At 67.0% G+C, this 56,108-nt stretch carries 55 protein-coding genes and 7 pseudogenes; 34 read left to right on the top strand and 28 right to left on the bottom strand.

Going from position 1 to position 56,108, the window contains the following annotated elements:
- Positions 1-132: 132 nt before the first annotated feature.
- A complete protein-coding gene (locus OG709_RS00310) occupies positions 133-1,251 on the bottom strand; it encodes an FAD-dependent oxidoreductase (RefSeq protein WP_329164207.1) in 1,119 nt (372 codons plus the stop codon).
- A 53-nt stretch (positions 1,252-1,304) separates the two neighbouring features.
- On the opposite strand from OG709_RS00310, the gene OG709_RS00305 reads away from it, so the two are divergent.
- Positions 1,305-1,997: a TetR/AcrR family transcriptional regulator gene (locus tag OG709_RS00305; protein WP_329164206.1), complete on the top strand. Its 693-nt coding sequence runs from the start codon at positions 1,305-1,307 to the stop codon at positions 1,995-1,997.
- 82 nt (positions 1,998-2,079) lie between these two features.
- Here the strand turns inward: OG709_RS00305 and OG709_RS00300 are convergent, their stop codons facing one another.
- Positions 2,080-2,328, bottom strand: a complete 249-nt coding sequence (locus OG709_RS00300) for a Tn3 family transposase (protein WP_329164205.1) — start codon at positions 2,326-2,328, stop codon at positions 2,080-2,082.
- A gap of 74 nt (positions 2,329-2,402) precedes the next feature.
- Here OG709_RS00300 and OG709_RS00295 point away from each other — a divergent pair.
- The 4 genes and pseudogenes from OG709_RS00295 to OG709_RS00280 all read left to right on the top strand — a co-directional run bounded on the left by OG709_RS00295 (position 2,403) and on the right by OG709_RS00280 (position 6,714).
- Positions 2,403-3,699 (top strand): annotated as a pseudogene (locus OG709_RS00295) (IS256 family transposase).
- 315 nt (positions 3,700-4,014) lie between these two features.
- Complete coding sequence (locus OG709_RS00290; protein WP_329164203.1) at positions 4,015-4,308, top strand: hypothetical protein; 294 nt, start codon at positions 4,015-4,017, stop codon at positions 4,306-4,308.
- 239 nt (positions 4,309-4,547) lie between these two features.
- Positions 4,548-5,555, top strand: a complete 1,008-nt coding sequence (locus tag OG709_RS00285) for a hypothetical protein (protein ID WP_329164202.1) — start codon at positions 4,548-4,550, stop codon at positions 5,553-5,555.
- 157 nt (positions 5,556-5,712) lie between these two features.
- Positions 5,713-6,714 carry a hypothetical protein gene (locus OG709_RS00280; RefSeq protein ID WP_329164200.1) on the top strand — a complete coding sequence of 334 codons (1,002 nt, stop codon included), beginning with the start codon at positions 5,713-5,715 and terminating at the stop codon, positions 6,712-6,714.
- 31 nt (positions 6,715-6,745) lie between these two features.
- On the opposite strand, the gene OG709_RS00275 is transcribed toward OG709_RS00280, so the two are convergent.
- The 3 genes from OG709_RS00275 to OG709_RS00265 all read right to left on the bottom strand — a co-directional run bounded on the left by OG709_RS00275 (position 6,746) and on the right by OG709_RS00265 (position 9,401).
- Entirely contained in the window at positions 6,746-6,973 is a 228-nt protein-coding gene (locus tag OG709_RS00275) for a hypothetical protein (protein ID WP_329164198.1), read from the bottom strand.
- Positions 6,974-7,399: 426 nt separating this feature from the next.
- Positions 7,400-8,092, bottom strand: a complete 693-nt coding sequence (locus OG709_RS00270) for a helix-turn-helix domain-containing protein (RefSeq protein ID WP_329164196.1) — start codon at positions 8,090-8,092, stop codon at positions 7,400-7,402.
- 124 nt (positions 8,093-8,216) lie between these two features.
- Positions 8,217-9,401 carry a hypothetical protein gene (locus tag OG709_RS00265; protein WP_329164194.1) on the bottom strand — a complete coding sequence of 395 codons (1,185 nt, stop codon included), beginning with the start codon at positions 9,399-9,401 and terminating at the stop codon, positions 8,217-8,219.
- Positions 9,402-9,670: 269 nt separating this feature from the next.
- Between OG709_RS00265 and OG709_RS00260 the strand changes: the two genes are divergently transcribed.
- The gene (locus OG709_RS00260) at positions 9,671-9,970 is read left to right on the top strand and encodes a hypothetical protein (protein WP_329164192.1); all 300 of its coding nucleotides are present in this window, start codon (positions 9,671-9,673) and stop codon (positions 9,968-9,970) included.
- Positions 9,971-10,230: 260 nt separating this feature from the next.
- Here the strand turns inward: OG709_RS00260 and OG709_RS00255 are convergent, their stop codons facing one another.
- The 3 genes from OG709_RS00255 to OG709_RS00245 form a co-directional block, all read right to left on the bottom strand.
- A complete protein-coding gene (locus tag OG709_RS00255; protein WP_329164190.1) occupies positions 10,231-10,407 on the bottom strand; it encodes a hypothetical protein in 177 nt (58 codons plus the stop codon).
- A gap of 330 nt (positions 10,408-10,737) precedes the next feature.
- Positions 10,738-11,103, bottom strand: a complete 366-nt coding sequence (locus tag OG709_RS00250) for a hypothetical protein (protein WP_329164188.1) — start codon at positions 11,101-11,103, stop codon at positions 10,738-10,740.
- Positions 11,104-12,033: 930 nt separating this feature from the next.
- Positions 12,034-12,735 carry a pentapeptide repeat-containing protein gene (locus OG709_RS00245; RefSeq protein WP_329164186.1) on the bottom strand — a complete coding sequence of 234 codons (702 nt, stop codon included), beginning with the start codon at positions 12,733-12,735 and terminating at the stop codon, positions 12,034-12,036.
- A gap of 148 nt (positions 12,736-12,883) precedes the next feature.
- Here OG709_RS00245 and OG709_RS00240 point away from each other — a divergent pair, with 148 nt between their 5' ends.
- Positions 12,884-14,260, top strand: a complete 1,377-nt coding sequence (locus OG709_RS00240; RefSeq protein WP_329164185.1) for an IS1380 family transposase — start codon at positions 12,884-12,886, stop codon at positions 14,258-14,260.
- Positions 14,261-14,359: 99 nt separating this feature from the next.
- On the opposite strand, the gene OG709_RS00235 is transcribed toward OG709_RS00240, so the two are convergent.
- Positions 14,360-14,542, bottom strand: a complete 183-nt coding sequence (locus OG709_RS00235; protein WP_329164184.1) for a helix-turn-helix domain-containing protein — start codon at positions 14,540-14,542, stop codon at positions 14,360-14,362.
- Positions 14,543-15,655: 1,113 nt separating this feature from the next.
- Between OG709_RS00235 and OG709_RS00230 the strand changes: the two genes are divergently transcribed.
- Entirely contained in the window at positions 15,656-16,132 is a 477-nt protein-coding gene (locus OG709_RS00230) for a hypothetical protein (protein WP_266644833.1), read from the top strand.
- A gap of 459 nt (positions 16,133-16,591) precedes the next feature.
- On the opposite strand, the gene OG709_RS00225 is transcribed toward OG709_RS00230, so the two are convergent.
- The 5 genes from OG709_RS00225 to OG709_RS00205 form a co-directional block, all read right to left on the bottom strand.
- A protein-coding gene (locus OG709_RS00225; protein ID WP_326695751.1) for an IS3 family transposase occupies positions 16,592-17,832 on the bottom strand; the annotation gives its coding sequence in 2 pieces (ribosomal slippage) (positions 16,592-17,559 and positions 17,559-17,832; 1,242 coding nt in all).
- Positions 17,833-18,801: 969 nt separating this feature from the next.
- Positions 18,802-19,074 carry a hypothetical protein gene (locus OG709_RS00220; RefSeq protein ID WP_329164178.1) on the bottom strand — a complete coding sequence of 91 codons (273 nt, stop codon included), beginning with the start codon at positions 19,072-19,074 and terminating at the stop codon, positions 18,802-18,804.
- A 380-nt stretch (positions 19,075-19,454) separates the two neighbouring features.
- A complete protein-coding gene (locus OG709_RS00215) occupies positions 19,455-19,700 on the bottom strand; it encodes a hypothetical protein (RefSeq protein ID WP_326695753.1) in 246 nt (81 codons plus the stop codon).
- Positions 19,697-19,840, bottom strand: coding sequence for a hypothetical protein (locus tag OG709_RS00210; RefSeq protein WP_326695806.1), 144 nt, complete (start codon positions 19,838-19,840; stop codon positions 19,697-19,699). The genes OG709_RS00215 and OG709_RS00210 overlap by 4 nt, the downstream gene beginning before the upstream one ends.
- Positions 19,837-20,040 carry a hypothetical protein gene (locus OG709_RS00205; RefSeq protein ID WP_326695754.1) on the bottom strand — a complete coding sequence of 68 codons (204 nt, stop codon included), beginning with the start codon at positions 20,038-20,040 and terminating at the stop codon, positions 19,837-19,839. The genes OG709_RS00210 and OG709_RS00205 overlap by 4 nt, the downstream gene beginning before the upstream one ends.
- A gap of 172 nt (positions 20,041-20,212) precedes the next feature.
- On the opposite strand from OG709_RS00205, the gene OG709_RS00200 reads away from it, so the two are divergent.
- The 5 genes and pseudogenes from OG709_RS00200 (at position 20,213) to OG709_RS00180 (ending at position 23,498) form a co-directional block, all read left to right on the top strand.
- The gene (locus tag OG709_RS00200; RefSeq protein ID WP_326695755.1) at positions 20,213-20,965 is read left to right on the top strand and encodes a DUF6879 family protein; all 753 of its coding nucleotides are present in this window, start codon (positions 20,213-20,215) and stop codon (positions 20,963-20,965) included.
- A 15-nt stretch (positions 20,966-20,980) separates the two neighbouring features.
- Positions 20,981-21,838 carry a helix-turn-helix domain-containing protein gene (locus OG709_RS00195; protein WP_326695756.1) on the top strand — a complete coding sequence of 286 codons (858 nt, stop codon included), beginning with the start codon at positions 20,981-20,983 and terminating at the stop codon, positions 21,836-21,838.
- Between the two features lie 94 nt (positions 21,839-21,932).
- Positions 21,933-22,745 (top strand): DUF6042 family protein, encoded by an 813-nt coding sequence (locus OG709_RS00190; RefSeq protein WP_326695757.1) that lies wholly within the window; start codon positions 21,933-21,935, stop codon positions 22,743-22,745.
- Between the two features lie 8 nt (positions 22,746-22,753).
- A pseudogene (locus tag OG709_RS00185) lies at positions 22,754-22,852 on the top strand (kinase); the annotation flags it as partial.
- A 463-nt stretch (positions 22,853-23,315) separates the two neighbouring features.
- Positions 23,316-23,498: a DUF6233 domain-containing protein gene (locus tag OG709_RS00180; protein ID WP_326695761.1), complete on the top strand. Its 183-nt coding sequence runs from the start codon at positions 23,316-23,318 to the stop codon at positions 23,496-23,498.
- A gap of 18 nt (positions 23,499-23,516) precedes the next feature.
- Here OG709_RS00180 and OG709_RS00175 read toward each other — a convergent pair whose 3' ends face one another.
- Positions 23,517-23,747, bottom strand: coding sequence for a DUF6207 family protein (locus OG709_RS00175; RefSeq protein WP_326695762.1), 231 nt, complete (start codon positions 23,745-23,747; stop codon positions 23,517-23,519).
- Between the two features lie 875 nt (positions 23,748-24,622).
- Here OG709_RS00175 and OG709_RS00170 point away from each other — a divergent pair.
- The 6 genes and pseudogenes from OG709_RS00170 to OG709_RS00145 all read left to right on the top strand — a co-directional run bounded on the left by OG709_RS00170 (position 24,623) and on the right by OG709_RS00145 (position 28,794).
- A complete protein-coding gene (locus OG709_RS00170; RefSeq protein ID WP_329164174.1) occupies positions 24,623-25,600 on the top strand; it encodes a helix-turn-helix domain-containing protein in 978 nt (325 codons plus the stop codon).
- 23 nt (positions 25,601-25,623) lie between these two features.
- Positions 25,624-26,058 carry a hypothetical protein gene (locus OG709_RS00165; RefSeq protein ID WP_326695764.1) on the top strand — a complete coding sequence of 145 codons (435 nt, stop codon included), beginning with the start codon at positions 25,624-25,626 and terminating at the stop codon, positions 26,056-26,058.
- Positions 26,059-26,767: 709 nt separating this feature from the next.
- Positions 26,768-27,247: a hypothetical protein gene (locus OG709_RS00160; RefSeq protein ID WP_326695765.1), complete on the top strand. Its 480-nt coding sequence runs from the start codon at positions 26,768-26,770 to the stop codon at positions 27,245-27,247.
- A gap of 267 nt (positions 27,248-27,514) precedes the next feature.
- Positions 27,515-27,808: pseudogene (locus OG709_RS00155) on the top strand (ATP-binding protein); the annotation flags it as partial.
- Between the two features lie 143 nt (positions 27,809-27,951).
- The gene (locus OG709_RS00150) at positions 27,952-28,488 is read left to right on the top strand and encodes a hypothetical protein (RefSeq protein WP_329164171.1); all 537 of its coding nucleotides are present in this window, start codon (positions 27,952-27,954) and stop codon (positions 28,486-28,488) included.
- A 3-nt stretch (positions 28,489-28,491) separates the two neighbouring features.
- Entirely contained in the window at positions 28,492-28,794 is a 303-nt protein-coding gene (locus OG709_RS00145) for a hypothetical protein (protein WP_326695767.1), read from the top strand.
- A 35-nt stretch (positions 28,795-28,829) separates the two neighbouring features.
- Here OG709_RS00145 and OG709_RS00140 read toward each other — a convergent pair whose 3' ends face one another.
- Positions 28,830-29,270: a hypothetical protein gene (locus tag OG709_RS00140; protein WP_329164169.1), complete on the bottom strand. Its 441-nt coding sequence runs from the start codon at positions 29,268-29,270 to the stop codon at positions 28,830-28,832.
- Between the two features lie 88 nt (positions 29,271-29,358).
- Here OG709_RS00140 and OG709_RS35965 point away from each other — a divergent pair.
- A protein-coding gene (locus tag OG709_RS35965; protein ID WP_442815352.1) for an IS630 family transposase occupies positions 29,359-30,431 on the top strand; the annotation gives its coding sequence in 2 pieces (ribosomal slippage) (positions 29,359-29,869 and positions 29,869-30,431; 1,074 coding nt in all).
- A 39-nt stretch (positions 30,432-30,470) separates the two neighbouring features.
- Here the strand turns inward: OG709_RS35965 and OG709_RS00125 are convergent.
- Positions 30,471-31,352, bottom strand: coding sequence for a barstar family protein (locus tag OG709_RS00125; RefSeq protein ID WP_326695769.1), 882 nt, complete (start codon positions 31,350-31,352; stop codon positions 30,471-30,473).
- A gap of 279 nt (positions 31,353-31,631) precedes the next feature.
- On the opposite strand from OG709_RS00125, the gene OG709_RS00120 reads away from it, so the two are divergent.
- Together OG709_RS00120 and OG709_RS00115 are read left to right on the top strand one after the other, a co-directional pair.
- On the top strand, positions 31,632-32,651 hold the full coding sequence (locus OG709_RS00120; protein ID WP_326695770.1) for a NucA/NucB deoxyribonuclease domain-containing protein: 1,020 nt from the start codon (positions 31,632-31,634) through the stop codon (positions 32,649-32,651).
- 83 nt (positions 32,652-32,734) lie between these two features.
- On the top strand, positions 32,735-33,604 hold the full coding sequence (locus OG709_RS00115; RefSeq protein WP_329164166.1) for a DUF6924 domain-containing protein: 870 nt from the start codon (positions 32,735-32,737) through the stop codon (positions 33,602-33,604).
- Between the two features lie 82 nt (positions 33,605-33,686).
- Here the strand turns inward: OG709_RS00115 and OG709_RS00110 are convergent, their stop codons facing one another.
- Positions 33,687-33,863 carry a LuxR C-terminal-related transcriptional regulator gene (locus OG709_RS00110; RefSeq protein ID WP_329169016.1) on the bottom strand — a complete coding sequence of 59 codons (177 nt, stop codon included), beginning with the start codon at positions 33,861-33,863 and terminating at the stop codon, positions 33,687-33,689.
- A gap of 191 nt (positions 33,864-34,054) precedes the next feature.
- Here OG709_RS00110 and OG709_RS00105 point away from each other — a divergent pair, with 191 nt between their 5' ends.
- Complete coding sequence (locus OG709_RS00105; RefSeq protein ID WP_326695772.1) at positions 34,055-34,738, top strand: alpha/beta fold hydrolase; 684 nt, start codon at positions 34,055-34,057, stop codon at positions 34,736-34,738.
- Between the two features lie 18 nt (positions 34,739-34,756).
- On the opposite strand, the pseudogene OG709_RS00100 reads toward OG709_RS00105, so the two are convergent.
- Positions 34,757-35,299 (bottom strand): annotated as a pseudogene (locus OG709_RS00100) (transposase); the annotation flags it as partial.
- Here OG709_RS00100 and OG709_RS35960 point away from each other — a divergent pair.
- The 4 genes from OG709_RS35960 to OG709_RS00085 all read left to right on the top strand — a co-directional run bounded on the left by OG709_RS35960 (position 35,249) and on the right by OG709_RS00085 (position 37,772).
- Complete coding sequence (locus tag OG709_RS35960) at positions 35,249-35,548, top strand: hypothetical protein (protein WP_443068592.1); 300 nt, start codon at positions 35,249-35,251, stop codon at positions 35,546-35,548. The pseudogene OG709_RS00100 and the gene OG709_RS35960 overlap by 51 nt on opposite strands.
- On the top strand, positions 35,548-35,796 hold the full coding sequence (locus OG709_RS00095) for a helix-turn-helix domain-containing protein (RefSeq protein WP_329164165.1): 249 nt from the start codon (positions 35,548-35,550) through the stop codon (positions 35,794-35,796). Before OG709_RS35960 ends, OG709_RS00095 begins: the two co-directional genes overlap by 1 nt.
- A 595-nt stretch (positions 35,797-36,391) precedes the next feature.
- Entirely contained in the window at positions 36,392-36,754 is a 363-nt protein-coding gene (locus OG709_RS00090) for a hypothetical protein (RefSeq protein WP_326695773.1), read from the top strand.
- 667 nt (positions 36,755-37,421) lie between these two features.
- Positions 37,422-37,772 (top strand): hypothetical protein, encoded by a 351-nt coding sequence (locus OG709_RS00085; RefSeq protein ID WP_326695774.1) that lies wholly within the window; start codon positions 37,422-37,424, stop codon positions 37,770-37,772.
- A gap of 66 nt (positions 37,773-37,838) precedes the next feature.
- Here OG709_RS00085 and OG709_RS00080 read toward each other — a convergent pair whose 3' ends face one another.
- The 3 genes and pseudogenes from OG709_RS00080 to OG709_RS00070 all read right to left on the bottom strand — a co-directional run bounded on the left by OG709_RS00080 (position 37,839) and on the right by OG709_RS00070 (position 41,924).
- Positions 37,839-38,291, bottom strand: coding sequence for a hypothetical protein (locus tag OG709_RS00080; protein ID WP_329164162.1), 453 nt, complete (start codon positions 38,289-38,291; stop codon positions 37,839-37,841).
- Between the two features lie 1,266 nt (positions 38,292-39,557).
- A complete protein-coding gene (locus OG709_RS00075) occupies positions 39,558-40,337 on the bottom strand; it encodes a hypothetical protein (protein WP_329164160.1) in 780 nt (259 codons plus the stop codon).
- Between the two features lie 377 nt (positions 40,338-40,714).
- Positions 40,715-41,924, bottom strand: a pseudogene (locus OG709_RS00070) (IS3 family transposase).
- A 339-nt stretch (positions 41,925-42,263) separates the two neighbouring features.
- Between OG709_RS00070 and OG709_RS00065 the strand changes: the two are divergent.
- The 5 genes from OG709_RS00065 to OG709_RS00045 all read left to right on the top strand — a co-directional run bounded on the left by OG709_RS00065 (position 42,264) and on the right by OG709_RS00045 (position 47,090).
- On the top strand, positions 42,264-42,911 hold the full coding sequence (locus OG709_RS00065; RefSeq protein WP_326695529.1) for a DedA family protein: 648 nt from the start codon (positions 42,264-42,266) through the stop codon (positions 42,909-42,911).
- Between the two features lie 757 nt (positions 42,912-43,668).
- Positions 43,669-44,334, top strand: a complete 666-nt coding sequence (locus tag OG709_RS00060; protein ID WP_326695530.1) for a DedA family protein — start codon at positions 43,669-43,671, stop codon at positions 44,332-44,334.
- A gap of 74 nt (positions 44,335-44,408) precedes the next feature.
- Positions 44,409-45,626, top strand: a complete 1,218-nt coding sequence (locus tag OG709_RS00055) for a sensor histidine kinase (RefSeq protein WP_443068523.1) — start codon at positions 44,409-44,411, stop codon at positions 45,624-45,626.
- The gene (locus OG709_RS00050) at positions 45,626-46,261 is read left to right on the top strand and encodes a response regulator (protein WP_266861320.1); all 636 of its coding nucleotides are present in this window, start codon (positions 45,626-45,628) and stop codon (positions 46,259-46,261) included. The genes OG709_RS00055 and OG709_RS00050 overlap by 1 nt, the downstream gene beginning before the upstream one ends.
- A gap of 118 nt (positions 46,262-46,379) precedes the next feature.
- Positions 46,380-47,090, top strand: coding sequence for an IS6 family transposase (locus OG709_RS00045; protein ID WP_326695669.1), 711 nt, complete (start codon positions 46,380-46,382; stop codon positions 47,088-47,090).
- Positions 47,091-47,419: 329 nt separating this feature from the next.
- Here OG709_RS00045 and OG709_RS00040 read toward each other — a convergent pair.
- Together OG709_RS00040 and OG709_RS00035 are read right to left on the bottom strand one after the other, a co-directional pair.
- Positions 47,420-47,530: pseudogene (locus OG709_RS00040) on the bottom strand (IS5/IS1182 family transposase); the annotation flags it as partial.
- Between the two features lie 578 nt (positions 47,531-48,108).
- Positions 48,109-48,417 (bottom strand): annotated as a pseudogene (locus OG709_RS00035) (transposase); the annotation flags it as partial.
- Positions 48,418-48,488: 71 nt separating this feature from the next.
- Here OG709_RS00035 and OG709_RS00030 point away from each other — a divergent pair.
- Positions 48,489-51,308, top strand: a complete 2,820-nt coding sequence (locus tag OG709_RS00030; RefSeq protein WP_442815354.1) for a SpoIIE family protein phosphatase — start codon at positions 48,489-48,491, stop codon at positions 51,306-51,308.
- 529 nt (positions 51,309-51,837) lie between these two features.
- Here the strand turns inward: OG709_RS00030 and OG709_RS00025 are convergent.
- On the bottom strand, positions 51,838-52,422 hold the full coding sequence (locus tag OG709_RS00025) for a short chain dehydrogenase (protein WP_326695670.1): 585 nt from the start codon (positions 52,420-52,422) through the stop codon (positions 51,838-51,840).
- A gap of 84 nt (positions 52,423-52,506) precedes the next feature.
- Positions 52,507-52,956: a transposase gene (locus OG709_RS00020; protein ID WP_442815355.1), complete on the bottom strand. Its 450-nt coding sequence runs from the start codon at positions 52,954-52,956 to the stop codon at positions 52,507-52,509.
- Positions 52,957-53,082: 126 nt separating this feature from the next.
- Between OG709_RS00020 and OG709_RS00015 the strand changes: the two genes are divergently transcribed.
- On the top strand, positions 53,083-53,265 hold the full coding sequence (locus tag OG709_RS00015) for a hypothetical protein (protein WP_326695533.1): 183 nt from the start codon (positions 53,083-53,085) through the stop codon (positions 53,263-53,265).
- A 40-nt stretch (positions 53,266-53,305) separates the two neighbouring features.
- On the opposite strand, the gene OG709_RS00010 is transcribed toward OG709_RS00015, so the two are convergent.
- Entirely contained in the window at positions 53,306-53,608 is a 303-nt protein-coding gene (locus OG709_RS00010) for a hypothetical protein (RefSeq protein ID WP_326695534.1), read from the bottom strand.
- 1,372 nt (positions 53,609-54,980) lie between these two features.
- Complete coding sequence (locus OG709_RS00005; protein ID WP_329164156.1) at positions 54,981-55,475, bottom strand: DUF3732 domain-containing protein; 495 nt, start codon at positions 55,473-55,475, stop codon at positions 54,981-54,983.
- Positions 55,476-56,108 lie beyond the last annotated feature (633 nt).

Here is a 56,108-nt window from a genome sequence, read left to right as displayed (position 1 = left end):
TGAGGGCTGCGTTCGGTACAGGCGTCCGTGCGTTCGTCTAACGGTGGTTTTGCCGGAAGGGACCGCGACGGTGCCGTACCTTCCCGTGAAGCCGTGGCGAGCTATTGATACTGGTGCTCTCGCGCTTGGCAGTCAGGATGGCTGGACTCGGTCGAAGACGGCGAGGGCTTCGGCGGGGTCCGGGCTCACGAGGCGTTCGAGACCGGCCGTCGTGATCCTCGCCCACCTGCCGGCCCGCGCCCACATCTGTTCCTCGAAGGCGCGGACGGTCTCGTCCAGATCTTCAGGGCCGGCGGCGATGGACTCGGCGAGTTCGGCGCCTTCCAGCATCGCGAGGTTCGCGCCCGCCCCCAACGGGGGCATCAGATGGGCGGCGTCGCCCAGCAGCGTCACCCCGGGGACGTGGGTCCAGGTGTGGGACACGGGCAGTACGTAGAGCGGGCGGTGGACGAAAGCGGTGCCGCGGCGGAGGAGGTCGAGGACGGGAGCGGCCCAGCCGTCGAACAGGGCCAGCAGGCTCGATCGCACGGCCTCGACGTCGGACAGGTCCAGGTTCGTGTGCCAGTCCAGCGGCGCGCGGAACTGGGCGTACACCTTGACGTGGCCGCCGCTGTTGCGCTGGGCGACGAGCGCGCGGTTCACGCCGTACACAGCCACGGAACCGTCGCCGATCAGCCGGGCGAGGTCAGGATGACGGGTGTCGACGTCGTCGAGGGAGGTCTCGACATAGGTGACGCCGGTGTAGCGCGGTGTCGCCGACGAGACCGCCGGGCGGACCCGGGACCGGGCACCGTCCGCGCCGACCACGAGGTCGAACGTCTCCTGCCGCCCGTCCGCGAAGTGGACCAGCACGCCGTCCCGGGCCCCCGGCACCACCTGCGTCACGCCCCGGCCCCACTGGACGTCCAGAGTGCCGAGCAGCAGGTCACGGAGTTGCCCGCGGTCGATCTCGGGATTGGCCCGGTCGTCCGGACGGGGCTGCCAGTCGCGCAGGACGGTCCCGTCCGTGTCCAGGATGCGCATGGCCTGTCCCTCGGGACGGGACAGCGCCTGGAACTCCGCCAGCAGCCCCGCCTTGTCCAGCGCGAGCTGGCCCAGCCCTTCGTGCAGGTCCAGGATGCCGCCCGGGGGGCGGGCGTCCCGGGCGGGATCGCGTTCGAGGACGGCGACCGGGTGACCATGACGGTGCAGGACGCGGGCGAAGGTGAGGCCGGCGGGACCGCTCCCGACCACTGCGATGCGGTGTCTCATACCGATACACTGTATTGCTCGGATACGGTGCAGCGCAACGGTACGGTGGGAGCATGACTGTCTGGGACCGGCCGGAACCGCCGACTCAACCCGTGCCGCTCGACCGGGAACGGATCGTCGCCGCCGCCATCGCACTGGCCGACGAGGGCGGACTGGAGGCGGTGTCCTTGCGCAAGGTCGCCGCCCGCCTGGACGCCGGCCCGATGCGGCTGTACAGATACATCTCCACCAAGGAGGAGCTGTTCGACCTCATGGTGGACGAGATCCAGGCCGAGATCCTCCCCGAGGAACAGCCCGGTGACTGGCGGGAGGCGCTGAGCATCCTCGCCCACCGCACCAGGCAGGCCGCCCTCCGTCACGAATGGCTCGCCGACCTGCTCGGCGGCCGCCCGGCCTTCGGCCCGAACGGCCTCGCCGTCACCGAGGCCACGCTGGCCGCCCTCGACGGCCTCGCCGACATCGACACCGTCATGCGCGCCGTCGAGACCGTCAGCGCCTACTTCAACGGCGCGATCCGCCGCGAGATCACAAACCTGCGGGCCGAGCGCGCCACCGGCCTGTCCAAGCACGACTGGCAGCGCGCCCAAGGCCCGCATGTGACGAGAATTCTGGCCACCGGCCGCTTCCCGGCGTTGGCCAAGGCCGTGTACGACGGCACGGACGTGGACGCCGAGACATCCTTCGCAACCGGCCTGGACTGGGTCCTCGACGCCGTGGCCGCCAAACTCGCCCGGCCGCCGGCGTGACGCTCAGCTCCTGCCGAATGTGAGCGAGGCCGAGGGCCGTACTGCTCAACGGGCATGACAGGGTCCTTCACAGAGGTGACGGTCAGGCGGCTGTGCTGAAGCCGGAGGCGGCCGGGTCCTGGTCGCGAAGCTGGGTGAAGTCGACGTCGAGTTTCGGGTCGTACGCCTCGGGCTGGATACCGAGTTCGTGGGTGGAGTACTCGCCGAATCGTTTGATGTGCTCGGTCAGGTACGGCGAGATGTGGGCCAGGTCCTCCGGGTCGATCTCCCAGCCCTCCTCCAGGAGCTGGCGGATGATCTCCGCGATATCCAGGGCGTTGTGGAAGATCACCGCTTCTCTGAACTCGCACCAGGTGGGGGTCTGTACGGTGAGTGGTGTAACTCCCGAGCTGGAAGCGACAGTTGATGACTGACGTGATGAGTGGCATCGAGGCCGGGGAGGCCGCCGTGGGTGCGCTGGATGCTGTGGATGACGGTCTGGTTGCCGAGCTGGTGGCCCGGGCCGAGGCCGGCGGAGTGAAGCTGACCGGTGAGGGCGGCCTCCTGGCGGAGCTCACGCGGAAGGTGCTGGAGTCCGCGCTGGAGGGCGAGCTGACCGACCACCTCGGGCATGAGCCCGGTGAACGGGTCGAGGGCGGCCGGGACAACTACCGCAACGGTCACCGGTCCAAGACCGTGACGACCGAGGTCGGCCCGGTGGAGATCACGGTGCCGCGGGACCGGGCGGGCACGTTCGAGCCGCAGCTGGTCGAGAAGCGTCAGCGGCGCCTGGGCGGCGTGGACGAGATGGTCCTGTCGCTGTCCGCGAAGGGCCTCACCCACGGCGAGATCTCCGCCCATCTGGCCGAGGTCTACGGGACGGAGGTCTCCAAGACCACGATCTCGACGATTACCGACAGTGTCATGGCCGGCATGGCCGGCATGGCCGAGTGGCAGAACCGGCCTTTGGACAGCGTGTATCCGGTCGTGTTCATCGACTGTGTGAACGTGAAGGTCAGGGACGGGCAGGTCGCCAACCGGCCCGTCTATATGGCCCTGGCCGTGACGGCGGAGGGGCATCGGGACATTCTGGGCCTGTGGGTCGGCGACGGCGGCGAGGGCGCGAAGTACTGGCTGCAGGTCCTCACCGAGATCAAGAACCGCGGAGCCCGTGATGTGCTGATGCTGGTCTGTGACGGACTGACCGGCCTGCCGGACGCGGTCAACACGGTCTGGCCTGCGACGATCGTGCAAACGTGTGTAGGTTCACCTGCTGCGGAACAGCTTCCGTTACGCGGCCAGGCAGGACTGGGAGAAGATCGCGAAGGCACTCAAGCCCGTCTACACCGCGCCGACCGAGGACGCCGCCCTGGAACGTTTCCTGGAGTTCGGCGAAGCCTGGGGCAAGAAGTACCCGGCGATCGTGCGGCTATGGGAGAGCGCCTGGGCGGAGTTCGTCCCCTTCCTCCAATTCGACGTGGAGATCCGGAAGATCGTGTGCACCACCAACGCGATCGAGTCCGTCAACGCCCGCATCCGTAAGGCCGTGAGGGCCCGCGGCCACTTCCCCACGGAACAGGCCGCGCTGAAGTGCGTCTACCTCGCGGTGATGAGCCTGGACCCCAAGGGCACCGGAAGCAAGCGCTGGACCATGCGCTGGAAAGCCGCACTCCAAGCCTTCGACATCACCTTCGACGGCCGGCTCACCGCCGGACGCCGATAGAAACAATCAACCGAGTCCCACCGTTCGCTGTACAGACCCGCCGCCGAGCAACGTCTCGCGCGCGCCGCCGACGCCTACACCGCGGCTGGTGCCCAGCTCGACGCCCTTACCCGCGAGGCCCTGCGCCGCGGCATACCCGTGCCGACCGCAGCGCGACCGTGTTCGGAACCCCTCTCACCCCGCGTCGGGGTCTGACCCGAGGGCAGCCGATTCGCGGTTCCTGCCCCGAGGGGACCCCTGACGGACAACGATGGGGATCGTGATGCACGGGGACGTAGGAACCACGCCGCCGCGCTCGACCGCACCGACTGCCTCATGGCCTTGGAGGCTGCCCTCCGGTGGTGGGGAGCCGATGTGCCGGAGGACCCAGGAGCGGGTGAGCTGGCACAGCTGCTGGACGAGATCGTAGAACGCCTGAGCGGGGGGCGGAGTACCGAGCAGGCGCGATCGGCCGCCGAGCTCCTGGCCGAGGCGGCTGAGGCACTGAGGGCGGCGGCCCGGCTCGGCGGCCTCCTTCCGGCGATCTCGTTGTGGCACCTCAGGACCGCGCTCCGACAAGAAGCCGTCGCCCGCGGCCAACTCGCCGAGCCGGCCGCGTCCCCCCTGTAACCCACACCCCGCACCGGCGAACGGCGTGGCGCCCCCATCGAGCCGGGCCCGACGACTACAGTCGCGCCGTGCGGCATCGGTCTGCTGCTCCTCACGCGAACCTCGGCCCACTGGTTCAAGGCGTAGGCGAAGAAGCACGGCTTCGATCAGCTGCACCCCACCGACCGCAACACCGCACACCAGTGCCTGTTCCTCACGCTCCGCGGGCCGACGGAGCTGAGCGAAAGGTGCCTGAAGCCATGTCGGCCACCCAGACCAGCAGCCGAGCCCGGACCTACGCCCTTTACACCGGCGCCCCCCGCCAAGCCGCCTGCGACGCCGTCACCGCCCTGCAGCCCGGCGCGCCCCTCATCCCGGCACCGGCCCAGCAGGCACAACTGCTCCTCGAATCCGAGGTGTTCTACTGGATCCTCAACTCCCAGAGGCACTTCTTCGAGTACCCCTTCGGCATCCGCTACGTGCAGCCCACCCCGCACAGCATCAAGCTCCACCTGGAAAGCGACGAAAGCCTCGACAGCCTGATGGGCGGGCTGCTGCCCTCCCGCGCACCGATGCGCACCGGACGAGACGAAATCTACGGACTCAACGGCGTCCGGATCTGCGCACGCACCGATCGCGGCATCGAGCTCCGCCGACTCGGGCAGCCAACCAGCATCCAGCTCACCGGCCCCTCACGCCGCGCCTTCCAGAAGGCCGAGGCAGCCCTCGCCCGGCAGATCCAGAGCAACGGCGGAGAAGCCTGCTGGCTGGTCGGCGACACCTGGACCCCCTACGAGAAGCAGTGGGACGACGAACGCCAGCCGATCGCCTACGAGTCCACATGGCGCGACGCGGCTTGGCTGCCCAGCGGACTGCTGCGCCGCCTCGGACTCCTTCACACGGTCGCCGTCCCCCAGGTCGTCACCGGGCACGAGGCGAGGCTGGGGGAGTGGTGGATCCTGCACCTCGAACACGACTCCGACACCGGCCTGCGCCGCGCCGAGCTGGTCCAGGCCCTGACCGACCCGCACCACGGTCTGCCGCTGGAGCTGTGCGGCCACCGCGACCTGACGCCCGGAGAAAGCCTCGGGCTGGTCCGCTTGAAGTCCCCGGATCGCACCGCCGCCCTCCAACTGCGTTACGGCCGGATCGACTACCCGATCAAGGAGAATCGCGCGCAGATCTTCGCGGCGATCCGGCAGCGCACCAGCGCTCTGACGGGCGAAGCCTCATTGCCGCCCATGCCCGGTTGCTCGGGCACCGGTTGAGCCGAGCCCCGCGCCGGCGATTCGTCAAGGCCGCCGTCACTCAAAGGGATTGCCGCAACCGGGCGAGGTCCCACGACCCGCGTGCTTGCCGTACGGTTTCCGGACTGCGTCTGCCGGGGGGAACGGCAGGCCGGACCGGGGAGGGGACGGCGTCCAGATGGTCGGGGATGAACAGGAGACCTGGGGCGAACACGCGATCTGCCGAACCGCGGATCCGGACGAACTCTTCGTCGACGGCGCGGCCCCACGCGTCGACCGGCAGTTCATGCTCTATCAGCGTTGGCTGAACGAACGGCTCGCCGTCATCGAGGACCCCGAACACCGACGGCGTCTACAGCACTTCGTCACCTGGCACCAGATGCGGCGCCTGCGGAGCAAGGCGGAGAAGGGGCCTCTGGGACGCTCCCAGATCAGCCAGGCGAAACAGGAGATCACCCAGGCCGGCGCCTTCCTCGCCTGGCTCGCCGACCGAGACCGCACCATCGAACACTGCCAGCAGGCCGACCTCGACGCCTGGCACACCGAGAAGCTGGCCACCCGGCGCCCGGCCCAGACGTTTCTGCGCTGGTGCATGAAGACGAGCCGGATGCCCCGCCTCACCCTGCCACCCCAAGTCATCAACCAGGAGGAAGCGCCGCTGCACCAGCACCGCCGACTCGCCATTCTCCGGCGGATCCTCAACGACGACTCGCTGCCTCTGCGGGCCCGGATCGCCGCCGCGCTCGTTCTCCTCTACGCGCAATCCGTCACCCGCATCGTCCGCCTCACTGTCGACGACGTCATCGACGACGGGGCCACCGTCACCGTCCGGCTGGGAGACCCGCCGTCCCCGCTTCCGGAGCCCGTCGCTGACCTCATGCGGGCCTACGTCCGGTCCTGCCAGCACCTGCCATACGCCAGCAGCAGAAGCTCACAGTGGCTCTTCCCAGGCCGCCAGCCCGGACAGCCGATGAACCCAGTCAGCCTCCAAGTCCACCTGCGGAAGATCGGCGTCCCGCCGCAGCGCGGCAGGACCTCCGCGATCCGCCAACTCGTCCTCCAGGCCCCAGCCCCCGTCATCGCGAAGGCCCTCGGTTACCACGACAAGACAGCCACCCGCCTGGTCACCGAAGCTGGAGGAACCTGGAGCCGATACGCCCCCGGCGACCACACACGGTGAGTTGTCGCTCCACTCCGGCTGGCATACCTCGTCACTCGGGAAAAGAGAAACCCAGTTCGCGCAGGCGGGGCAGGCAGACTTCGAGGCACTGCTCCACCGACGCAGCATCGGTACGCACGAGGATGTTGTCACGCAATGGGGCGCCACTGGCCACGAACGTCCAGGGCTTCCGCCTCTCTGCCATCCGCTCAGCATCAGCCTTGAACAGCACGGTTACGCCCTGTTCAGCCAGCGCTTCCATGATCGCGACAACGTCCACCGGTGACCCCTCCAGAAGTGCCTCGGACACACCACAGTGAACCTATCCGCCCAAGGACCGACCACGAACACGGGCCTTGCCACCCAGAGTGACCAACGACGGCCGTCCAAGCTGGAATACGCGACCCCTCAACATGTGGGCCTACCAGTCCCGAGGCCGAAGAACACCGCGACGGGGTGCGCCACGGGTATGGACAGGTCCCCTCACAGGGGCGATGAGGTGACCACGGTACCGAATCGGTGGGGTTCGATCTGCGGGTCAGGAAGGGCTGTCGAGCCAGGATCTGGAGCTGCACCCGGCGGTGGATCGCGGACGCCGAGCGGCACTGGCAGGAGCGTGCCGCGCAACCGCGTTGTCGCCCGGCGGTGGCATCGGCTTCGGTGATGGGCGCCGCCGGGCGTTCCCAGGCTGGCACAGGGCCGGTTTCTATGGGTGTTGGGGGTAGGTGCGGCCTCCGAGGCGGGGCATGGTTTCGGGGGAGTCGTCGGGTCCGGCGACGGCTTCGATGGCGAGGTGGAGTTCGGCGCGGGTGGTCAGGGAGGAGAGGTCCGCGGCGAGTTGGTCGGCGGCGCGGTCGAGCCATTGTCTGAGGGTCGCGCGGTGCAGGCCGAGGATTGTGGCGGTGGTGGTGATGCTGCCGAGGTGTGTCAGCCAGACGCGGACCGCGATACGGAGCGGCCGTTCGAGATCGCCGACGAGGCGTGTCGCCCAGTCGCGCGCGACGTCGTCGGGCACCAGGTGCAGGGGGCCGCGTGCCGGATCTGCGAAGTCACGCCTGGTGGCGGTTGCACTGGGTGGGGTGTGGAGGGCGATCAGCAGCCATGCCTGGGTGGTGGCCACGGCCAGGTCCAGGCCGAGCTGTTCGCCGGCGGTGCGGAGGCGGGCCCGGACGGTGGGGCAGGAGATGCCGAGGGCGTGCGCGGTGGCCCTGACCGACCCGCAGCGGAGCCAGGCATCGAGGGCGCGGCGGCGCGGGGGGTCGAGCGGGTGGAGGAGGGCGGTTGCCCAGGCGGCGAGTTGGCCGGGGGGAATGATGTGGGCCAGGGCCAGGGCCCGGGTGCCGAGTCCGGTGGCGTGTACCAGCCGCCGGCCGGGTGCTGCGCCGGCCCCCGCCGACACCGCCGCCCGGCAGCTGGAGCTCGCGGCCCGCCGACGTGGTGCGCGCGTACGCGGCCAAGACCCGCGCCGACGCCGACGCCTTCGGGCGATACCAGAACCACTCATAGAGTCACGAAGATTCCACTCAGGGCAGGAGGTTGCGCAACACTCCGCCCCATGCCTCCATAGCCTGCCTTAAGTCGTTGCCGCTGCTTGCTGCGAGTGAAAGCGCGGCCAGTACAGACCTGATGATCCCCCGATTGCGCTGCTCTGGGGGCAACTGTGCGACATCACCGAGATATCCCACATTGTCGAGTAGGTCCCTACGCTGTTCCTCATCCAGGTCAGCCTGGCTCAACACGGCCTGCTCCAGCGCCTTTAGAGCATCTGCCACCTCTGTACCGCCCTGCCGGCTGAGACCCGAGATGCTTGAGTTGATGTTCGCGATCTGTGCCGCGAACTGACCGCCGTAGAAGGTGCCGCCGCTGAACGACATCGACACATGGGGCTGAGGTACTGCCTGCTCCGAAGCTCCGGCATAGTCGGGCATCAACGTCACCACTTCTTCCAGATAGGACGATCCAAGGCACAGGTAGGCTTGGGCCAGGCTTTCAGGTTGGGCGATGAGCGGGTAGTCACAAGCGTTCAAGCCCTGGGTTAGCCGGTCGAAGCCGTCGGCTACGGCGCGTCCCAGACATTGCGTCAAGAAAAATGACACAGAGTTGCTCCAGGCGCGCGCTGCGGACCAGGTGCTTGTGCCTGCGCTCAGAGATTCGACTAAGGACCGGCAGCCTTCAAGTTGGGTGTTGATATCCCCGACTAGGAGCCGGCCGATCTCCCCTTGCGCCAGTCGTGCGCGGCGGGGCGGGTGGGTCTCTTCAGGAACGTCAAGCAGCATGTCGGGATGCCTTGCTCTATAGGCCTCACCAAGTCCGTTGAGCTGGTCATACATGCGCTGCACTGCATGATTGGTGGCATCGCGGTGATACCACAGGTCCGTGCCCCGGAAAACTGCGTTTACGGATTCGTCAGTTAGGACTGTGGGAGCGCTGTAGGAGAGGTATCGCAGTTTGTACACCGCCTCCAACCGCTTGGCGTTCTGAACCCAGGCGTAAGCAGCGCGCATGGCCGGATTTGCGTCCCGATTAACGATCCCCATGTAGCTGGGGGCGTCCCGGCCTCCGGCTCTCCACACATTGCCCAACCACGGTGCGAGATTCCGGGCGAGAGCTGCGGCTTGTCGTCCCTCTGCGAGACCAAAGTTCCATAGGCGTGCACGGACCAGGTCGTCGTGCTCCCGAATGGTTGGCCGTGCAGCCTCGATCTTCACAGCACCATCGTCAGCTAGCAACAGAGACGTTGGCAAGAGATCGGCGCCTCGGCGGGGCACGATTAGGACCTCGGCAACAGTCTGTGCCCTTGGCCTGCAAGAGTTCCCTAAACGGCCAGCTGAATCACTCGGTCATACCGGACCGACGCGGTCCGGGCTCGCTCGTGTATCCGCGGGGGTCGGATGTTCGTGCACGCGATGCCGCGACTTGCCGCCCAGCGCCCGGCCGTCACCCCGGTGCGAGCTCCTCCACCCCCGGCGCGATCCTCGTGACGGAGACGCACCGTTTCACCGTCGAGTACCCGCAGGTCCTCATCCGCAGCGCCGAGCAACTCGCGCTGGCTGACCCCGAGTCGGCCAGGCAGCACGAATGGACCCCGACGGGCGGGATGACCGGGGCGCTCGCGCTCCAGCTGCTGCTCGCTGACAGCGGTCCGGCGGAGACCGCTGAGCGGGCCGGGGAGTACGGCCTGCGCTTGGACTACGTCGCGCTGCTCGCGACCGACACCGCCAATGGCGCCACGGTGTACGAGGACAACGCGATGGGCGACGACACCTCAGCCTGCTGACCACGGCCACGGAGCTGTCATGACCCGCACCGCGCCCACGGAATCTGCCACCGTCACGACCGCGTGGCACATCACCATCGACGACCCGATTCTGCTGGCCCTGCACGGATGGCGGGCAGCGCGCGCCGCACCGGACACCGCGGAGCTCCTCGGCTACCGGCCCCCCTACCCCTGCATGTCCCAGAACCTGGCGCTCGCGCTGCTCCTCACGAGCACCGCAACGGGGCTCAGTGAGCGTGCCGGCGACTACGGGCTGCGCGTCACGGCGACCAGTCCACGGATTCCGAGGCCCTGCCCAGACGGTGACGGCCCAGCTGGTTGCGGCCCGTCCATCGGGAGCACGGCAGTGCGTCCTCGACGGCCAGGCGGTCGCTGTCGCGGTCGAGTTGGTGGACGCGCGGCTTGCAGGCCTCGTGGGACAGCGAGAGCTGACCCACCGCCTGACCCACCATGAGCCCCCGGCCGGGGCTGGTCTGCCCAACATCTCTCCCGCCCCGGCTGGGCCCCTTCCACGACCATCACGGAGGACACCGCCATGACCCTGTCGGGGGATCCGCCGGGACGGGGAGACGGGTCGGTGGAGGCCGGGCCGAGCGAAGTGGAGGCCAGCCCCGAACCACCGGAGCGGGAGGGAGAGATCTGTCCCCCTCTGGGGGACACAACTCGCCGACATGCCGGGAACGCGACCTACACCACAACGCAGTGTTGACAACACAACGCTGTGTCCCGATTCTCGATTCATGGCGAACCCGGAGTACACCCGACCCCTACGCCCCGTTCCCGGTGCCCTTGACGACGACCAGACCGCTGCGCTGGCTCGTGTTCTTGGCCGCCACGCCGGAACACTCGATGACGAACGGAGCCGTCGGGCGACCACGAACGTCCCGGTCGCCCTCCAGGCCGTCATCACTGCCCAGGCCCGCCACATCCTCCAGCGGGAACCGGTTGACCGTGCTGACGAGGCCGACGTCCTTGACGCGCTGTCCCTGATCCGCGCCGCACGCGAAGACATCGACCAGGCGGAAGCCGCACTCCTGCTGGCCGCTCGGACAGAAGCAGCGGACGGCAAGCCCCTGTTGACCTTCCGCAGGATCGCCGCCGCACTTGACCTCGAATCCGAACAAGCTGCCCAAGGCCGATATCTGCGCCGAGTCGGCCGTCCGAACGCCGCCGCCACCCGCCTCGACAACCCCACCTGACAGGCAGACCACCTCTCGGGCGTGCCGGTCAAACTCACCTGACAAACGGTCAAGATCATCTGTCAGAGGTCAGCTGCAGTGTGGGCACCGGCGGCTGCGCCAGATCTGTACTGGGTTGCCTTCGACATGGCGGCCCTGGCGAAGTCGGCGGGGGAGCAGCTCGCTGCCGCGCGGTGGGCGGTAGCTGGCCGTCCTTCTCCGTGCGGGCTGGTTGTCTTTGACGGCCCCGACACCGCCTTCGGGGGCGGAATGCGCTCCGCCATGCGGAATGAAGGGATTCATGCACCAGGTGGGAGCCCTCTCGGCGGACCGTGGCGGCCCTCGCTACAGGTGTCCTGCCGACGGCTTCGGCGCATGCCGCGGAGCCCCGCTCCGTCCTGGAGATCCCGGAGGCCGGGGATCAATTTCGCGCGTCGCCTGCTGGGGCGGGCTCCGTCGTAGGGCGGTAGGAGCGCGAAGGGGGCTCCAGACCCCCTTTGACTTATGCCAGCGCATAACTTCGCGCGTCAGGACGTGGCTCCTGGCAGAGCTCGCGACGATCAACTCGTGCGAGAGCCGCAGAACCGAGGTGCAGCCCGAGCGGGGATCGGCGAGCGCACTGCCCGTGCTCGTGGTCACGCCAGCCACTCTTGCGCCTGCGTCCGGATGCTGTGAGGGCGCTGACTAACCTCGCGCTTTCATGAGGTGCGTTGTCCGACGGGTGGTCGCACAAACGGAAAGCGCCTCTGACCAGCAAGAATGTGGATCGTCGGGGTCCTTGTTCCTGCCGCCGCCAGAGACACTCTCCAGGTGAAGAAGCGTATCGGGCCCACAGCGCTTCGAGCCCCGAGCTTGCTGCTTACCAGCTGACGGACCGGCAGCGAACTACTCGAAGACGATGCCGGCCTCGCTCGCCAGACTCAGAGCCAGTTCCATCGAGCCCGGGCCCTTCACCACGACTCCCCTAAGTGAGGCCGCGCCGCCCACGTCGGCAAGGGTGCAATTCTCGAAGCGGACGCTTCCCGGGACCAGGTGCGCGAACTGGGCGCCTGTAAGGTCGCAGTTGGTGAACCGGACGTTGTGCATCTCGGACTTCTGGAAGTCCGCGCCGCGCATGGGGACATCCTCGAAGGCGACGCTGTAGAACTTGCACTCTCGGAAGAGTGCGTGGTCGGCCTTGCCACCCTCGAAGCGCACATCACGGAAGGTCGAAGACTTCCACGACGATCCGGTGACACGGCTGCCCGACACAGCGCAGCGGACCAGGGAGACATCGCTGGCCTTCAGTTCGGCGAAGTCGCAGGTGTCGAGGACTGAGTCGGAGAACTGGCTCTGCCGAATCATGGCCCCGGAGAAGCGGACTCCCTCGAACCGGCAGCCCTCAGTCTCAAACGCCTCGGCATGCACACCGGCGAACGAGGTGCCGACGTACGCGACGCGCTTGACGATCGCGTCGTCCTCCAGGGCGTCCCGCCACTGTTCCGCCGGTTCGAGCCGGGACGGCAGTCGAGGCGCCGAGGGGTTCTTCACCGGTCCGCCCTGCCGCATGGCTCGGGGCATCCGTACCGCGCCTTCCTCAGTAGTCAAGAATATTCCGGAACAATCAGTGAGCCTAACTCGCCTACACGGAGCGGGCTGTCCGACGGATGGGCAAGTAGGCGAAAAGTGCCTCTGACCAGCAAGAATGAGGATTGTCGAGATCCTGGTTCCTGCTCCAGCCGGAGGCGCTTCTCAAGTGAAGAAGAGTATCGGGTCGTACCCGCGTGTCCGTATCGAGGGTGGTGGCCGGGCGGTGGTGTCGCAGGCCGGGGGCGTGCTGCTGGTCGAGACCGTCCGGAAGACCGGCCTGGACACGGCGACGTCAGCGGCGCTGGCGCCGTGGCGGAAGGCTCGGGCGGTGCACGATCCGGGCAAGGTCCTGCTGGATGTGGCCCTGGCGGTTGCGCTGGGCGGGGACTGCCTCGCGGATGTCGCCATGTTGCGGGCCGAGCCGGCCGTGTTCGGGCCGGTGGCCTCCGACCCGACGGTCTCGCGCCTCATCGACACCCTCGCAGCCTCCGGGGACAAGGCCCTGCAGGCCATCCGGGCCGCACGGGCTGAAGTCCGCCGATACGTCTGGCGGTTGGCCGACCGGAAAGCGCCTGATATGGGCGGGACGGTGACCGTGGACCTCGACGGGGTGCTGGTGATCGCGCACTCCGACAAGGAGGACGCCGCCCCCACCTGGAAGCGAACCTACGGCCATCACCCGCTGATGGGGTTCGTCGATCACGGACCAGGCGGCACCGGTGAGCCGGTCGCGGCCCTGCTCAGGCCGGGCAATGCGGGCTCGAACACGGCCACCGACCACATCAATGCCACTCAACTGGCCCTGACTCAGTTGCCGAAGAAGTACCGGCGCGGGCGCCGGACCCTGATACGCACCGACTCCGCGGGCGGCACCCACGACTTCGTCGCCTGGCTCGCCCAACGGGGACGGTGGCTGTCCTACTCGGTCGGCATGGTGATCACCGAGGCGATCCACCAGCACGTTCTCAAGGTTCCGGCATCGGCCTGGGCAGCGGCCGCCGAGGCAGACGGCGAGATCCGCGACGGTGCCTGGGTCGCCGAACTCACCGGTGACGTCCTGGACGGCTGGCCCAAGGGGATGCGGCTGATCGTCCGCAAGGAACGGCCGCATCCTGGGGCCCAGTTGCGGCTCACGGACGCGGACGGCATGCGGCTGACCTGCTTCGCCACCAACACGCCGGGCCAGCCGATCGCCGAACTCGAGCTCCGCCATCGGCTGCGGGCCCGGGCCGAGGACCGCATACGGGCCGCCCGGGCCACCGGCCTGCGCAACCTGCCCCTGCACCGCACCGCCCAGAACCAGGTCTGGCTGGAGATCGTGCAGATCGCCCTCGACCTGCTGGCCTGGATGCCGATGCTCGCACTGACCGGCAAGGCCCGCCTCTGGGAACCCCGCCGACTACGGCTCCGCCTGTTCACCGCAGCCGGACAACTCGTCACCACCGGCCGCCGGCGGATCCTCCGCCTGGCCCGGCACTGGCCCTGGACCAGCCACATCACCGCCGCTCTCGAGCGGCTCGCGCTCCTGCCGAACCCCGGATGACCAGCAACTTTCCCGTCCCTACGACAGCAGCTCGACACCCGGAGCAGTGGAACCCGGCGCCACCCCGAGACGACACTCGGGCCCTCGGCCTGCACAGCTTCAGCCCACGGCACGAAAACGGCCCACCGACTCCGTCGGCGGACTGTCATGAAACTTCGAGGCTAACTCCAGGTTGCGAATGGTTCTGACACTGACTCCGGAGCGCTCCGCCAGTGCCTCTTGACTCCAGCCTGCGGCTCTGCGGGCTGTCGCGATGACAACATGGAGTCTATTTATTTCCATCTGCTATTCCCCGTTTCGTGGTCTAGCCGGAATTTGCGGTTTCCCGGTTCAACACAACGTTTCTTTCTGGAGGAGCAGGCGACGCCACCAATGTGTCCCGTACGGCGGAAATTCATCCCCCGACGGCAAACTGACGGGGTGATTTCGGCGGCTTGGGATGTAGATGTCCGTTACACGGTATGGGCCATGGATTCAGTGAACCGCCGAGGACTGGGCGGTTCCGATTTCCGGCCCTGTCGCCTATGTCTGCGTGAAGGACCGACGATCAGAAGAGCAGCAAGTGCTCGGTAGTGCGGCCAGGCCGTCCGCAAAAGGTCGCAAAAAAACCGGTCGCTCGCATTGTTTCCCCCAGTTAGTCATTGGCGGCACGGGGATCGCCCGACGCCGGAACCGGACCAGGGCCCACGCTAAGGCTCACTTTGATCGCAAAGCAAGGAGATTAGTGTAGTCGTTCGATTACGTGGGGTGACAGGAAAGAGCCTTCTCCAGGTCAGGTCCACTTTTGTCGCGGCCTGCACCTAAGGGCTGTCCCGTAATTCCTGGTGGATCAGCGCACGGCGTCAGATGCGGTGCATCGCAAGGCGGAGGGGCGCCCGAATACTGGATGTATTCGGGCGTTCCGACAACGCCGCGAGGTGCCGTAGCTGTCGTCGTGCGCCCGCCAGGAATTACGGGACAGCCCTTAGCCAGTCGACCGCCTTGGCTTTGCGTGACATTGCCACAGGCTTGTCGACAGATTTACCTTCCGGCAGTGCGGTCTGAGGTTGCCGGCCCGTAGCCGGGCCGCCCGACGGGGGGCGGGCGACCCGGTTCCGAGGGCAGGAAGCGGCCGACGCACTCATTCGTCCTCTGATGGTGCGCTACTTTTCGGACGCTCCTTTTCGGCCCCTCACCACGTGAACCGCGGCCCTTCGAGGTTAGGGGAGGGCGGCATGGGCGCGCCTCCACCCCGGGGTGGAGAAGATCTGGAACCAGGGTTGGAAAAAACGCTGTGTGGCAAGGAAGGGCAGGCGAGATCGCTGCCTTATTGGATAACCTGCTCCTCACCGTCGCGGCTTTGCGCACAGCGGGTCCGCGGCCGGACGCGAAGAAAGAACCTAGGAGGTTCCGCGCGTGAACAACACCACCAGCGCTCTGATCGGTCTCGTCATCCTGGCGCTGCTCATAACCCGACAACTGCGCGCGCGTCCGATGGGCAGGTCCGTGCCGCTTGTCCTCCTCGGAGTGCTCGTGGTGCTCGGCGTGGCCGCCATGGTGTTCGGAGTGAAGTCGGTGACGACCCATCACCCGCTGTCCGCCGGCACCCTGACCATCGTCTGCCTGAGCTTCGTGGTCGCCGCCGCCTTCGGAGCCGTGCGGGCGCTGACCATGCAGGTGTGGCGTGGCCCGGCCGGGGAGGCCTTCTGCAAGGGCACGATGATCACCGTGGTTCTGTGGCTGGTCTCGATGGCCGTGCACTTCGGCATGGACGCGTGGATCGACCACTCGGCCAAGGCCGGTGTGCTCGGATTCTCCACGATCTATCTCTACCTGGCCGTCACCCTCGGCATCCAGGCCGTGGTCGTGCGCCGCCGCGCGGCCGCCCTCTGAACCCGGCCGCTCCGAGTGCAACGCCGTCCCCAGACCGCCAACAGCACCAGCCGGGATCGGCGGTCACTGGTGCAGTCGAAGCGCGCTTTCTGATCCTCTTCGGCTCGTCCAGAGTGATGCCCCGCATGCCGAAATCATCGAAGCGTGCCAACGGCGCATCTTCGAGGCGCGGCGGGTGTACGAGAAGACGAAGGGCCCCGCGCGGGAGATCTATTTCAGGTGGGCCGGACCCGCCGTTCAGCTCATGCACCAAAGCAAGGCGTTCAAGGACATCGAGGATCCCGACGCACCGGGCCAGACCTATCGGTCCTTCCGGAAGTGGTGTGCGGATCAGGGGGTCTCGCGGTCGCACGCCTACCGGATGCTGGACGAGAAGCCCGTGGCGCTCGCGCTCCGCAAGGCATACCGGGGCCATCTTGACTCATCTCAGATTGAACCGTTCCGGGTTCGGTAGAGACTCTAGATTGTGGCTGTGACCTGCGGTTCTTGGGTGTTCTGTTGGTAGTAGGTGGCTTCGTATTCGACTGGTGGGACGTGTCCTATTTCACCGTGGAGTCGTCGGTGGTTGTACCAGTCGGCCCATTCGGCCGTGGCCAACTCGACGTCGCTCAGGGCCTTCCAGGGACGCTGCGGTTTGATCAGCTCGGTTTTGTACAGACCGATGGTCGATTCCATCAGGGCGTTGTCCAGGGCGTCGCCGACGGTGCCGATGGAGGCCGCGATCTGTTCGGACGCCAGGTGGGCGGCGAGCCGGAAGCTGGTGTATTGCGAACCGGCATCGGAGTGATGGATCAACTCCCGTGCCATCACAGGGGTGTTCGCGCGGTCACGTTGCCACAGGCCCATCTCGAGTGCGGACAGCACCAGCGGGGTCTGCTTGTTCGTCGCGGCGGACCAGCCGACAATCCGGCGGGAGAAGGTGTCCACGACGAACGCGACGTGGACGGTGCCGGACCAGGTGGCCACGTAGGTGAAGTCGGCGACCCACACCCGGTTGGGGGCGCTGGCCACGAACTGCCGGCCCAGCCGGTCCGGCGCCCGGTCGGCTTCCTTGTCCGCCCTGGTGGTGACGATCTTCTTCCCGCGCACCGCCCCCGTGAGGCCCTCGGCTTTCATCAGGCGCTCAACAGTGCACCGCGCCACCTGATGACCTTGCCGCTTCAGCTCGGCCCAGATCTTGCGGGCCCCGTAGACGCTGTAGTTGTCCCGGAATATCTCCACGATCAACGGAGCCAGTTCCGCGTCCCGCATGGCACGGGCTGACAGCGGGCGCTTCTTGTGTGCGTAGTAGGTGGACGGGTGGATGCTGCAATCGTGCTCGGTGAGCGTCCTGCAGATCGGCTCGACTCCGCCGAAGCGGTCCCGGTGCTCGTCGATGAACGCTACGAGCGTGTGTGTGGCCGGTCGAGCTCGGCCGCGAAGAAACTCGCCGCCGCCTTCAAGATCTCGTTCGCCCGCTTCAGCTCGGCGACCTCCTTCTTGAGGGCTTTGAGCTGGGCGGATTCCTCGGTCGTTGTCCCGGTCCGAGCACCGGCGTCGACCTCGGCCTGCCGCACCCAGTTCCGCAGGGACTCCGGCCCGATGTCGAGCTTCGCGCCGATCGACCGGATCGCCGCGGACTCCGTCTTGTACTGATCACGAGTCTCCAGGACCAGACGCACGGCCCGCTCCTTGAGCTCCTTGGGGTATTGCTTCGCCATAACGGACTCGATCCTTCCAAAAGATCGAGCCTCGATCAAACCCGGAACGGTTCAACTGACCCCTGTCGAATTCGAAACCGTCATGACCACACCGGCCCTCCAGGCCGCGTGACTGAACTTGTCACCCAACCCTGCATCAGACCCTTCCCCTTGCCGTCCCGGTCTTTGAAGATGCTGGTGACCGCGGGCGCAGTCACCACCCCTCCCAGCGTCATCGCCGCCGAAGGACCAGACATGTTGAACAGGTTCCTCCGACGCCGTACATAGCCGCTCAAGCAGAGCCCCCTGAAACGAAGTAACGAACCATTTGGCGCAACGGATCATTCTGGCAGTCACTCAGTCGGCCTCGCGCCGCCGGCGTCCTCGCACTGGGCGCCATCTGGGGCTGGCACCCGCCCGCCGCACTCCACACGGCCGGAGCCCGCCACCTCCTGACCGATCACACCCGCATCGGACCCTCCCTCCTGCACCACCTGACCCCGATCCCCGCGAACTGACCCACCCGTCCCGCTACAGTGGAAGGACACCCGCACAACGGGTGTCCTTCCTGACTTCCAAGGGACTCAAGGCATGCGCGCGATGCGGCGACAGGCGCCAAGCGCCGGTCTGGACCACTGAGGCACCACCTCACTCGGTCCGGGTCGGCGCTTACCCCCGCGCCCCTCACCCGTCACCCCCCCTTTGTGAGTTGCCTCCATGCCTGTGCTCCCTCCCGTCGGCCGTCTGCGATGGACCGACGTCCCCGCCCCGCTGCGGACCCGCCTCAAAACCTCCCTCGGCTCCCCCATTACGGATGCCGTCACCCCTGCGGGCGGCTTCGGCCACCAGCTGGCCGCCGCCCTGACCCTTGCCGACGGGCGCCGCTTCTTCGTCAAAGCGGCCCCCACAGACGACCCCCTCACGGCCGCCAACCTCCACGAAGGCGCCGTCCTCGCCTCCCTGCCCCCGGGAGACGGCCCGGCCCCGGCATTACGTTGCGGCCAGCTCCGGTACTTCGAGAGCTTCGGCCACCCTGCGGGCCAACTGCGCCACCTGTGGCGGCAGGTAGCTGTCCAGCGAGTCGACATCGTCGCACAGCTGTGCCTTCAGCCCGTGCGGGCACGCCTCGGTGAACAGCTTCTGCGGGTCGTCCTCAGGTTGCTGCGCTTGCTCGACCTGCCGCTGGCCCCGAGCGTGCCGCATCCGGTTCGACGGCGCTCGCATCGCCTCGTACGAGAGCGCCTCGCCCACCAGGCCCGTCACGTGTGCGCGGTCCTCTTCCTGCGAGCCGTGACCGGATCTCTTGCTGCCCGACCCGGACGTAACTCTGCAGCGTGTGGGGGGCCATGGCGGTGTGCTCGCAGTACGCGGCCATCAGCATGGCCACCATGTCCATGGTGTCCGCCGCATTCGTGGCCCGGTACAGCGTCATCCGCTTCCAGTCGCGTGCGAGATCCGGCTCGGTGTAGCGCAGCACCTCTTCGCAGTTCATGACACTTCGGAGACGAGCTGGTGAACTGCCTGGCGCAGTGGCTCGGGCATCGGGGTGGGTCCCTTGGCCCGCACGGGACCACACATGGTCACGGGTCCGCGTTCCGAGCTGTAGCCCGTCATGCCGCGGGTAGTTCACCGGTGGGCCGGGTCTATGCGGTGGTTCCGGGGTCCACGGGCCTCACGCGTTCCAGTGGTGTGTCCCATTCGAGGCCGCCGCCTTCCGGAACCATGAACGCTTGTCGGCTGACCAGGTTGCCCGTCTTCTTGAGCCGTTCCTCGAGGACGCCTGTGAGCAGACCGGTGCGTTCCGAGATCGTGTCTCTGACGAGAGTGCCGCGGGGGTAGGGCAGTTCGCCGTGGCTGAGTGTCGTTGCCGGCTTCTCGGATCCGTTCACGCGCGGACTCCTGTCTGGATCGCTTGGGCGAGGCGGGCGGCGACGTCGGAGCGCACCCGCCCGAGGTCAATGAGCCGCAGTGCGGGCGAGGCGGTGTCGAGGACCAGGGCGCCGGTGTCCGGGGGCGGCTGCTGGGTCATGCGGACCCTCGGCGCAGCGTGTCGGCGAGCTTCAGGGCCACGTCGGCCCGGATGCTCCCCAGAGTGACGAGGCCCAGGTAGGGCGATGCGCCGTCGGTACCCAGGGACGGGAGCACGATGCCGGCCGCCGTGAGCGCCTCGCGCAGGGTCTCGGTCGCGGTGTACGGGTCGATCGCATCGCGGTCGTGTCCAGTAGCCATGAAATCGACGCTACGGACGGCAGGTTGAGGAGCGCCAGGGGAGTTTCTCGAAGTTTCTTGACCCCCTGACGGAGTTGCGCGATGTTATCCATGAGGGCCTGCCAAAGTCAGTACGGAGAGCACTGGCCTCGGTGATGCTGGATGGATCAGTCCTCGACGAAAGGAACTGATCATGGCGCGACGACTGCGCTTCAACGGCACGGGAAGCGGCGGCGGTTCCTGCCCCGCAGTGCATGAGGACTTGGACACGGGCGAGATCATCGTGCACGGGCCGCGCCTCACCGACCCCGAGGCGCTCGCCCAGCTCCAGCACATCGACGAAGACGAGATCCCGGTCGTCATCCCGCGCAACACCCTCATCGACTTCGGACCGAAGGATCGCGAGGAAGAGCCGCGCATCCTCACCCCCGAAGAGTTTGCGCGGATGTTCGAGAACTTCCGGCACAGCGCATGGCACCTGGAGATGGCCCGCGGCTACGCCGTCGACAGGGCGACCAGCACCTACCAGCAGTTCGTACGGGGCGAGACGCCTACGTGGGACATGGCCTCACCGTGGGCCCACACCATCACCGCCAAGACCGCAGACGGCGCGAGCGTCGCGCGGGTGCGCATCGTCGACGACCCGCCGACCGAGGGACAGCGCTACCTCCTCGCGCACGCCGAACACAACGAGCAGCTGGGTGAGGACGTCCGCAACATGTGGCGCGCGGACGCCGAACGCCACAACCTCCCCGACGAAGACTTCTGGATCTTCGACTCACACATCGTCGCCGTGTGCCTCTGGGACGAGGCGGAGAACCTGACGGGTGTGGAGCTGATCTCGGAGCCCGCACGGGTCAACCAGTACAACCGGTGGCGTGACGCCGCCATGCACTATGCCCTCCCGTACCCGGAGTTCGTGGCGCGGATGGCAGCGGGGGAGTAGAGCAGGTGAGCACCGGTGGGTACGGACTATCAGCAGGCGCGTGAGGATCTCGGAATTCGGCTCCGGGAACTGCGGCTCACCGCCCCTGAGGGTCGGCTCACCGGTACGCAGCTCGCGACCCGCCTCGGCCCGGGGTGGTCCAAGGTCAAGGTCAGCAAGCTGGAAAACGGCCGCCAGACCGCGACCTCCGAAGACCTTCGCGCGTGGGCACAGGGGACCGGGCAGCCCGAGACGTACGACGAACTCCTGGCCCGGCTCAGAGGATTCGAGTCGCACATTCGCTCATGGCGCCGGCAGCTCGCGGCAGGGCACAAGACGGTGCAGGACGCGGCAGCGGCGGAGGGGGAGCGGACGGAGGTCCTCACCATCTGGGAGAACTGCCTCATCCCCGGCATGCTGCAGATCCCGGACTATGCCCGCCACGTCTTCACCCGCCACTCCGAACTCATGCGCTCCCCCCGCGACACCGAGGACGCAGTACGTGCCCGGATCCAGCGCCAGGAGGGTCTGTACCAGCGCGGCAGGAAGTATCGGATCATGATGTGGGAGGGGGCGCTGCGCTCTCTGGTCTGCCCCCCGCCCGTACTCGCCTCGCAGCTCCATCATCTGGCGGGGGCCATCGGCCTGGACACCGTCGAACTCGGGATCATCCCGTTCAGCGCCTCGCTGAAGATCTTCCCCGGCAACAGCTTCTGGATCTATGACGAACGCCTGGCCATCGTCGAAGACTGGCACGCGGAACTCTGGATCGACGACGTGGCCAGCGTCGCCACCTACCTGCGCGTCTGGAACACCCTTCAGGAATCTGCCGTCTACGGGGCCGACGCCCACCACATCATCAACACGGCCAGGCGCGCCCTGACCCCGCGCTGACGACCCGCAACTTCCCGGCCTGGAGTAGGAACGCTCCCCGCACCACAGTGCGTACGCTGCGAGCGTTGGGCCCGTTTTCGAGGAAGAGCTGCGGATGACTGAGAACCCGTCTGTGCCCGGCCGGCGCCGGGATATGGCGATGCACAACGACTGGTTCGTCTCGGGCTGGGACCACGTGCTGCCCCGCCAGGGCTTCCCCCTGACGATGCTGATCGGGACCGCGAGCCAGCCCGGCTGCACCGGTTCGCTGGACGACCTGGTGCAGGAGATCTTCGACGGCCACTGGGACATGATCGGCGGCGATCTCGATGGAGCGCTCACGTTCTCGTGGCCTGATGAGGAGTGGGACTACGAGGAAGCGCCGGAAGGCCGCGAGGCGTGCGAGGCGCGGCGCTGGGAGCAGTTCGGCGCCATGCTGACGGCTGCTGGCTACCCGGTGCCCACAACGGTGCGGGACCTGTCCGAGCTCTACCTGACGTGGGGCCTGGCCAGCCGCGCGGAGACACCGGACGGCGCCCGGTGGTCGATGCCCGCCGCGCTCCCGCTGCCCGGCGACCTGCTCCCCTTGGATTCCGAACAGAGCCAGCGCCTCGACAAGATCCGCTGGACGCTGCGCACCGGGCCGCTCGTCAACACCCTCATCAACCATCTGGTCGACGATCTGGGTGAACCGCAGGAGGTCCTCACCTCCCTGGACCGCCTGGCGGCCGCCACCGGCCAGGACGCCGACGACGTCCGTCTCGCCCTCGCGGAGCTCGTGGAGTCTGGGGACGCCCACGTGCAGCGCGGCCAGGAGCCCGCCGACGCCGAGCGCCTGGAGGCCCACCGGCGCTTCCGCCTGGTCATGGACTGGGAGCACTTCCACGAGACCCGGATGCAGCTGAGCATCGCGGGCGACGACACGTGACGCAGAGCGTGCCGGGCACGGTCGGAACGCAGGACACGCGCCTGATCGTGCTCCGCGGCAACAGCGCCTCGGGGAAGTCGTCCGTCGCGGCCGGCCTGCGTGACAGGTCGAGGGCCTGCACCTCCAGCTACGCGATCTCACCATCCTGGTGAGCACCCACTCCTTCTGGGAGACGCTCGGTGGCGAGGACCTGGTGGAGGCCCGGATGGCACTCAAGCACTCGACCGGCCGAGGAGCCCGCCGGTACTCGCTCTGCCTAGACGATGAGCACCGAATCCGCCCCGCACCACGTCACACCACAGCCCCGCCCACCCCAGAGAACAGGAACTCACCGGAGTCCTGGAATCCCGCCGGCAGATGGAGAACGGGACCTGGCGCTACCTGGTGGTACTTCTTCTGTGGCACAACACAGATGGCGCCGTCGACGCCGTGCCCGCGGAGTTGCGGATGTGGCTGCCACCGGACCGGGTACGACCCGTTGACGGAGTGTCGTACGACCCTGTGCCGACCCATCCTCTGCCGCCGTCTCCCGTGCCGGTTCCGGCCGGGCCGCGTTGGGGATGGCGTGTGGTGAGCGTGCTGGACCACCGCCGCCGACCGCGGGGCCAGATGGTTCACGTCCACGACTGCGAGGTCGCGGGAGAGGCCGGGCGGGAAATCGATCTCGACCAGGCGCTCACCGCGCTGCGCGGACCCGGCGGCGGGGCGTGCCAGGAGTACGACGCCGCTGCGGCACTTCTGCCCCTGCGGTAGTGCTCTCCACGCTGGCCTTCACGGGGTCGGATCTTGGGTGCCATCGCTGTCGTAGTGCCGGAGGTTCGCGTACAGCCGTGTGTGGATGCCGGGTTCGCCGGGTGTGCGCTGGACGGGGCTGACGCCGGAAGTCGCCCAGAGCTGGCTGAGTTCGGTCATGGTCTGCAGGGCGGTTGATTCGTCGGCCGCGGTGATGTCGAGAACGACGAGTCCGGGTTCGGCTACGTGTTGTGCGTCGATCTTGTCCATGCCTGGCCCGACGCGGGGCGGCGTCGCCGCGGTTCGCCTGGTGGGCGGGAATCACCCGCACGGGGATCCGCGGGTGACGCAACGATTTGTTGACAAACTTGTGGATCTTCGAGCGTTTCGGTGGAGGGCGCACGGTTGTCGCAATGGGGGTAGGGCCCGTGCACGCGGGCGCACTTCCGGCTGGGCGAATTCAGGGCCTTCGCCACGCATGCCCGATTCTGTTGACCGATTTTGATCACTTACCGGACTGTTTCGTGCAGGACAGTAGTTGAGCGTTCATTAAGTGGGGGATGGGTACCTATGCCCACGACGCTACTTTGTGGCACTAGTTGCCTGCGGAAGGTAGTACTGTCCGATTCCCGGTTCTAAGCCGGGCAAGCAAAGACCCCGGCTACTGGTTGGTCGCCTCGCCGGGGTCTGTCGCTTCTCACGCGTCAGCTCCGACCCCGAAGGGAATCCCCTCGTGATTCTTCACCGACACCGAACCCGTCTCCCTGCACGTGCTTCTGCAATTGCACGGAAACTGCGCCGTGAACGTATCATCCCTTTCCCGCACCCGGTTCAAACGCGGGAGAGAGATGCCATGTCTGTCATGGCTGTCGCAGTCCGGGGAAACCTGCTCGTCGTCGCGCTTTCCCTGCCTCTTCTCGCGATCCCGGGCCTCCTTCTGCCCCGGGTGCTGCCGTTCCTGACGCTTCTCCTGACGGCCTCTCACGGATCTTCGCTGGTCTACCGGCGAATCCGCCGACGCTGATCTGACAGGCCGTGCGGCGGGAACACCACCTCCCGCCGCACGGCCGCAGCACAGATCGCCACCGCGTCAGCGGGCGGGCAGGCACAGATACCCGCCCCGGCACCCCCGAAAGAGGTCACCCGTGTCTATCCGTTCGCAGTCGGGCCCCGCACGGCCCGCCCGCTCCGCGCCCTGCGTCGACACCGATCGCGCCACCCGCTGCACCGAAGCCGTCCGCGACATCGCCGAGGACCTCACCGCACTCTCCGAAGAACTGATGCAGAGCGCCTACGGCATCGCCACCCCGACAACGGAACTGCTCGACCGCGTCGTCGCGATCAAGAGCCTGACGCAGGAAGCGATCGGAGCCCTCGTCGTACGCCAACGCTCCCAGGGCGAACCGCTCGGCGAACTCGCGGAAATCCTGGAGCGCACCGAGGACCGGCTGCGCAAGAAATACAACCCGCACATCGTCGACCAGGCCCTGACATCACGTCACCGACCGCGCCGCACCACCCCGGACAACCAAACCGCAGCCGACCTGCCGGATACACCGAACCCGCTGCGCCAGCCACGCCAGCGTCTGGCCAGCGCGCTCACCCTCATGTGGAACGGCTCGCACATCTCCCAGCGGGAACTCGCCGACCGCATGAAAATCCACCCGTCCTACGTATCACGCATACTCTCCGGCCAGCGCGACGTCTCCTGGCAGCACGTCAAGGCCATCTCCGATACGTGCGGGGGCAACTCCGCTCTGATGAAACCCCTCTGGGAAACAGCCGCCCGAGTACGCCCCTCAGCCGCAGAACCCGTCCAGGCCCTGCGCACCTACCTGCAAGCCCTCCACTACGCTGCCGGATCCCCAAGCGACGAGACGCTCCTCGCCTCCGCGCAACACATCACCGCTACCGAGCTACGACAGGCGCTCGACGGCCCAGGCGTCCCCGTGTGGCAGGTGGTCGCACGGCTCACCACCGTCCTCCACGGCCTGCCCGACACCATCCGACCACTGTGGCGCCAGGCCCACGCCAACGCCGAGACCAGCACACTCAACGCCCAAGTCCGGCGCCAGGCCCGCGCCAGCGCCAAGATCAGCACCCTCCGCGCCGAGTCCTTCTGACCCTGACCATCAGGAACAGGACCATGAAGCCCGTCCGACCCACCCTGCTCACGAACGCCTTCTACGCCTTCTACGATCTGCACCGCCCCGCCTACCACGCCTACGCCGCAGCCCTCCTCACCCCGGAAGAGGCACGGCTCGCCGCCTCCCACCTCTTCGATCTCATAGCCAGCAGCTGGACCACCATCGTCACCAAACCGCGCCCCTCCGCCTGGGCCTGGGAGAAACACACCAGGGCCGTCGCCCACCGCAGCGGCCACACGCTCACGGCAGCCGAGAGCACCTCCCTGCTCCACGACAACCTGCTACTGAGCATCGATCAGATCGCCACCGTGACCGGCGCTGAGCCAGCAACTGTGACCGCGCTCCTGGCAGCAGCCCGCCGAGAGCACCTCCGCAGACCGGGCACCGCGCAGAACCTGGCCGACCAAACCGATGACCTCGCCGAGGCCCTCTGAACAGAAGCGGCCGGAGGCCTGCTGGTTCTCCTGGATCGCCGTCCAGGCAGTGCGCTCCAGCTCTATCGGGTCTTCGGGAAGGTCATCCCGGCGCCGCCGACTTCTACTACGCCGAAACGGAGATGCGGCGCCTGGACCGTTGGCGCAGCCGAGTGGAGCGCGGCCTACTCACCGGGTACTGGGCCCTGCCCGGCTACGGTCTGCGGACCTCCCGCGCGTTGTCCTAGCTTGCCCTGGCCATGACCGCCACTGTCCTGACGCTGATGATGTGGGGTCTGCCCACCAACGACCGGAAACCCTGCACCACCGGCACCCTCCCCGCCACCGGACAGACTCTGGCCCTCATCACACGAACCCCGCCCCGGCTGTCACCGACTCCGCCGACAGCCGGTTCACCGCCGAGCGGGCCGCGAAGGCCACACGCGCCGCCATCAACTCCGTCGACTTCCAAACCTTTGACCAGAACCTCACCACCACCGGAGAAGACATCGAGATGACGTCACGCTTCCTCGAACCCGTCCTTCTCGGCTTCGCCGTTCTCGCCATCTGCGAGCGGCCACTTCAAGTTCCGTACGGCCAGCGAATGTGTCACATACCGTGACGACTTCTTGATCAAGATGTTGCCTGTGCGGCCGAGTGGAAACGTACCGTTTCGGCCTCAGCGCTGCCCGAACGAGACCAGCAGCGCAGCACCTTGGGGGTAGTTGCCGTGAGTTCTGCCGTGCTTGCCGACGGGCGTTCCGACTTCGACTTCATCTTCGGCGACTGGCAGGTACGCAATCGCAAGCTGGTGGACGTCACCGACCCCACCTGCGAGGAGTGGATCGAGTTCGATGCCACAGCGTCGGCGGAGCCAGTCCTTGGCGGACTCGGGCATGTCGATCGGATCTTCGCCGAATCCTTCGAGGGTTTCACACTGCGGCAGTTCGACCCGGAGGCCAAGGTGTGGCGGATCTGGTGGGCCTCCAGCGGTCGACCCGGGCACCTGGACCCGTACGTGGAGGGCTCCTTCACCGAGGGCGTCGGCACGTTCTTCTGCGACGACGTCCTCGGTGGGCACGAGGTCAAGGTCCGTTTCCAGTGGACCACCCGCAACCCGAAGGCCCCGCGCTGGGAGCAGGCGTTCTCCTACGACGGCGGAACCACCTGGCGCACCAACTGGATCATGGATCTCGCTCGGACTGCCTAGACAGCTCTTCACACTCCGTAGCCATCCACACGGCCGGCCAGCTCCCCGCTATCTGGGATTTCAACTGGCCGCTGTCAAACATCCGAACCGCGTCAAACGCTGAATCCCTCCACGGCCCCCGGCCGTCCTTGAGGACGGGTATCCCGTCGCCCCGACCGTGCTCGACGAATTGCATGTCCTGAGCACGCCGCGCCGGCCGCAACGCTGGCCCTGGCGTGACGCTCGTTGCAGACAGAGAAGAGAGGGGCTCAGCTCCCGTTTATAACTCCCGGGGTCGGCAAGACGCATATCGCCGTCGCCCTGGCCGTCGCAGCCTGCCGGGCCGGCTACTCGATCTACATCACGACCCCCGACGACATGGTCCGCAACCTCAAGACCGCCGAAACCGCCGGACGGCTGGTCAACAAGCTCGGCACCTACCTGCGGCCCAGCGTCCTCGTGGTTGATGAGGCCGGCTACCAGCCCCTCGAACGCGCCGAGGCGAACCTGGTCTTCGAGGTGATCTCAAAGCGCTACGAGAAGGGCTCGATCATCCTGACCTCGAACAAGACCTTCAGTAAAGTGCACATGTTCCGGCGAACCTGTGCCAGGCAGCGCCGAAACAGGGCAGGTTCCCGCCTTGTGGTGAATCGGCCCGTTCATGGGGTAGTCGGCCGTGAATACTCAGTACCCGCAGAACACGTGGACATGGAATTCTGTCCCTCATGAGCGAGCCGACCCCCTACGACCATGACCAATCCGCGTACTCCCGTGAAGGACTGGCCCGGCTCGTACTTGCCGACCACGCCACAGAGGTAGGGGACAGCGCCGCCGGGCTGGTGGGTACTCGAAGCGATGTTGATACCGGACTCGCCGGTCGCGTCAGCCAAGCCCGACAGCTCATCGAACTGGCTGAGCGGACTCTGAACTCGGCCGTCGTCTACGAAGTCGAACGCGGCAGCTCCTGGGCACAGGTCGCGGCCTACCTGGATATCAGCGCTGAAGAGGCCCGAGAGCGGTACACCCCCGCTGTCCAAGCGTGGAGCACCGCATTCGAGGAGCAGTATCGGTTGGACGAAACGGGCCGCAAGCGCATCCCCCAGCTGCCCACCGCGGCATACGACCCCAACTGGGCATGCACTCAGCTGGACCGTTGGGCCTTCCTGCGGCATGTCGGGATCGACGACAGGCAGGCCGTCAGCGCTGGCCTCGTCATGGCCGACACGGCGGACGAACCCGTACCGGCAAAGGACGGGAGCTGAGCGATGGCACTCTCTGGACTCGACGCCGAACGGGCCATCCGGCTCTCGGCCTTGACCGACGAGCTCCGCCCCCTGCTGGCGACAGGCTCGGAGATGTCGGCGATCCAGTCGATGCTCAGCGCGCGTGGCATCGGCGTGATGGACTCCATCATCGTCACCCGCGAACTGCTGGGCGCTGGGCCGGGAGACCTTGGTCTGGCAAAGACCCTGGTCCTCGCCACTCCGGCGCGCAATGGCGAACGGGAACAGCACCACGCACTTGTCGACGAACTGCTCGTGGCGCTCGACGAGGATGGCCAGGCCTGACCACATTCCGAGGCAATGCCGGGGCTGACTCGAGGTCACGGTTGCGTCGGACTCTGGGCTTTACGAGCGATCCGGAAGTCACGGTATCCGTCGCACACAATGCCCTGATTGACCCAGCGTCCGGGATCCGTTCCGAACTCCTGAACGGCCACCTGGAGGGCTTCCTCGGGAGTTGCCAGGACGGCGATTTCCCGTCCCCAGCTCTCTTCGTCCGGGTCCAGGGGCGGGAACTCGGTGACGTCGTGGAAAGTGTCGGTGCCGGCGTCCACGACTTCGTTGAGATAGACGGTGACGCCCGAGCGGTCGGGGCTGATGGCAATCCAGCGAACGCCTTGGCGGCCGTCGCGTTCGATGCCGCCGAGGAACTGCTCGATCTCCTTCCCTCGATGGAGTGCTCCAAGGGCGAACACGGGCGTCAGGTGTCGCACCTCAGTGTCTCCGCTCACGCTGTTCGGGGATGCGTCCAGCATCGACATGGTCGGGAAGGGCCCCGCAGCGGTTACTGAGGTTTTCGTGTTGTCGTCGGGTGGTGACGGTTCTTAATTCCTGCGGTATGCCGGTGGGGTGAGGTATTCGGAGGGTGGGGGCCTGACCGCTGAGCGTCGGGCGTTTCGTGAGGAGATCCGGCTTCAGGCCGGGCAGCGGTTCGCGGCGGGTGAGAAGACCTTGGTGATCGCGAAGGACTTGCGAGTGAGCGTGCGGTCGGTGGAACGCTGGCGTCGGGCCTGGCGCGAGGGCGGCATGGAGGGCCTGCGTTCCGCGGGTCCGGCGAACTCACCGACCATCACCGATGCCCAGTTCGGCGTGCTGGAGGAGGAACTCGGCAAAGGCCCTGCGACGCACGGCTTCGAAGACGAACGCTGGACCCTGGTCCGGGTCCAGGTAGTGATCCGCCGTCGGCTGCGAGTGAGCGTGTCGGTGGCGACGGTGTGGCGGCTACTGAAACGGCACGGCTGGTCCTGGCAGGCGCCCGCCCGCAGAGCACTGGAACGTGACGAGCACGCGGTGGAGCTGTGGAAGAAGGAGGTGTGGCCCCGGGTAAAAGGCTCGCGGCGGCCTCTGGGGCCTGGATCGTCTTCGAGGACGAGGCCGGCTTCTCGATGACGCCGCCCCGTGCCCGTACCTGGGGCCGGCGCGGGCATACCCCCGTCATCCGCGTGCGTGGCAGGTCCCGCCGCCGGACCTCGGTTGCCGCGCTGTGTTGCTACAAGGCCGGCGAGAAGAGCCGTGTCATCCACCGGCCCCGCACGCACCTCCTGCTCAAGGGCGCCCGCAAGAGCTTCTCCTGGCAGGACTATCGCGACCTCCTGGTGCGGGCACACATCCAGCTCGACGGACCGATCGTGGTGGTCTGGGACAATCTCAACACCCATCTGGCCGCGGGGCTGAAGCGGTACGAGGCCGAACACGACTGGCTCACCACCGTCCGGCTTCCGCCGTATGCACCCGACCTGAATCCGGTCGAGGCTGTCTGGTCACTCGTGCGCAGAGCAATGGCCAACACCGCATTCACCACCCCCGACGACCTCGACCGCAAGCTCCGCAGCGAGTTACGCAGGATCCAACTCCGGCCCCGTCTCATCGACGGCTGTCTCACCGCCACAAGACTGGCCGTCAACCCACCGACCCCGCCTTGAAAACCTCAGTAGGCGTGCCCCTGAGGCACCCCCGCGTTTTCACCGACGTTTGGCGTCGAGCGCTTCGTCGCTGTTCCACATGACGGGCATGGCTCCGACCGGTTCGAACTGGATATCCGGGTCGTTGCTGTGGAGCAGGCAGAAGAAGCGGCGCCGAAGCACCGCCGCCTGGCGGGCCTGGTCGGCGACGATGTCCAGAACGACCTGGGCCGCTCGCGGGCAAGCGGCGGTGAAGTGGTCGTAATCGGTGATGGACAGGACGAGCCCAGTACCCTCTGGTGAGCCGTCGTACGGGCCGTAGCAGGCCACATCGCCGAGACAGTCGTTGAGCGCGTCTAGGTTGTGGCCGTAGTAGTCGGGGAACTGCAGCGCGGCGGCAACGTCCCTGTGCATGTCCTGCTCGGAGGCCCATTCGCCCGCGGCGAGGTGGACGACGCGGAAGCCGCACTCTTCGAGCCGCAGTTCGGCTTCCGTGAGGAGCCGTCGGCGCCAGAAAAGGGTGACGAAGGTGTTGTCCATGTACTCGATGCCGGGAAAGCGGGTCGAGGCAGCGCCCGGTGCCGAGTTCTGGGCGGATTCACTCCGGTACGCGTCCAGGAGGCGGAAGAACTCCTCGACCGGCGTCGAGCCTATGGGGGTGTTGCGTTCGATCTCGGCTGCCCAGGTGAGGGAGCCGGCGATGTCGCGTTGCTCTTGGAGCCAGCGGTTGAAGTCGTCCTCGGGCCAGAAGGCGAAGGGTTCCTCGATGCCGTGCACACCGAGCGCTGCCCGGTAGCCGGTGAGCAAGGACTGCAGGTGCGGGAGCGAGCTGCCGGGGACCCACATGCCGGGCCGGAGCCGGATCTGATCCAGGAAGTCGTACACGTCCGTGCAGTCCTGCCAGTGCTTGGCCGTGAGGCGCGGGCTGTCTTCGGTCGGCATGCTCCAACCCTACGGTGCGAACGTTGGGGTGGTGGGCGGTGGTGTGAGGAGCCGGGGCCGGAAATTAGAGGCAGCCGATAACTCGGAGCCGTGTCACCGAGCGGGTTCCGCTGTTGCAGTTCTCGCCGTCAACGATGGTGTCCAAAACCCGACTTGTCCTAATAGGCAGTGTCCTAACGGCCAATAGATCGATGACCGCTGAAGTGCCTATTGTGTTCGCCTCACGGACGGCAGCCGGGACGAGGTGCTGTCCGTCCACCAACGAGGGGACACACACTCATGCGCATCAGCGCGTCCAGGAGGGCCGTCATCGGTGCCACTCTCGGCACCCTCCTCCTTACCGGCATCAGCACCGCGACCGCGCAAGCCGCACCGGAGAAGTACAGCATCACCGTTGCCCAGGCCTCGGCCGTCAAGAACGTCTACGCCAACACGGATGCCGCCGCGAGCTGCAGGATCAACACCATCACCCTCACACGCACCAGCATGTGCATGGATGTCGGCGCTCGCCTCGACCTGCTCAAGAACGGCAAGCCGGTCGGCTCTGCCACCTTCGACATCAAGCACTTCATGACGCTGAAGACCAACAAGCTGAAGTGGACAGAGAGCTTCACCGTCGGCAAGGCCAGGCTTGTCAACGCCGGCGGCATCCGCATGAATCTGTCCGTCGGCGGCGGCAAGGGCGTCAAGACCGCCGTCAAGTTCCCGCAGGGGTCCACCCTCGGCACAGCCCACAAGGGAACCATTGGCTACGCCGCCAGTGTCGGGAAGAAGAAGCAGCTCGCCAGCCCGGCCTCCTACCGGTTCACCTTCACCAAGCCCGGCTACACAGCAGGCGGCTTCACCTACAAGTCCGGTAAGTACCGCTGCGACGACACGTTCTGGGGCCCCAAACAGCGCACCAAGAACCCCGGCTGCGTCTTCCCGTCCGCATCCCCCGTCTTCAGCCTCTCCCGCAGCGACGCGAAGGTGAAGCAGTCCGCCAACCACATTCTCGATGCCCAGCGCAAGATCGCTGGTCACCCGGGCGCCTCCACCCCGCTGCACCGCATCACGAACGAGAAGACCATCAACGCCCACCGCAAGGCCATGTGCGCGAAGGTGCACAACCCCGACCCCAAGAAGTACGACTGCGACGAGTACCCGTTCGCCGCCAGCAAGGAGGGCGGCAACCCGGCCCGCGGCAGCACCCGCATCATCTCCGCCGGTGACAACCGCAGCGCCGGCGCCCGCCTCGGCGGCTTCTACAAGGCCCAGCGCGTCCTCAACGGCGACGGCTACTACGTCGGCATCAAGTAAGACATGCAACGCGCCTGCCGCAGGTCCCGTCTACCCTTCCAGGACGTAACCGGCAGGCACAGCAAGCACGATGGGGGTTCTCCATGCAGCGTTCCAACTGGCCGCTCCTTGAAGGCCGCACCCGGCCGATCAAGACAAAGGAGTGGGGCGACCTGACCGTCATGGACCCCGACGCCGGCAAGCAGCCGCGCGGACGCGGGTTCCTGGCGGCCGAGAAGGACTGGCTGCACATCGACGCCGGGAACGCTTTGGAGAACCCCATCGTCACCCTCTACGCCGGAGACGACCCGGGAGCAGAAAGCGGCTGGGACACGGTCGAAGAGATCACCGTGACCTCCACGACCGGCTTCCTCGCCCTGTGCGACAGCGGTTACGAGCCGCTGCGCAAAATGAATCTCGCCACCGCAGGCGTGGGCCCCTATCTGATCCGTGTCCACGCCAGTGACCGGTCGTCGGACAGCAAGAAGCCCCGCTTCCTCATCCAGATCATTCCCGGCGAGCGTACGGGGGCCGAGCCCGAGCCGTCCCCCTCCACGATCGAGGAATCCGCCGGTCCGCTCCTGGTGCGGACGTCCTTCGAGCAGCCAGACGAGTGGTCACACGTGCTCCAGGCCCTAGAAGGAGGCTCGGAGCACTACGAGTCGCTCACCGTCATCGACAACCGCGCCTACGCGGGCTTCACAGCGGATCAGATCCGGTCGCGGATCGGGCGCGATGACGAGGACTGGCCCGACAGCACTCTCGTCCTCATCGCCGATGAGCGGGCATTGACCTCCGCGGAGTTCCCGATGCTGGCCGTGAACAATCTGCCCGACGATAACGACGATCCATTCAGGATCACCCTCGCAGCGGCCGGCTCCTTCGTCGTCAACACGCAGCTGGCTAACACGAGCTTTGGCGAATGGGGCTGTGGTGTCGACGCCGACGGCGTCTACCGCGAAGAGCACTACTGACAGCGCTCAGGGGGCCCACACCTGTGTGGACCCCCTGGGCACGGTCATACCTCCCCGTCAGAACCCCGGCGAGATGCCGGTCTCACGGCACTCGCACAGCAGATCGGAGCACAGCTTCTCGTGGGGCGAGCACGGCCAGCACTGCGACCTGCAGCCGCGTCTGCTGTTCCAGCTTTTCCACGATCCGCGCAATGTGCGCCTTCACCGTGCGCTCCGCGATCCCCAACTCCCGCGTAGGATCCCGATTTCCTGCACCCATGCCCACCAGAAGGAGCACTTCCCGTTCACGGTCCGTCAGCCTTTTGAGCTGTGCTGTGACCACGTAGGTTCGCCGGGTTGGGTTGGGTCGAGCCGAGGTTTTCAAAGATCGCAGTCTGGGCCGAGCCCGGTGTCAGAGCCTCCCGGTAGCGTGCCGACAACCAGATCTGACGACTCTCCGGGAGAACCACCGTGGACATTCTGCTCATCGCTGGCTTGTGGCTCGACGGATCCGCATGGGACGACGTCGTTCCCGAACTCACCGCGCTCGGCCACCATCCCGTGCCGCTCACCCTCCCGGGCCAGGGTGATGGCGCCGCCTCCGCGACGCTTGACGACCAGTTGGCAGCAGTGCTTGCCGCGGTTGACGCGGCGCCTGGAAAGCCTCTGGTGGTAGGGCACTCCGCAGCATCGACCCTGGCCTGGCTGGCTGGCGACGCACGACCGGAGAAGGTGGCCAAGGTCGCCTTGATCGGCGGCTTCCCCGCCGCCGATGAGCGGGTCTACGCCGATCACTTCGCGATCGAGGGCGGCGCCATGCCCTTCCCGGGGTGGGAGCTTTTCGAGGGCGCGGACGCCGCTGACCTGGACCAGCAGGCCCGGGACCGCTTCGCGTCCGCCGCCGTTCCTGTCCCCGAGGAGGTCGCCAGGGGAGTCGTACGGTTGACCGACGAGCGCCGCTTCGACGTCCCCGTTGTGGTTGTCTGTCCCGAGTTCACCCCCGCCCAGGCCGAGGAGTGGATCGCCGCCGGTGAGAGTCCTGAGCTCGCCCGCGCTACTCACCTTGAGTACGTGGACCTCGACTCGGGCCACTGGCCGATGGTCACCCGCCCCCGTGAACTCGCCCGCGTCCTGGCAAAGGCTGCCAACTCCTAGCGGCGCCGGGTTGGGTGGTCAGGCCGCGGTCGGTAGTGGTCTGCCGTCCCAGCGGAGGCCCTTCTCGCTGCGGATGCGGGCACGCTCCTTGCGTTCGGCGGCCAGGACGTCGCGGTGGCGGGCATTGGCGTTGCGCCATCGCAGGTAGGCGTGCAGAGTCCGGGTCTGCACGGTGTGGTTAGGGTGGTGGGAGTTGGCGATGGTGAACTGTCGCAGCGGTCCGAAGTGGGCCTCGATTGGGTTCGCCCACGAGGCGTAGGTCGGGGTGAAGCACAACTCGACCTTGTTCTTCTTCGCCCAGCGGCAGATGTCGGCGCCCTTGTGGGCGGACAGGTTGTCCAGGATCACGTAGATCGGGGCGCCGTCCGGGCGGGTGGCGCGGATCGACTTCAGCGCGGCCAGGGTGTTCGCGGCGCCCTTCTTCCTATGGTTGACGCCCCACAACGTGTCCTCGCCAACCGAGTAGCAGCCGTGGAAGGGCACCCCATGAGAGCGGTGGTAGGTCGTAGGATGCCGCTCGGGCTGGCCTTGCTCGGCCCAGCACGACCCGACGGTGGGGCGGCCAGGCACCTACGGGTCGCGGGCTGGTGGCTGCTGCTCGGCTGTCTGGCCGCCGGGGTGGTAGAAGCCGGCGCGCACGCGGCGCTGCTGGCGATTCTGGCCCAGGACTACCCCTTCACAGTGGAGAGTTGGCTGGGGGCCTGGCAGCCGCCCTATGCACTCGTTTTGACGGCCCTTGGCATCCTTACGTTCGCCCGCGTCATGCGCGCTGGGGTGGCTATGCGGGAGGATCTGGAAGGGACGGTGTGATGACGTCGGACGACAACGACAGCCATGGGATCGAGGTCCATCTCGACCGCATGCTCAGCGAGCGTGGCATGTCCCTCGCGGAGCTCGCCTCCAGGGTCGGCGTGACCAACGTCAACCTGTCCATCCTGAAGAACAGCCGGGCCCGCGCGATCCGCTTCACCACGCTGACCCGCATCTGCGAGGTCCTCGACTGCCAGCCAGGCGACCTGCTTACGTACCGAGGCGCCGAAGACGAACGGCGGCGGTAACCAGGCCCCCACCGGCCGTGGGCGCGTCAGAACCCGTGAATACTCAGTGCTCCGGTGATCGCTAGCTGCTGTCCACAGTCGGTTCTGGCACACGTTCCGTGAGGAGGATCAGTGGTGTCCGGCCTCGGTGACGCGACGTCATCTGGGACCGTGGTGCGGTGTGACGAGCTGGTGGGCGACCTGTTTCCGCACCTCAGCGAGTTGCTGGTGGGGCGAGTGTTCTCCGAGCACGGCGTGGTGCGGCTGGCGGCGAGAACCCGGGAGATCGAGGTGGCGTGTCCTGGTTGTCCGGCGCTCTCCAGCCGGGTACACATCACCGTCTGCCGTCTCGGGGCTACCCAAGATCATTTACAGATCCTGCAAGCGGCGCTCGCAATCAGCATTCGGCGGGCTACTGTGAGTGTCCAGTCCCGGCTGGGAGGCCAACATGGACGAGAAGCCGCACACGAAGACCGAGGCACACAAGCCGCGCCCTGACTACCCGCCGAAGACTCCGCCCCCTCCGAAGAAGCCGCCGTCCCCGCCATTTCCGGAGCGACAGCTGGATTCGACGCTGCCGGTAGCGCAGTGGGCAGGCCGGGGTGGTCGTCCGGTGATGAAGAACAGGCCGGGCGCCAACTGGTCGCTGGAGTCGCAGCCGTGGGCGCCGGGGAAGGCGTTCACCAAGGTGACCGGCCGACTCACGAAATGGGGCCTCGACTCGCCGACCGCGCTGGAGGGCCTGGTCCGCCACCTGATCGCCACGGTGGTGGCCGACGGCGGCCGGCACATCAGCCTGCATCTCGCGGAGCAGGACCAGCAGGCACTCATCCTCGCCTTGAGCCACCAGCCGCAGCCGCCGCCCGAGCTTGACACCGAGGTACTGTCTCGCCTGCACGAGTTGGGCGCGGTGAGCTGTGGCACGGAGATGACCGAGGAGGGCCGGCAGGTGTGGGCCCTCCTCGATCTGGTGTCCTAGCCAGGGCCGGGCCTCCTCCGTTCGCCGGGTTCGCGGCGTTCGGATGCACCCCGAAGCACGGGACGGCGCTCAGCGGGTCCTTCTTGCTGATGCCGATGGTGCCGCCAGGCCCTGGTCGAGCTCGACGCCCTCCGCACGATCGGCCGGAAGCAGGCACTGCTGCCCCTCGTCCCGGACAGGAGTGTGTGGTTCTGGTTGATCTCGCAGTCTTCGGCCGGGGGCTGGACGCTGCTTCGTATCGATACTTCGGACTGCTGGAAGCCGAACGTGCCGCTGTCGGGACCGCCTTATCCGAACGCGGGCTGACTCAGTTGGCCGCTGTCTGCTCCAGGCCCCGTATCACCCGGTCCGTCAGATGGTCCGAGAGCCCGGCAGGGCAGAGAGCCGGTTACCGGCTGAGCTGCTCTCGCGTGTGAGGCGTCCGCCTCTTCGCGTCCGTACGCTGCGTGCTGCACGGGTTGGGGCCGCCCGTACGACGTCTTGTCCTCGTCTCCGCAACACCGTCCGTCTGCTGCGTTTGTACGCCGTTTTCGCTCCCGGACCCGGCTGTGCTCGGGGTGGATCAGGTCCTGCCCGTCGGGCGTGCCCCTGCGAGGCTGGCGACGGCCGAGGTAGGGAAGCTGCGGGACAATCGTGTTCCCCGCAGATGGAAGGAGGGTCCGGCGACGTGTCCCGAGCCCACGTACCTCACGAAGCCATCAGTGCTGTCCACGTCCTCGCTCTGGTGCGCGGACTCGTGGAAGAGGCCGCAGGTCCTTGTGCGGATCGCTACCAGTACTTCAAGTCCCTGTTCGGCACGGAGCTTCACGAGGCAGCCGCCATCCGCTGCGGCCTGGTGGAGCACACCGACGGGGACCTGGGCGTCACAGCGGCCGGACTCGACCTGTACGAGCGGCATCTTCGCCATCTTCCCCACATGGCGGCCAACTACTGGCACGACCAGCCACACGTGGCCGACGCCGTCGCAGAGATCAACCAGACCTACGACCAGGCCACAATGGACACCTCCACCTCGTGAACGACATCTCAAACCACCCCAGCCAACCCGCCGGGCTCGGGTGCTGTCGCCGTTGCGCTGCGGCTGTCAGGCGATGAACCGGTTGATGAGCACCAGGAGCAGAAGCAGACCGGTCACGATTCCGACGATCTGCCAGGTGCGTTTCGGCGAGGGCCGCATCACGACCTTCGGCAGGCCGCGTGAAGGAAAGACGTAGTAGATCCGGTGCGGGTGCTCGTCTACCGCCACCTTCGCGAACCGCACATACTCGAGTTTTGTCCGGCGTGCGATTTCCTGGTGCTGTGGGCGAAGGAGCGGCTTCAAGGCCGAAGCGAAGTCTTTCTGGACACAGGCGCGTAGAGGGTCGTCGTCGGTCAGCGTGGTGGGTGTCCAGGTGGCGTGCTGATCCGCGAGTCTCCGCGCCCAGTAGAGCACTCCGGGCTCCGGGAGTTTGACCTCGTCGGTTCTGGGGGTTCGCGTGATGGTGCCTTCTGTCCATTCGACGGTCCTGCCCGTGCCGGCGCAGTGCTCGTGTGTCACCTTGCCGTCCCCGGCACAGTCGGGACACGGCCTGGACCCGTCGCCCTGGCAGGTGGTGCACTGAACGCGGCCGCGACCGCGACAGGTTACGCATGCGACATCAGACTCACCGCACTCGTAGCACCGGGTGCGGTCGCCTGTATCCCCTCCGGCCTTCTGCAGGGACCCTCCGGCCGCCTGAGTCTCGGCCGGTTTCAGGGCCGAGCGGCCGGCCCCGTCACACAGCAGGCAGCAGGTGCTGTTCCGACAGCTTCCGCACGGCTGGTGCTGCTCGCAGCGGATCTTGCCTTCGCCTTCGCAGCGCGGGCAGCGGACCTCTCCGTTACCGCATGCGCACGAGCGCTCGTCGATCGAACCCCGCCGCACCATTTTCCGAGTGCGCTGCTCGGCAGGGTCCCGCGGGCGTGGAATCTGGTAGTCGCCAATCGTGTCGTACACCGGGTGGCCGGAGAGGTCGAGAGGCCCAGGATGGAGACGCTTCTCTTCCGAGCGGGACTCGATGCTCCGCACAATCTGGCCCTTCAGGAGCGAATGCCAGGTGATCGCGGAGGCACCCGACAATGTCTCTGCCAGGGATTCCCTCGTTCTTCGATGTAGCCCTGCACGGCCTCGAGGACTTCCTCGTCGCCCAGCACCCGTCTCCCCAGCGTCCTTTGTGTGGCCGGCGCGCGATCCTCGGCTGACGTGCTTCCGGCAGACGGACAGGACAGTACCCAACCACCGTCCACAGCACCGGCCCTTCACGCAGAAGACCACCAGGAAGAGCTCCATGCCCAGATGACGCCCGCACCGATTGACACTGGTTTTATCGATTGGCGCCCCTGCTCGCAGGCGGTCCGCGGCGAAGCCGTACGACGAGGCCTCGGGCCGATAAGCCGTGGGCGATGCGCAGCACGATCAGAGCACGTCCCCGATCCATTCCCAGCGATCAGGATCGTCGGGGCAGGGAGTCTTCCGCGGCGTCGGCGAGCTGGTCGAGGAGCATGAGGTCCAGCCAGCGCACGTCAGAGATCCACGACGGGACTCGGCAGCACACAGAGCTGGCCGAGGCCGGCCGGGTCACCCGATCGGTGGTTACCGACGAGGGGTCCGGTCCTGAAGGGTTGAGGACGTTCCGGCGCCACGCATGCGCTGTCGAAGTACGCGGTCCACGCGTACGCGGTTGAACCGGAGCATGAACCTGTTCACGCCGGTGATCCTCAACGCACGAACCCAACCGTGGCCCTGGAGACCTCTCGCAGGACCGCTCCCCGGGCCGGTGGATGGTCAGCCGTGGGGGTACGCCTGGGTGATGAGCTTTTCCCGCAGGATCTGCCATTGGGCCGCCATGTCATGCACCAGATACAGGTCCCGGCGCCTGGTCCACGCCTGGCCCGACTCGGGGTCGTAGGTGTGGGGCATCGCGAAACCTTCCGGCGCGTATGCCCTGATGCCACGGTCCCGCGTCGTCTGCACGCACCGCTTGACGTGGTCGCGGAAGCCGACCACGCCGGCTGTGCCGATGCCGCCGGGAAGGTGCTTGCGGTCCTCGGCGATCTGGGCCGCGACGCCGTCGGTGCTCAGATAGGTGATCGTGCCGTCCGGCGCGATCACCGGCTCGATTGATGTCACGTTCCTCATGCGGTACTTCGACTCCAGGAAGCGTGCTATTTCCCACTGTGCGTACACGGGGATGTCGCGGTGTCTGCGGATGCGGGCGACGGTGTCGGCCAGGTCTTCGTTGACCGGGCCGGGTTCGGGGCGCACCTTCGCGGGGTCTCCGCCTCCGGCCGGGGGGCGGTTCCCGAAGCCGTAGGCCACGACGAAGTCCAGCTTCCGCAGGGCGATGGTCTCGGGATGCCACACGAAGCCGACGTCGTGGAGGTGGGGGACAAGGGAGCGCGCGGTGCCCTTGTCGCCGATCTCCGCGGACAGTGCCGCCAGCATGTGCTGCGGCAGTCCGCCGGGCACATGTGCGCCTTCTGGGTCGCTCTGCGCGGCGGCAGGGGATGTGCCGGGGACGGCGATGGCGGCGGCCAAGGCGGCTGTGAAAACACGTCGCTGCATATGAGAGGGCCCTTCTTGGCGAGTTGTCCCCGTCGACCGTTCCGGTTGGAGGGTAATCACGGCTGAACGCCGTGAGGAGTTTTCGTGGCGGGAACGAGGCGGCAGCAGCTGATGCCCGTACGGGAGTCGGCGCGTAACCGCATAACCTACGGCAGCCGGTGAGGTCTGGGCCCAGGGCATCGAAGTCGACGCAGAGGTCGCCCATCAGCCGATGCCCCAGGTGCGATGTGCCGGGTTGGTGTCAGTGGTTGGGTGTCAGTGATGGCATGTCAGGTCGGGACCTGCTTCAGTCTCCGGTTTCCGCCGCAGAGTTGGCCAAGGCTGAGCGGAAGCTGGGCTTTCGCCTGCAGGGCCTTGACCCCGGATGTTGAACACGTCTATGCGGCTTGGGTCAGGGTAGTTGCTGCTGCTTGGACGGCGTTCTCGTAGGCAATCGGAGACCGCTGACCGAGGCGGGAATGCCGGCGCCGGGTGTTGTAGCGGGTCAGCCAGCGGAAGGCGTCGAGCCTGGCCTCACGCTCGCTCGACCAGGCTTTGCGGCCTTGAGCGTCTCCCTCTTGAAGGCGGCGTTGAAGCTTTCCGCGGCAGCGTTGTCGGCGCTGGACCCGATCGCGCCCATGCTCTGCCGGACCCCAGCTGACCTGCAGAGTTCCGCGAAGGCCCTGCTCGAATATTGAGATCCGTGGTCGGTGTGCATGATCACTCCGGTCAAGTTTCCGCGGGTCCGCTCGGCGGCCGTGAGGGCGTCGATGACGAGTTCTGTCCGCATGTGGTCAGCGATCGCCCACCCGGCGAGCCGGCGTGAGGCGAGGTCGATGACGGTCGCGAGGTAGAGCGGCTTCGCGCCGCTGACCGGCAGGTATGTGATGTCGCCGACGTACTTTCTGTTGACTGCGGCCGCGGTGAAGTCACGGCCGATCAGGTCTGGCGCCTTCGCTGCGGTCTGGTCCGCGACGGTGGTGCGGTGCCGGCGGCGCAGACGGACTCCCTCGAGCCCGATGGACCGCATGATCCTCGCGACGCGCTTGTGGTTGACCACCGGGCCGCCCTCGTCGCGGAGTTCTGCGGTGATCCTGGGGGCTCCGTAGGTGCCGTCGGAGTCTTGGTGGACCTTGCGTATCCGGGCCGCGATCCCGGCTTCGACGGTCTGGCGGGCCGCTCTCGCGGATGTGGTGCGGCGCCAATAGTAGAAGCTCGAGCGGGCCAGGCCGAGGATGTCGCAGAGCCGCTTCACGCCGTGTCGGCGCTGGTGATCGTCAACGAACTGGTAGCGGTTCACCAGCGCGTCTCCGTCGCGAAATACCGGGCCGCCTTGCGGAGAATGTCCCGTTCTTCCTCGAGCTCACGGATCCTCTTGCGAGCGGCGGCCAGCTCCGCCTGAACAGCGTCGCCGCCGGTCTGCGAAGCGGCCGGCGGTGCGGAGTGGGCGCCGGGCCGGCGCCCGTCGGCGGCCCGGATCCAGTTCCGCAGCGTCTCGGTGTTCACCCCGAGATCACCGGCGACGGACTTGATCGTCGCTCCCGGCCTCGATCGGTACAACGCGACCGCATCCGCTTTGAACTCGGCGGGGTAATGCTTCATCCCCACGGGGACTCCGTTCTCCTGGACCATCAAGATCCAAGTGTCTCCGGTGTCCAAAACCCAGGGTCAAGGCCCCTCTGGCCTTTGCCCTGGGTGCCGCACACACATGCTCGCACGGGCCAGCTGACGGCCTGGCGCAAGGGCACACGACACGGTTACATATGACTCGTCCCAGGTTGGCCGAGAGTTGACGTCAGCCGGCGGACAAGCGGGAGCCGGTCGACGCCCCTGACGGATTGACGGCCGAACTCGGACGCCCACCCAGGTGGACCTACGGTTTTCCGCAGTCCGAATCGATGGTTGGCCACATGGTGAACGACCGGATCAACTCATAGCGTTGGGCCCATGATTGCAGCGAGCAGTGGTGCGGAGCCAGCTGATGGGATTGCTGGCTGGGCCGTCCACATCATGGACTCTCTCGGCGCGCCAGGCGCTGGCCTGACAAACGCCGTGGATACCGTCTTCCCCTTCGTCCCGAGCGAGATCATCCTGCCGGTCGCCGGGTTCACCGCAGGGCAGGGGAGAATGAGTCCGGTCGCGGTGATCTTCTGGACCACGGTTGGGTCGATCGTCGGATCCCTGGTCGTGTACTTCGTTGGCGCTGCGCTAGGACGCGACCGCACGCGCCGGATCGCAGCGAAGGTCCCGTTCGTCAAGGCCCACGAGATCGACAAGGTCGAAGCGTGGTTCGCACGGCATGGTACCAAAACGGTCTTTTTCGCCCGTATGGTGCCCGTGTTCCGAAGCCTGATTTCCATTCCGGCGGGCGTCGAGCGGATGCCGCTTGCCACATTCATCGGCTATACGGCAGCCGGCAGCCTCATCTGGAACACCGTATTCGTCATGGCGGGTTTCTGGCTGGGGGACAACTGGCGACTGGTCGAAGAGTACGGGGGGATTGTTTCGAAGGGGGTAGCAGGGGTCGCCGTACTGCTGATCGGCTACTTCTTCATCTCGCGGATCCCGCGCCCTCGGGGCCGACACCGGTCGTGATGACCCTCGGTGGATACGGATTACACCTGCACCACGAATATTTCATTGGCAGGTTGAGGTCAAAAAGATAAGCGCAGGAGAGCTTCCTGTCCGGAAGATTTCCCCATTGCTGACATGTTCGCCGGATCGCTCCCGGGGGCTCGGCTTCTTTTCTAGAGTCGGACAACAACTTCTGAGAGAGAAGAGATCTGCGTGAATATCCCCACGACGTGGCGACGCATCGGTTTGGCAACTACTGCTCTGGCTGTGGTCATAACTCCTTCTACCGCAGCGTACGCAGATGTGCAGCAGACCGGTGGCCCGATGCGCTGTATCGGTCCAGAGCAGCCCTTTGACGTGGCTCAGGGTGAGCGGTTTGGCCGGCGCGATGGGCACGGGAGCAATGAGCACACGGCGGGGCTCCGGGGCTTTCTCGAAGTCGTCGGATGCCGGCATTCCCGCCCCTTCCGTGCTCGGATCGGATTTTCTCCCGGTCCCGTCCGGCTGGTTCGCAATTCCCTCGGTCAGCCGGGGACTCTACAGCTGATGGATCGGTAAATCGGGGGTCCGTCCGCAGGACTGCAGGAACGTGCCATGGGTATTTCCAGCGTGCCGAAGAACGGTTCTCTCCCTGCGGTTTTCCGCAGGGAGCGGGGTGCGGAGAACCCCAGAAGTTCGACGGTAATCCTCATACCGGCGCTGATCTGCGCTTTCTAGCGTGGTGGACAGATCGCGGCAGGCCGCCCGCGACACCGCCCCCGCCAGCCTGGAGAATCGCATGGATCTCATCACCCTGGCCCTGCCCCAGGAGCCCGCCGACGGCATCGCGGGATGGGCAGCTGACCTCGTGGACACAATGGGCGGCCCGGGAGCCGGCCTCGCCATCGCTCTGGAGAACCTCTTTCCGCCGCTGCCCAGTGAAGTGATCCTGCCGCTGACCGGATTCGCTGCGGGGCAGGGCGTCATCACGCTGGCCTCCGCCCTGTTCTGGACCACGCTCGGCTCGGTGGTGGGCGCCGCGGTGCTCTACTGGATCGGCATGCTGTTCGGGCGCGAGCGCATGCACGCCATTTGGGCCCGGCTCCCGCTGGTCAAGGCGTCCGACCTGGAGCGGACGGAGGAGTGGTTCGCCAAACACGGCACCAAGGCGGTCTTCTTCGGGCGTATGGTGCCGATCTTCCGTAGCCTCATCTCCGTGCCCGCCGGGCTGGAGCGCATGGCCATGCCCGTCTTCCTGCTGCTGACCACCCTGGGCAGCCTGGTGTGGAACTCGGTGCTCGTCATGGCGGGTTACTGGCTGGGCGACCAGTGGGACACCGTCGAGACGTACGTCGGCATCGTCAGCAAGGCCGTCCTGGTCCTGGTCGTCGCGGCACTGCTGCTCTACCTGGTGGTCCGCCTGCGCTCGCGCAAATCCACGGCGCAGCACGGCCGTTCCTCGTGAGCACCGCAGCCCCCCTCCTCGCACCGGACGGACAATTTTGTCCCGGCTGCGCGGCCCGGCTAAGCTCGGTATCCGTGCAGGGGGAATCAGCGGACATCACTGAGCAGTACCTCTCGAACGTGCTCGGGGCCGCGCTCGTGGAGGATGCGGGAGCCACACCCCCGCCCCCCGCTTTGCTGCGCCGGGCCGCCGGTCTTTTCGTCGGCTGCTGCACCGCACTGATCGGCTTCCTCTACTTCACGGTGGTCGGAACGGCCCTCGGCCCGCTGCTGCTGTGGCCCCGTACCCGCAGGAAGACCCTCGTCGTGCTGGCTGGCGGGGCCCGACAGCTCACCGCGTGGGAACGGCGGCGTCGCTCGGTCTACTTCGGGGACCGCTTCCCCGCCCGCAACGTGCCCGACCAGCGGATCCTGCGCTATCTCGCGACACGCATGTACGTCGGCATGCTCACCAGCATCGTGGTCGGACTGCTGGTCTTCGGCGCCGTCCTGGCGGGCCTTCTCCTCGGCGGAGTCGTGCGCGGCACGCTTAGCTGGCAGGAACTGCTCACTCAGGTGTTGCTCGGCGGAGTGCTGCTGTTCCTCGATGTGCAGGGGTTGTTCTCGTTGGAGGCGTTCGACTCACGCCTTGCCCGGGAATGCTTTGGCCCCTCGGAGCGCGAGCTGCTCCAGCAGCGCATCAACGAACTGGCCACCAGCCGGGCCGCGGTGCTGCAGGCGGTCGACGCCGAGCGCCGCCGCATCGAGCGCGATCTCCACGACGGCGTCCAACAGCGCCTGGTGGCCCTGGCGATGCTGCTCGGCCGTGCCCGCAGGAACCGGACGCCCGAGCAGGCCGACGCACTGCTGCTGCAGGCGCACAAGGAGTCGCAGGAAGTCCTGACCGAGCTGCGGGAAGTGGCGTGGCGGGTCTACCCGACCGCGCTGGACAACCTGGGCCTGCAGGAAGCCCTCGGCGGGGTCTCCGAGCGGTGCAGCATTCCCATCCGGATGGATCTCGACCTGACCAAGGCCCTGCCTCGCTCGGTCGAGACCGCCGCCTACTTCGTCGTCTCCGAGGCCGTGACGAACGCCGCCAAGCATTCGGCGGCGACGGCGATTTCGGTGAGCGTGCGCCACCACAGGGAAGTCCTCGTCGTCCGGGTCGAGGACAATGGCGTCGGTGGCGCGAACCCGGCGGGCAACGGTCTGACCGGGCTGGTCAGCCGGGTCGGCGCGCTCGACGGCCGACTGCATGTCCACAGCCCCACGGGGGGCCCAACCACGATCATCGCGGAGCTGCCGTGCGCGTAATGCTGGCCGAGGACTCGACTCTCCTGCGGGAGGGGCTCGTCCGCCTGCTCACCGAGGAGGGCCACGACGTGCTGGCCGCGGTGGGTGACGCGGACACCCTCCTGCGCGAGGTCGAGACCATGCCCCCGGACATCGTCGTCGTGGACATCCGGATGCCGCCGACCCACACGGACGAGGGACTGCGTGCCGCGGTCGAGATCCGCAAGCGCTGGCCCGACATCGGCGTCCTGGTGCTGTCCCAGCACATCGAGCGCAACTACGCCGCCCAGCTGCTGTCCGCGAACGCCGAACGGGTCGGCTACCTGCTCAAGGACCGGGTGGCGCAGGTCGATGAGTTCCTCGACGCGCTGGAGCGCATCCACGCGGGTGGGGTCGCCATCGACCCCGAAGTCGTACGGCAGCTGGTGTTCCGCACCACGCACAGCGACCCGCTCACCCGACTGACCCCGCGCGAACGCAGCGTCCTTGAGGAACTGGTCCAGGGGCACACCAACGCGGCCATCTCGCAGAAGCTGCACATCTCCATGAGCACGGTCGAGAAGAACCTCAACGCGGTCTTCGACAAGCTCGAACTCGCCCACACCACCGGCTACAACCGCAGGATCCTGGCCGTGCTGCGCTACCTGGAGTCGTAATGGCCCAGGCACGGCGAAGCGCCTCGCCCGACGGACCCCGCAGGGCGCTGTCACGTTGGCTGACAGGGTGGGAGGATCCTCGGGCTGATCACGGTGGAGGGGGTCGTCCGTGGAGGGCATGTCGCCGTCGTACAAGGGGTACCGGTATCCGGTCGAGGTGATCTCGCACTGCGTGTGGCTGTACTTCCGGTTCCCGTTCAGTTTCCGCGAGGTCGAGGAGCTGATGCTGGAACGCGGCGTGATCGTCTCGTACGAGACGGTCCGCCGCTGGTGCCTGAAGTTCGGTCAGCAGTACGCCAACGGACTGCGCCGCCGGCGGCCCCAGCCCGGCGACAAGTGGCATCTGGACGAGGTCTTCATCAAGATCAACGGTGAGCAGAAGTACCTGTGGCGGGCTGTCGACCAGGACGGCAACGTGCTGGACATCCTGGTGCAGAGCCGCCGGGACACGGCTGCGGCCAGGCGATTCTTCCGTCGTCTGGTGAAGACGACCCGTACGGTGCCGCGGGTGGTCGTCACGGACAAGCTCTGCTCCTACGGCGCGGCCCACCGTGAGGTCATGCCCTCCGTCGAGCACCGCTCGCACAAGGGCCTGAACAACCGGGCCGAGAACAGTCATCAGCCCACCCGGCAGCGTGAACGTGCGATGAAAGGCTTCCGCTCCGCTGGTGGGGCGCAGCGGTTCCTGTCCGCGTTCAGCGGTATCTCACCCCACTTCCGGCCCCGTCGCCACCTGATGACCGGCACCCGACACCGCGCCGAAATGACCGTGCGCTTCACCATCTGGGAGCAGATCACCGGCGTCACCGGCCGGCCTGCCGCCGCCTGAGCCCAGGGCCGGCACCCGGCCCCACCACACCTCGACACACCGTCAGACACCCGCACACCCAACAACGTGACAACGCCCTCCAGAGGGCTGGAAAGGCTCGGTCGTTTTGACTGAGACCGGCAGAAGTGACCTGGTCGATCTGGAACGGAGAGTGGCCCGCTACTGGCAACGTCACCGGATAGGCGAGCCCCCGCGGGACCCGCTAGAGACGGCTCGCTTCTTGATTGACAGGGACGATCAGCCCCGCAGGGGATGACTGAGCCGAGTCACCGGCCTGCTGAGACGCAACAGCCCCGGCACTGAGCTGTCGTTGCCGCCTCAGGATCACTTCACCGAGCAAGGCGGCGGTGGCAGATGAGGGTTGCGGCTATGCCGACGAAGGCGAGGAAGTGCTCGGGTTTGCGTTCGTAGCGGCGGTGCAGGCGTCGGCAGCCGGGGATTCCGCTGCCTGATCTTCACGAGCCCGTCGGAGTTTTCCTCCAGTCCCGCAGTGGCAGCCTCGCCCTCACCCGATCCTTCCCGGAGGTCGTCGACGCCGCGGCTGCGCTCCGCGACGAGCACCTGGTCCTGGATGGCGAGCTGGTGGTCCAGGACGAAGGCCGGCTCGACTTTCCCGTCCGCCGGGTGTCTTCTGGATTGCCCGGATGCCAGAAGCTCTCGGTGAGGTAGTCACCGATGACTCTGTGCAGGGTCGCACTGACGCCCCGCGGGCAGCCACAGCTCGGGTAATGGTCCCTTCACTACACCCGAGGTCGAGGACATGCTGGTCCGCGAGAAGCTCAGGAAGACGGCTGAGCAGGCTGTCACGTCCGAAGTCGTGCATGACGGAGCCGGATCGCAATAGCTCTGCATACCGGTCGGCGATGGTGTCCCAGGAGTCAGTCATCAAAGCCCGGACGCTACTCGACGCCTTCTGATCCCCACCATCGAATTACGGGTGCCGGCGACACCAATGACCCATACGGCACTGCCGTCATCTCAGGTTCTGGCTCAACGTCCGCGGGACGGTAACCGTCCGTCACGCGAGCAGGACGCGTTTGCGGAGGAGGTGGAAGCCGGCGCGGCCGAACATCTGCCGTTCGAGCATCTTGATGCGGTTGACGTGTCCTTCGACGACGCCGGAGTTCCAGGGCAGGGTGAGGCCGGCGGTGACGGCGTCGCGGTCACGGTCGATGCCGGCGGCGAGAGAGTGCAGGCTGGGCAAGTCGTCCTTGCGTACGGCATCGAGCCACTGCGGGAGCCGTTCGCCCTGGCGCTCGGTGAGCATCTGGGCAAAGGGCCGGACGTGTCCGGTGAGCGCGTCGAGCTCGGGACAGTTGGACAGGACAGCTCCTCTGTAAATGTGTCGCGACCGTACCGTGCACGCTGCGGGGCAGAAGACAGTGCTAGGAAGTAGCCATGAAGGGACTTTCTATCCCAAAAAGGCATATCCGACACCGTCTCTTCCCCGGCCCTGCGTCTGGTCGGGGTGAGTCCGCGGGCCCGGGGCTGCGCTCTCTGCTGAATCTGCGCAGCGCCGCCGGGCAGGTGTTCGTTTTGCAGGTCGTGATCGTGGCGCTGCTGGTTGCGGCCGCGGTGACGGCCCTGGTGCTCCAGTCGAGGCGTGACAGCACGCGGGAAGCCGAGGTTCAGGCACTGACGGCGGCGGAGACGTTCGCGAACGCCCCGGGCACGGTCCAGGCATTGCGCAGCGGGAATCCGACGGCAGTGCTTCAGCCGCGTGCCGAAGCAGCCCGGAAGCGGGCAGGCGTCAGCGACATCGTTGTCATGAACACTAAGGGAATTCGCTATACGCACCCCGACCCGAATCAAATCGGGAAGAAGTTCGTCGGCACCATCAAACCATCGCTGGAAGGCCGCACTACCATCGAGCGGGCCAGCGGGCTTCCTCTGCCGGCGGACAGAGGGCCGGTCATCCAGGCGGTGGTCCCGGTGACCGATGACCGCGGCTCGGTCGTCGGCCTGGTGTCCGCCGGGATCAAGGTCCGGTATGTGAGCAACCTGTCCGGACGGGAACTGCCGATCATCCTCGGCGCCGGGGCGGCCGCGCTGGCCCTGTCCACCTCCGGGGCGGCGCTGGTGGCCAGGCGGTTGCGTCGGCAGACGCACGGTCTGGGGCCGGCGGAGATGACGCGCATGTACGAGCACCATGACGCGGTGCTGCATGCAGTCCGGGAGGGAGTACTGATCATCGGTGCCGACGGACAGCTGATGCTGGCCAATGACGAGGCGCGGCGGCTGCTCGAGCTACCCGTGGACGCGGAGCAGCGACAGCTGGGGGAGCTGCAGCTGGATACGGAGACAGCACAGCTGCTGGCGTCGGGTGAGCCGGCCACGGATGAGGTGCATCTCGCAGGGGACCGATTGCTGGCGGTCAACATGCGCCCTACCGCCCCGCACGGCGGTCAGGCGGGCTGGGTGGTGACGTTGCGCGACACCACAGAGCTGGCGTCGGTCACCGGACGGGCGGAGGTGGCGCGGGAGAGGCTGAAGCTCCTGTACGACGCGGGCGAGCGGATCGGCACCACGCTGGACGTGGTGCGCACCGCACAGGAGCTGGCGGATGTGGCGACCCCGCGGTTCGCCGACATCGTCACGGTCGATCTGCTGGAGTTGGTGGAGCGCGGCGAGGAGCCGGCCAGGGCGGCGGATATGCGCCGAACGGTAGTCAGTGGGGGGTATCAGGAGCGGCAGGGGCTCTACCCGGTCGGAGAGCTGATCACCTACTCGCCGGCGGCTCCGCAGGCTCGGGCCCTGGAGACAGGGCGGGCAGTGCTGGAGGACGACCTGCGGCAGGCCCGGGGGTGGTGGGAACAGGACCCTGACGGGGCCGGTATGGCCCTGGAGCGCGGAGTGCATTCGCTGGTGACGGTGTCGCTCCAGGCGCGTGGTGTGGTGCTGGGGACGACGAACTTCTGGCGCACGGGGGATTCGCCCCCCTTCAAGGAAGAGGACCTCTCCTTCGCGGAGGAGCTGGTGGCGAGGGCGGCGGTGGCCATCGACAACGCCCGCCGCTTCACCCGGGAGCACGCGATGGCGGTGACTCTGCAGCGGAGTCTGCTGCCGCGAGGGGTACCGGAACAGGACGGGCTGGAGGTGGCCTGGCGGTATCTGCCGGCGGAAGCCGGCGTGGGCGGGGACTGGTTCGACGTCATCCCGCTGTCGGGTGCCCGGGTGGCGCTGGTGGTCGGCGACGTCGTGGGACACGGATTGCATGCGGCGGCGACGATGGGGCGGCTGCGCACCGCGGTACAGAACTTCTCCGCCCTGGATCTGCCGCCGGACGAGTTGCTCGGACGCCTGGACGACCTGGTCACCCGCATCGACAGCGACGAGAGCGTTGACGACGGGCCGCACGGCCACGAAAGCGAAGCGGTCACGGGGGCGACCTGCCTGTACGCGATCTACGACCCGGTCACGGGAGTATGCGTGACTGCGCGAGCAGGACACCCGGGACCGGCGGTGGTGCATCCCGACGGGACCGTCACCTCTCCGGAAGTGCCTGCTTCGCCGCCTCTCGGCCTGGGCAGCAGCCACCCCTTCGAAACCGTTGAACTGCGCTTGCCCGAAGGCTCTCGGTTTGTGCTGTTCACCGACGGGCTGATCGAGAACCGCAACCGGGACATCGGCGCCGGGCTAAACCTGCTGCACCGGGCGCTGGAGGGGGCGGGGCGTACTCCGGAGGAGACGTGTCAGGCGGCGATCGACGCGATGCTGCCGGCGCACCCGGCCGATGACATCGCACTGCTGGTCGCGCGCACCCGGTTGCTCGAGCCCTCCAGGGTGGCGCAGTGGGAGGTGCAGCCCGATCCGGCGGCGGTGGCCCCGGTCCGTGCGGAGTGCGGGGTGCAACTGCAGGCGTGGGGACTTGAGGACATCGCGTTCACCACGGAACTCATCCTCAGTGAGCTGATCACCAACGCCATCCGGTATGGCTCGCCGCCGATCAGGGTGCGGCTGCTGCACGACAGCAGCCTGATCTGCGAGGTGTCGGACGGCTCCAGCACCTCACCACGGGTACGCAGAGCAGCGACCACGGACGAGGGCGGACGTGGACTGTTCCTGGTGGCGCAGTCCGCCCAACGGTGGGGCACACGGTACACCCCGGGCGGCAAGGTCATCTGGACCGAACAACCGCTGCACAACGGTGCCCCTGCTGCGACGAGCGACACATCCGTGGAAGCCCTCCTTGACCAATTCGACGATCCCACCCTCTGAACCCACGGGAACATATCGATCAGCGTTGTGGAGGTGGGTCTTCGTCTGGTCGGCGGAAGCGCGGGCGGCGGCGTGCGGTGAGTGGCGGCTCAGAGCGCCTCGGCCCATTCGTGGTGTCCGAGAAGAGGCTGCGGTGCGGAGGCGGCAGGGGGACCCCGGCTTGAGGAGGGGCGGCTGTAGCTGTGGAGGGGGAGGGTATGGGGACGGTGTCGGTGTGGGAGATGGCGCCGGCGCAGGGGTGGCAGGTGTCTCGGCGAGGGCCGCGGTGCGGCCTTCCGCTGCCTGGGCAAGCAGGAGTTGGAGCGGCCCTGAGCAGGTCGGTGGCGGAGCCGAGCTCCGATGCTGCTCTGGCAAGTACCTCAGTGCTGTCAAAACTCGGTTCTGGCACTGATCTTGGGGAGGGGTTGCGGAACTTCACCGCAGTTGTCTCGACAGTGCCCGAGCCCGGACTGAGGCAGGGTTCGGCTATCCCGTACTCAGGTCGCTGGCCCGTCGCCCTTGATGGCTACGGGCCAGCCTCTCCTGACGGTTACGGACGTATGGTCTGGCCTTGCGCGGTGCCTTCCACCGTTGTCACATACGCCCGGGCCACCTCGGAGACAGGAGTTCCCTCGCTCCCGTCTGCGCCCATGCTTTCCAGGGTTTCCTTGATCCACCCAGGGCTGATGAGATTGATGCGAAGCCTTCGCGGCAGCTCGCTGGCCGCGTTGCGGACGAAGCCTTCCAGGCCGGTGTTGACGAGAGCCCCCAGTGAACCGCCGGCCAGCGGGGTGGAGAAGGTGCCCCCGGTCAGAGTGATGGAGCCGCCATCGCGCAGACGGCGCACAGCTCGTTGCACCAGCGCGACCTGCCCCAGTAGCTTGGCCTGTACTCCAGTCACGATCTCTTCATCCGCCGCTGACTCCAGGTCCACCAGCGGGCCGCTGGCGGCGCAGCACACCACAGCGTCGAGATCCGGCACCTCGTCGAAGAGTGCGTCCAAGGAAGACGGGTCTTCCATGTCCACCTTCACCGGCCCCCTGCGGGACCCCTTGACCACCTGATGGGAAGCCTCTAACGCGCTGGCGACAGCGCCGCCGATCGTGCCTGTCGCTCCGATCACAAGTACCTTCATGTCACCGATCATGTCAGGGTCGGTATCACACGAGTGACGTCTTTCTCCGCACTGTCACAGACCCGGGAGAGCGGTTGTGGACGGCTACTGAAGCAGGATCAACTTGCGGAGTAGTCCGAATCCGGCTCGCCCGTAGAGCTGTCTCTTGATCTTCTTGATGCGGTTGACGGCTCCCTCGATGCTGCCGGAGCTCCAGTCCAGGGTGAGCCCCGCTGTCACGGCCTCGATGTCCCGTAGCAGGTGGAGTGCGAAGCCGGTGAGGCCAGGTAGTTGGCTGGCGTCGACCGAGTCGATCCAGGCAGGGAGCGTGGCACCCAGACGGTCGATGAGTATCTCGCCGAAGTTGCGGACGTGCCCAGCGGCCGTGTCCAGTTCGGGGCAGCGCGCCAGGACATCCTTCAGCCCGGCGCGGTCGTCCTCGCTCAGCGCGCTGGGGTGTCGGGTGAGCCAGCCGGTCACCTGGCGCACCGTCGGCGGCCGGGGTGGGGCGCTGGCCGGCGCCCTGCGGAGGGTGGCGATGTGGGCGCGGACCATCTGGTAGGTGAAGGAGGACCAAGGACAAGTCTGACGCTCCCGCCCGTACCTTGCGGCGAGGCGTGCGACGGTGACAAGCATGCCTGGCGCGAGACACGGCGGCGGCAGTCCTCGGCGAGGATCTGTGTGGAGCACACCAACGCCGAGCTCCGCCAGTGGGCACCCCTGCGCCGATTCACCGGCCGCCGCGATACCTACGCCGAGACCCATCTCGCGATCGCCTCACTCGTCTCCGACCGATCCGCGCAGCGGGCCACCCACCGCCGGACGAGCACCGAACTCGTCCTCGTCCGCGACACCACCCGCTGATCACCCACCAGCCGAGCCGCCAGGCCAGCACGCCCGAAGCTCAATTTCCCCCGAGACCGTAACCGTGCTCGGCGGTGAAGCGGTCCAGGGTCTTGCGCTGACGCTCGGCCAGGATGTCGTGGAGCCGTTCGGGGATGCGGATCGCCGCGTCGAAGTTCCCGACCTTGGTCTGGTCGTGCCAGAACATCGCCAGCCCGCCGTAGCGGCCCAGGCAGTCCCATCGCAGCTTGAGGACCTCGCCGATGCGCCGTCCGGTGATGACGGTGGCCTCCCAGATGTCGCGCATCCCCAGGTCCAGGACGTCGCTGTCAGCCAGGCGAGCCAGGTTGCCCTCATCCGCCAACGCGCGGTCGCCGCGTATCAGGACCAGCTCGCCGGACAGCGTGAGAAGCGCGCCGGCATCGCCGCCGCGAAGAAGGCCGCCGCGGACAAGCGCCGCGGCTCACTGCACGCCGTCAGCTGACGACAGCTCACCAACGAGGCCCAACACCAGGCTGCACGAGCGGTGTTGGGCCTCCGTCGTGTCCATCACCAGCGCTTCCGACAGCCCGTACGCATCACCCTTGAACTGTCAGCCTGGCTGACGTTCTGTGCCCAAAACCGTCAGCATGGCTGACATTTGACTGACGATGTGACTCCTCAGCCGGTACACATCGTCATCGATATGTACCGGCTGAGGGGACATATCGTCGAAAGTGCAAGCCTCTGACCAGCAGGTTCTTGGTATTCGTAAGTATTAAGGTGGCTGAGGTCGACTGGAACCCGCCCCAACCGGCGATCAGACCCCGGCCGGTGTTCTACGGGGAGAGCCGGGCCGGAAGAGCGTCCGCACCCCTGAGGGCCCTTCAAGGGTCGTAGCCTTGCAGGGGCAGGGGTGTCCGCCCCGAAGGAGCGGCAGAGGTTCAGGGAGCCGCGCAGAGGCGTTCCGGGCCTGGTTGATGTGCGACGTGTGAGTTGACAGTGGTTGGCGACAGGGTTTTCAGGGTGGTTTTTTGTCTGGTGGGTGGGTTGTGCCGTGTCGTTCTTCTGCTGAAGGCCGGTGTCGTTTCCCGTTGAAGGATGGCTGTCGCGTGTGTGGGGGTTTGTTGTGGGGGCTCTGATTGTGTGGATTGCTGGGTTGTCACTCGTTGGTGGGATGTGGTGCTGCGTGTCGGAGTGAGGTGTGTGGCCGTGGGCAGTGTTTCCGGGGCGGGGTTGGGCGTTTGTGGGAGGGGCTGATGGCAGACAGTGATGCCGATGGCTTCGCCGATTGGGTGGTACCGGCTGGTGTGGGGCGGAGGCGGCGGTCACGCGACTGATGGCGCTCGATGGCCGTGGTGAACTCGTTTTTGCTCATGTGCGGTTGGTGACACCGTGGCCCGATCCGGCGTACATGCCGACCTGCCGTGGGAATGTGGCCGCGGTTCACCGCGAGTTGCTCGCCGAGGCGACAGTCTCGATTGCTTGACCTGCGTTGGTCATGGAGATGTAGGACAGGTTGGTGCGGTGAAGTCGGTGTCTGTCGAGGCTCGGTGAACCTGCGCGGTGGCCATGCTCCTGACTTCGTTTTATGCAGTTCGGGTGAGCGGGTTTTTTGGCTGGGTGGCTCACTGAATCTGCGCAGGGTCGGGGTGGTCTATCCGCCTGACCTGTGGTGTTTCTGGCTGCGGGCGGGGCTGCGCAGGTTGGTTGAGTACTGCGCAGCTTCACTGATCCCCGGTATGTGGTGGCGGGGGCTACGGCGTGGGGTTGGTGTCGAGCCAGGTGGTGGGGATGAGTTTTTCGCCGCCGCGCCAGTTGTAGCGGACGGAGTCCTGGTACCAGGGGTGTGGCAGGTCGGCGTGGTCGCTGACAATGATCTGGAAGCCGGGGGACAGCTCGGTGACGACCTGGTGCATGAGCTGGAAGAGGCCGGTGACCGTCACGCGGTCTTCGTCGAGGGCGAGGTCTTCCAGCCTGCCTCGTGCCTTGGCCATGTCGGAGGGGTAATAGGGCTGGGTTGGCTGGTCGAGCATGAGGAAGCGGGGTACCGGCCGGCTGTTCGCGGTGAAGTACTGGTGGAGGGCGAGATGGGCGGCCAGGTGGTAGCCGACATGGTTCTTGCCACTGCCGATGCGGAGCAGTTCGGTGATGCCGTTCGGGGTGTCGGTGACGACGGTGAGCTTCTTCAGCCGGAGCTCCCAGGCCGTTGCCCGCCACGGCAGCTGGGCCATGCCCCCGTCGGGTCCCACGAATCGCACGCTCACATGACGCGGATGCACCCCGCCCCCTCTGTCGATCCAAGGCGAGGCCGTGGAGGACGGGCCGACCTATCTGAGCAATGCGCAGGTAGGACGAGCCACACGATGGAGTGAAGAACTGCCAGAGCATTCCAAAGTCTCCCTCATGCTCTGCTAAGTCCGAGGTGGCACCGCATGCCTGTCGGGGGATGAGGGCGCCAGGGTCGCCGTCTGTAAAGACTGGGAGCAGGGGTGCGCTGCGCAGGTTGGCTGAGTACTGCGCAGGTTCGCTGATTCACGACAGCCCCGCCGACTGAACCCCAGAGGGCATGGTTACGTTCCACCAACTCAACATGTGCATCACCAGACGATGCACCCGCCCCCACCCCGTAGCCAGCCGCCCGCAAAGCGGGCTCCAGGCCCTGAAGGCGAAGCCGGAAGGGCCAGGGCGGGGCAGCGAAGCGGACCCGCCCCGCCCACGAAGTGGGCATCAACTTCCTTGCAAAGCAAGGAAGTCAGGCCCGGAACGGGCCAGCCTCGCGCAGCGAGGCCAAGCCACGAAGTGGCTTGCCACCCCCGGCGAAGCCGGTGGTGCGGTGAGCGAAGCGAACCGCGCCGCTTGCACAGCGCGCAGCGCTGTGGGAC

Origin of the sequence: Streptomyces sp. NBC_01267 (assembly GCF_036241575.1) — a bacterium.
Taxonomy (GTDB): Bacteria; Actinomycetota; Actinomycetes; order Streptomycetales; family Streptomycetaceae; genus Streptomyces.
This window is presented reverse-complemented; position numbering and strand designations above follow the sequence as displayed.

Excerpts from the sequence above, each read along its gene's own strand:
- OG709_RS00310 (WP_329164207.1), bottom strand. The coding sequence starts at position 1,251 with ATGAGACACCGCATCGCAGTGGTCGGGAGCGGTCCCGCCGGCCTCACC.
- OG709_RS00020 (WP_442815355.1), bottom strand. The coding sequence starts at position 52,956 with ATGGTCCGCGCCCACATCGCCACCCTCCGCAGGGCGCCGGCCAGCGCC.
- OG709_RS00030 (WP_442815354.1), top strand. The coding sequence starts at position 48,489 with ATGAAGGGACTTTCTATCCCAAAAAGGCATATCCGACACCGTCTCTTC.
- OG709_RS00125 (WP_326695769.1), bottom strand. The coding sequence starts at position 31,352 with ATGCCGACCGAAGACAGCCCGCGCCTCACGGCCAAGCACTGGCAGGAC.
- OG709_RS00290 (WP_329164203.1), top strand. The coding sequence starts at position 4,015 with ATGGCCTTGGAGGCTGCCCTCCGGTGGTGGGGAGCCGATGTGCCGGAG.
- OG709_RS00285 (WP_329164202.1), top strand. The coding sequence starts at position 4,548 with ATGTCGGCCACCCAGACCAGCAGCCGAGCCCGGACCTACGCCCTTTAC.
- OG709_RS00120 (WP_326695770.1), top strand. The coding sequence starts at position 31,632 with ATGCGCATCAGCGCGTCCAGGAGGGCCGTCATCGGTGCCACTCTCGGC.
- OG709_RS35960 (WP_443068592.1), top strand. The coding sequence starts at position 35,249 with ATGCCGCTCGGGCTGGCCTTGCTCGGCCCAGCACGACCCGACGGTGGG.
- OG709_RS00210 (WP_326695806.1), bottom strand. The coding sequence starts at position 19,840 with ATGACCCAGCAGCCGCCCCCGGACACCGGCGCCCTGGTCCTCGACACC.
- OG709_RS00050 (WP_266861320.1), top strand. The coding sequence starts at position 45,626 with ATGCTGGCCGAGGACTCGACTCTCCTGCGGGAGGGGCTCGTCCGCCTG.
- OG709_RS00090 (WP_326695773.1), top strand. The coding sequence starts at position 36,392 with ATGAAGAACAGGCCGGGCGCCAACTGGTCGCTGGAGTCGCAGCCGTGG.
- OG709_RS00165 (WP_326695764.1), top strand. The coding sequence starts at position 25,624 with ATGAAGCCCGTCCGACCCACCCTGCTCACGAACGCCTTCTACGCCTTC.
- OG709_RS00205 (WP_326695754.1), bottom strand. The coding sequence starts at position 20,040 with ATGGCTACTGGACACGACCGCGATGCGATCGACCCGTACACCGCGACC.
- OG709_RS00140 (WP_329164169.1), bottom strand. The coding sequence starts at position 29,270 with ATGTCGATGCTGGACGCATCCCCGAACAGCGTGAGCGGAGACACTGAG.
- OG709_RS00200 (WP_326695755.1), top strand. The coding sequence starts at position 20,213 with ATGGCGCGACGACTGCGCTTCAACGGCACGGGAAGCGGCGGCGGTTCC.
- OG709_RS00190 (WP_326695757.1), top strand. The coding sequence starts at position 21,933 with ATGACTGAGAACCCGTCTGTGCCCGGCCGGCGCCGGGATATGGCGATG.
- OG709_RS00115 (WP_329164166.1), top strand. The coding sequence starts at position 32,735 with ATGCAGCGTTCCAACTGGCCGCTCCTTGAAGGCCGCACCCGGCCGATC.
- OG709_RS00110 (WP_329169016.1), bottom strand. The coding sequence starts at position 33,863 with ATGGGTGCAGGAAATCGGGATCCTACGCGGGAGTTGGGGATCGCGGAG.
- OG709_RS00280 (WP_329164200.1), top strand. The coding sequence starts at position 5,713 with ATGGTCGGGGATGAACAGGAGACCTGGGGCGAACACGCGATCTGCCGA.
- OG709_RS00150 (WP_329164171.1), top strand. The coding sequence starts at position 27,952 with ATGAGCGAGCCGACCCCCTACGACCATGACCAATCCGCGTACTCCCGT.
- OG709_RS00025 (WP_326695670.1), bottom strand. The coding sequence starts at position 52,422 with ATGAAGGTACTTGTGATCGGAGCGACAGGCACGATCGGCGGCGCTGTC.
- OG709_RS00095 (WP_329164165.1), top strand. The coding sequence starts at position 35,548 with ATGACGTCGGACGACAACGACAGCCATGGGATCGAGGTCCATCTCGAC.
- OG709_RS00065 (WP_326695529.1), top strand. The coding sequence starts at position 42,264 with ATGATTGCAGCGAGCAGTGGTGCGGAGCCAGCTGATGGGATTGCTGGC.
- OG709_RS00075 (WP_329164160.1), bottom strand. The coding sequence starts at position 40,337 with ATGCAGCGACGTGTTTTCACAGCCGCCTTGGCCGCCGCCATCGCCGTC.
- OG709_RS00045 (WP_326695669.1), top strand. The coding sequence starts at position 46,380 with ATGTCGCCGTCGTACAAGGGGTACCGGTATCCGGTCGAGGTGATCTCG.
- OG709_RS00305 (WP_329164206.1), top strand. The coding sequence starts at position 1,305 with ATGACTGTCTGGGACCGGCCGGAACCGCCGACTCAACCCGTGCCGCTC.
- OG709_RS00145 (WP_326695767.1), top strand. The coding sequence starts at position 28,492 with ATGGCACTCTCTGGACTCGACGCCGAACGGGCCATCCGGCTCTCGGCC.
- OG709_RS00235 (WP_329164184.1), bottom strand. The coding sequence starts at position 14,542 with ATGGAAATAAATAGACTCCATGTTGTCATCGCGACAGCCCGCAGAGCC.
- OG709_RS00175 (WP_326695762.1), bottom strand. The coding sequence starts at position 23,747 with ATGGACAAGATCGACGCACAACACGTAGCCGAACCCGGACTCGTCGTT.
- OG709_RS00060 (WP_326695530.1), top strand. The coding sequence starts at position 43,669 with ATGGATCTCATCACCCTGGCCCTGCCCCAGGAGCCCGCCGACGGCATC.